Raw genomic sequence first — 55319 nt, 5'->3', positions numbered from 1 at the left:
CCGTCAGCGGCTCGCTCATCGGCGCGACGAAGGCGTCGGTCCAGCCGTGGATGACCGCGCCCAGCAACTGCTCGCTGTTGTCGGCGAAGCGGTACACCGTTTTCTTGGCCACCCCGGCCCGCTGCGCCACCGCCGCCATGGTGGCGGCCTGGTAGCCCTGGCTCAGCAAGAGTTCGGTGGCGGCGTCCAGCACCTGTTGCTTCAAAGCGTGTTCCGGCGCGGCGGGGCGGCCGCGCGCGCGCGGCGAGGCCTGATCCTGGCTTGACATCGGGGTAAGGTTTCCTCAATATGGAAACGCAATGCGTTTCTTAATTTACCAGCGCCGGCGTCGCGCCGCGCTGATCTTCAAGCCAAGGAGTGTACTGTGAATTCTCACTATGAAACATCTTACGATGAGCTGTTGCAGCCCGGCCCGCTGATGCTGGAAACCGGCGTGCGCCGTCTGGACGACGGCCGCTTGCTGGTGGCCGCGCGCACCGAAATGCCCGGCTGCGCCGGCCGCATGTTCGACTGGTGGTTCACCTTCTTCGATTCCACCCGGCACATCCGCTGGTGGCACCCGCACGACCATGTGGAGCTGCGCGGCTGGGACGGCCGCCGACGCGCCGGCCGCGGCTATATCGGCTCCACCGTGCGCGCGGTGGAGGCGCTGGGCGAGATTCCGCCGGTGGCGGCGGTGTTGAAGTTCCACCCGCCGGAAACCTTCTTCGGCGCCGGCCGCTTGAGCGCGGCGCTGGCGCGCGGCGAGGCCTCGGCCGCGGTGTGCGCGCGCATCGCTTTCGGCAACGAACCGCGGCTCAGCGCCGACGGCGACCCGCTGGACGGCGAGATGGTGCACCTGACGCGGGACACCGCCCACGGCGCGGTGCTGCGCAGCCGCTTCTTGCTGGGCGCGGCCGACGGCAGCGGCGAACCGGTGCCGGAACGCCTGGGTCTGGAGCTGATGCGCCATTGCTACAACGAGTTCAGCTGCCTGGCGCGGTTCTTGCCGTCGCTGTATTACGGCGAGCACGCCAACGGCGAGAAAGGGCCGCTGGCCTGGTAGGCCGCCGCGCCGGCGGGCAGGACATCCAGCCGCGCAAGACAAGCTTCACCCGGCCGTCACCGCGCTGTCATCGGCGCGTCGTAAGGTGGCGGCTGATTGACGGACGGCGCATGGACCATGAGGTCTATACGTCTAAACCCATTGGAGCGATGTCGATGAAACAGCTGATTGTCCTGGCCGCCGGCCTGGCCCTGTCCGGCCTGACGGCCCCGCTGGCGCAGGCCGCCACCACCCTGACCGTGTACACCGCGCTGGAGGCGGACCAGGTCAAGGAATACAAAGAGGCTTTCGAGAAGGCCAACCCGGACATCGAAATCCGTTTCGTGCGCGAATCCACCGGCATCATCACCGCCAAGCTGTTGTCCGAGAAAAACAATCCGCAAGCCGACGCGGTATGGGGCCTGGCCGCCACCAGCCTGATGATTCTGGACCAGCAGGGCATGCTGCAGCCTTACGCGCCCAAGGGCGTGGAAAAGCTGAGCCCGGAATTCGTCGACAAGGCCAAGCCGCCCAAGTGGACCGGCATGGACGTGTGGGCCGCCGCCCTCTGTTTCAACACCGTGGAAGCCGCCAAGAAAAACCTGCCCAAGCCGGAGAGCTGGGCCGACCTCGCCAAGCCGGTCTATAAGGGCCAGATCGTGATGCCGCATCCGGCGTCCTCCGGCACCGGTTATCTGGACGTGTCCGCCTGGCTGCAGATGATGGGCGAGAAAAAGGGCTGGGAGTATATGGACAAGCTGCACGCCAATATGGCCCAGTACGTCCACTCCGGCTCCAAGCCGTGCAAGATGGCCGCCGCCGGCGAGTATCCGATAGGCATTTCCTTCGAATACCGCGGCGCTCAGCTCAAGGAGAAGGGCGCGCCCATCGACCTGATCTACCCGAAGGAGGGCCTGGGCTGGGATCTGGAGGCCACCGCCATCATCAAGGGCAGCAAGAAGCTGGCCGCCGCGCAGAAGCTGGCGGATTTCTCGGTCAGCCTGCCGGCGATGCGCCTGTATGAAAAGAACTACGCGGTGCTGGCCATGCCCGGCGTGGCCAAGCCCAATCCCTTCATCCCCGCCGATTACGCCCAGCGTCTGAGCAAGAACAATTTCGCCTGGGCCGCCAAGCAGCGCGAGGCCATCCTGCGCGAATGGTCGCGCCGCTACGAAAGCAAGGCCGAACCCAAGAGCTGAGCCGGCTTCCGTCATTGCGCCGCCCGCCGGGCGGCGTCGTTTCTTTTTAAAAACCTGTTTACGATCTGCTGCGCGTCGTGGAGCGTTACACGGTGAGTGCGTCTTCAAAATGCTCATATACCGTGTGTGCGCTCCGCTTTTTCAGCCGCAACGCCTTGTCTCGCCCTTGCTCGCGAGATCGTAAACAGGTTCTAAGACACCCTGGAGTTGCGCATGAAACCGGCCGATAGCCTGGACGGCTTGTCCAAACACCTGTCCGTCCGCGGCCTCAGCCGCCGTTTTGGCGGCTTTACCGCTTTGGACGGCGTATCGCTGTCCATCCGCAAAGGCGAATTCGTCTGTCTGCTGGGCCCGTCGGGCTGCGGCAAGACCACCTTGCTGCGGCTGATCGCCGGGCTGGAACGGCCGGACGCCGGCAGCGTCCATTTGCTGGAGCGCGACATCACCGACGAGCCGCCGGCGCGCCGCGACTACGGCATCGTGTTCCAGAGCTACGCGCTATTCCCCAATCTCAGCGTCGCCGACAATATCGCCTACGGCCTCAAGCCGCGCGGCGGCGGCGCGCGCCACGCCCGCCGCGTGCGCGAACTCCTGGACCTGGCGGGCCTGCCCGGCGCCGAGGACAAATACCCGGCCCAGTTGTCCGGCGGCCAGCAGCAGCGCGTGGCGCTGGCGCGGGCGCTGGCCACCTCGCCCGGCCTGCTGCTGCTGGATGAACCGCTGTCCGCGCTGGACGCGCGGGTGCGCGACAAGCTGCGCGACGAACTCAAGGGCCTGCAAAAACGGCTGGGCGTCACCACGCTGATGGTGACCCATGATCAGGCCGAGGCGCTGGCCATCGCCGACCGGGTGGTGGTGATGAACGCCGGCCGCATCGAGCAGATCGGCACGCCGGCCGAAATCTACCGCCGGCCGGCCAGCCGCTTCGTCGCCGAATTCGTCGGCGCCGCCAACTGGCTGCCGGCGCGGCGGCGGGATGCCCACGGCGCCGCCGTCGGCAACTGCCTGCTGCGGCTGGACGCGCCCTTGCCGCAGGCCGAGGCGCTGACCCTGTTCCTGCGGCCGGAAGACATCATCGTCAAGGCGCGCTGGGACGGCGCGCCCAACACCTTGCTGGCGAGGGTGGCCGACATCAGCTTCGGCGGCGCGATGACCCGGCTGCGCCTGCAGCCGGAAGGCATGCCCGGCCAACTGCTGCATGCTGAAATCTGCCCGTCCATGCTGCAACGCCAGCCGCTGACGCCGGGCGAGGTGGTGCCGGTGGAATTGCCGGCCGCGCTGCTGCGCGCCTATGCCGGAGAGGGCGCATGCTGAGCCGCGCCTTGCCAGGCCGGCGCGCGGCGCCGGCCGACGGCGAGCGCCGCGTCGCCGCCGCGCTGGTATGGACGCTGACGGCCTTGCTGGCCTTGGCGCTGGGCCTGCCGCTGCTGTTCATCTTCGGCAAATCGGTATTGGACATGGACGGGGGCTTCGTCGGCCTGGCCAACTTCGTCCAGGTGCTGGACAGCCCGGGCCTGATGCGCGCCGCCCGCCACAGCTTGTGGCTGGCGCTGACCGTCACCGCCCTGGTGCTGCCGCTGGCCTTCGCCTTTGCCTGGGGCTTGAGCCGCAGCCGCGTCTGGGGCCGTGGCGTCTTTCGTCAGATCGCCTTGTCGCCGCTGTTGGCGCCGTCCTTGATGCCGGCCATCTCGCTGGTGTATTTGTTCGGCAACCAGGGCCTGCTCAAATCCTGGCTGGCCGGCGGCAGCGTCTACGGCTTTTGGGGCATGGTTTTGGGCGAAGCCTTCTATACCTTTCCGCATGCGCTGCTGATCCTGCTGACCGCGCTGTCGGCGTCGGACGCGCGCTTGTACGAGGCCGGCCGCGCGCTGGGCGCCGGCGCCTTGCGTCGCTTTCTCACCATCACCCTGCCGGGCGCGCGCTACGGTCTGGTCTCGGCGGGCCTGGTGGTGTTCACCCTGGTGATCACCGACTTCGGCGTGCCCAAGATCGTGGGCGGGGACTACAACGTGCTGGCGGTGGAAGCCTTCAAGCAGGTGGTGGGGCAGCAGAACTTCCCGCGCGGCGCGGTGGTGGGCCTGATGCTGCTGTTGCCGGCGGTGTTTTCCTTCTTCATCGAGCGGCGGATGGCGCGTCGCCAGCAGGCGGCGCTCGGCGCGCGCGCGGTGCCGTTTTCGCCGGGGCCGTCGCCGGGCCGCGACCTGGCCGCCTGGCTGTTGCTGGCGGCGATCTCGCTGCCGCTGCTGGCCTTGCTGGGCGTTGGCGTCGCCGCCTCCTTCATCAAATACTGGCCTTACGATTTGAGCCTGACGCTGGCGCATTATCAGTTCGACAGCGTGGACGGCGGCGGCTGGAGCGCCTATTTCAACAGCCTGAAGCTGGCCTGCCTCACCGCCGGCGCGGGCAGCCTGCTGGTGTTCGCCGGCGCTTACGCCTGCGAGAAGCTGCCGGCCGCGCCGCTGGGCCGCGCGCTGCTGCGCTTCTTCGCCATGCTGCCGATGGCGGTGCCCGGCCTGGTGCTGGGTCTGGGCTATGTGTTCTTCTTCAACCATCCGGACAATCCGCTGCATGCGCTTTACGGCGGCATGACGCTGATGGCCGCCTGCACCATCGCCCACTTCTACACCACCGGCCACCTGACCATGAGCACCGCGCTCAAGCAACTGGACGGGGAGTTCGAAGCGGTGGCCGCCTCGCTCAAAGTGCCGTTCTGGGTGACGCTGCGGCGGGTGAGCTTGCCGGTGTGCCTGCCGGCGCTGCTGGATGTGATGCGCTATCTCTTCGTGTCCGCGATGACCACGCTGTCGGCGCTGATCTTCATCGCCAGTCCGGACAACAGCCTGGCCGCGGTGGCCATCGTCACCATGGACGACGCCGGCGACACCGCGGCGGCGGCGGCGATGGCCACGCTGATCGCCTTGAGTTCGGCCGCGGTTTCGCTCTTGCTGCTGGGGTTGGAACGGCTCTTGTGCCGGCGCGGCCAGGGCTGGCGCGGCCGCGCTTGACTGCGGTTTGCTTTGGCGTGACGATGTCATGTCTTGGCCCGCCGGAGTGAGGAGACGCGCATGGGATGTCCGCAAGTGTGCATGGGCGCGATGCTGCAATGCAGCTTCGGCGTCGCCCCCAGCAGCCTGGTGGTGTTGCCCGCCAACCGGGTGATGGCCGGCGGCGTGCCGGCCGCCAACATCATGGACAACGTGCCCATGCTCAACGTCATGCCCTTCGGCATGTGCCAAAGCCCGGCCAACCCGATGGTGGCGGCCGCCACCGCCGCCGCCATGGGCGTGCTGACGCCCATGCCCTGCATCCCGGTCACCGCCGCGCCGTGGACGCCGGGCGCGCCCACGGTGCTGATAGGCAATATGCCGGCGCTGGACAGCAACAGCATGCTGATGTGCAACTGGGGCGGGGTGATCAAGATCAACGCGCCCGGCCAGTTCACGGTGATGATTCCCTGAGAGCCTGTTCAAGGCTGCCGCGCGCTATGACAGCTGACGCTTGTGCCTCCGTCTATAGGTCAGGCGGCCGACGGGCGGCGGCTTGATGAAAATCAAACGTTCAATTTAATTGGCATAATAATTTATTGGCTTCTTGCCGATCGGCATGAATCAACCTTCATCAAGCAAGGAGCCGTCATGAGCTTTTCCCATCGTCTCGCCGTCGCCGCACTCAGCCTGGCCGCCGCTTCCGCCTTCGCCGTCACCATCACTCCGCCCGGTCCCGGCGGCGCGCCTATGCCGTTTTCCGCGGTGGGGCCGGCCAAGGTGGGCAAGTTCGGCATCGATCTGGACTGCAAGGCGGTGTTCAGCGGCACCGTGGACGGCTACGGCAATGTGGCCATCACCAGCGCCTCGTTCAGCGGCGGCGCGCTGTGCAAGGTGATCAAGCCCTCCGCCTCGCTCGCCTCGCCGTGGACCGGCCATGTGGACACCGCCACCCAGCTGACCTTGGACAATGTGGCGGTGAACGTGAAATCGCCGATCGCCGGCGGCCTGTGCGGGCCCACCAAGATAGTCGGCAGCGTTGCCGACAACGGCAGTGAAACCGTGATCGGCCTGGATGCGGCCCAGCTGTCCGGCGGCTGCTCCATCAGCGCGACGTTGAGCACGACGCCCTATATGCGGGTCACGCCTTAGAACCTGCTTACGATCTGCTGCGCGTCGGCGATACGGCGTTAAAAACATGCTCAAAATGCTCATGTACCACGAGTACATTCCGCTTTTTCGCATGTTTTCGCCTTGTCTCGCTCTTGCTCGCGAGATCGTGAACAGGCTCTTAGAATCTGTTCATAGTCTGCTGCGCGTCGGCGATACGTCGTTGAGATGGTTTTGAAATGCTCATGTACCACCTGTACATTCCGCTTTCTCACTCGTTTCCGTCTTGTCTTGCCCTTGCTCGCGAGATCGTAAACAGATTCTTAAAGTCTGCCGCAGGGACCCCTGACGCGCCGTACGGCGGCGTCAGGGGTTTTGTTTATGGGGGTGGGAGCCGGTGGCTTTCCATTTACCGGGCCGGCGTCTGGAGAAAGTGTTCGACGATGCGTTCGGTTTCACCGGATTGCTTCATCGCCTGCAAGGCGGCCGACAGTCTGCCGGCCAGCGAGGCCGGGTCCAGCCGCAGCGGGTAGTTGTCCGGGTTTAAGGGCTGGTCGGCGCGGTAATCCGGATTGGGCTGCGCGCGGTAAAAGCGGGAGTGTTTGGAAAAGCCCATATGCATGGCTTGCCAGGGCTCCAGCGACGGGTGCAGCGTCAGTCCGGCCGGCCGCAGCCGCTCCCAGTAGAAGCGCAGCGTCAGTTCGTCGTAGATGTAGAAATCCGCCTTGCCGGCGCTGATCAGGCGAAAGGCGCGCTCCACATCCATTTCCGGCACTTGCAGCACCTTGATGCGCGCTTGCCACGGCAGGGGAATCAGGTCCGGGTTGCCCAGGCTGCGCAGCTCCACGCTATTGTCCAGATCGGCGTAGCCGCGTACCGCGGGGTGGCTGGCGCGGGTAATGACGACATGGCGCTCGCGCAGGCCGTTGGGCAGGAACAGGGCGATGGGCTCGCGCTCCGCGTTGTAGGTGTAGCCGGGATAGAAGTCCACCTCGCCCTGCGCCAGCGCTTGCAGCACGCGCTTCTTTGGCAGGCGCACCACTTTCAGCGTGCAGCCGATTTTTTGGCAGGCGCGGCTGTACAGGGTTTTATAGATGCCTTCGTCGTTGTCGTCGTCGATATAGGGACGCCGTTCATTGGTGCGGTAGCCCATCACCAGTTCCGGATCTTGCGCCAGGGCCAGGCGGGCCTGGGCCGCGATGACGGCGATGATGATGCAAAGCGCGAGACGCATGCCGGCCCCTCCTGTATTCCGTCTTCAGCTTATGTCATTCTTCCCGCCGGCGCGCGGCGGCGGCAAATACATGATAGAAATAGATAGGTTTCCGCAACATTCATCGCTTTTTCAAATGCATGTCCGCTTGCACAATGCCAAGCACGGCCATGTGGCTGGAAACCGGCCTTGGAGACACGGCGATGAGCACTAGACGACAATTCCTGGGCGCAAGCCTGTTGACGGCGGGCGGCATGATGGCCGCCCGCGCTTGGAGCGCGGAGCCGAACGCGGCCGGCTACCGCATGCCGGACGAGGGCGAGGGCCACGCCGCCACCTGGATGGCCTTCGGTCCCAGCCTGGAGGTTTGGGGCACGAGTCTGCTGCCGGTGGTGCGGCGGGATCTGGCGCGAGTGGCTCAGGCCATCGCCGCCCACGAGCCGGTGCGCATGCTGACGCGGGCCGAGGACATGGCGCTGGCGGCCAAGCTGTGCGGCCCCAAGGTGGAACTGGTGGAGCAGCCGCTGGACGATCTGTGGATACGCGACAGCGGCCCGATCTTCGTCAAGGGCAAGGGCGGGGCGGCGGCGGTGGATTTCAACTTCAACGGCTGGGGCGGCAAGCAGGCGCACCGTAGGGACGCCAAGGTGGCGGCCGCGGTGGCGGCCAAGAGCGGCGCGCCGGTCGTGCGGACCTCGCTGGTGCTGGAGGGCGGCGGCATCGAGGTGGACGGCGAAGGCACCGCCATCATCACCGAAAGCTGCGTGCTCAATCCCAATCGCAACCCGGGCCTGAGCAAGGCGCAGTGCGAGCGCGAACTGCGCCGGCTGCTGGGCGTGGACAAGGTGATCTGGCTGCCCGGCATCGCCGGCCGCGACATCACCGACGGCCATACCGATTTTTACGCCCGTTTCGCCCGCCCCGGCGTGGTGGTGGCCGGCCTGGAGACGGACCCGCAGTCTTACGATTACCAGGTGACGCGCCGTCATCTGAGCCTGCTGCGCCAGGCGCGGGACGCGCGCGGCCGCAAGTTGGAGGTGGTGGTCTTGCCGGGGCCGGAGCGGGTGAGGCCGGAGTACGAGGGCCACGAGATGGCGGCCGGCTATATCAATTTCTACGTCTGCAACGGGGCGGTGATCGCGCCGGAGTTCGGCGACGCCAAGGCGGACCGCAACGCGGGCGCGGCCTTGCGCGAGCTCTTCCCGCAACGCGAGGTGGTGCAGTTGAACATCGACGGCATCGCCGCAGGCGGCGGGGGCATTCATTGCGCGACCCAGCAGCAACCGGCTTGAGCATGCGTTCACAGCCCGCTGCGCGTCCGCGCCGGCCGGAAATCAGGAGGACATATTCGGATGGAGAGAGGCGATAACAGCGGCGGGCCGCAGGCGGCCGAGCGGGAAGACCCGGCGACGGGCGCGCTTGGCCGCCTGCCCTCGCTGCGGCTGCTGACCGGCTTCGAAGCCGCCGCGCGCCTGGGCAGCGTTTCCCGCGCCGCCGAGGCGCTGCATCTGTCGCAGTCCGCGGTCAGTCACCAGATTCAACAGCTGGAGGCCTTTGTCGGCCAGCCTTTGTTCCAGCGAGTGGGCCGCGGCATCGAACTGACCTTTGCCGGCGAAATGCTGCAACAAAGCGTGCGGCGCGCGCTGGACACGCTGCGGCGCGGGCTGGACCGCATCGCGGTCTACACGGACCCGGGCCTGGTGGTGCTGGTGGGGCCGGCTTTTTTACTGCACGGCTGGCTGCAGGGACGCTTGGACCGGCTGCGCGCCGCCCATCCCGACATCGTGCCCTTGTTGTCCATCGACGAGGAGCCGGGCCAGGCCGATGAGATCGACGTGGACATCGTCATCGGCCGGCAGCCGATGGCGACGGCCGGCTGGGAGGACGCGGCCTGGCTGCGCGAGGACTGGCGTTTCGTCGCCGCGCCGGCCTTGGCGGAACAGCTGGCGGCGTTGCCGGCCGAGCGCCATCCGCAGCTGGCGCGCTTGATCTGCCTGGAAAAGACGCGCATGCCGGAGGAGGCGGAGGCCGCGGTGCGGGCCTTGTCGCCGCGTTTCGGCGTCGCCGCCGTTTACGATGCGCCGCAGCTGGCGTTGGACGCGGCCCTGCGCGGCCACGGCATCGCCTGTCTGCCGTCGCCGGCCTTGGAGGAGGCGCTGGCCGAAGGCAGGCTGCGCGAGCTGGCCGGCTACCCGCGCCGGCCCGGCGCGCAATGGTGGTTGTCCCGGCCGCGCGACGCGCTGCGCAGCGAGGCGATGGCGAATCTGTTTGATTGGCTGCGGGAAGAGGGCGGCGGCGAGTCGGCGCCGCTTTAGAACCTGTTCACAGTCTGCCGCTATTCGTGAAACGCGGCGCGGCGAGCGCCGCTTCGAAATGCTCATGCGCCGCGAGCACATTCCGCTTTCTCCGCCGCAACGCCTGGCCTCGCCCTCGCTCGCGAGGCTTTGAACAGGCGCTTAGTCCGCCAGCTGCGCCCGTCGCGGCAGGTCCGGCCCGCGCCGCGCGCAGGTGAGGGCGGCGGCGCGCGTTGCGAAGCGGACCAGATCCTCGGTTTCCGCCCGGCTCAGCGCCGCCAGCCCGTCCGGGCTCAGCCGGCCCAGCTCGGCCAGCCGGCACAGCAGCGCGGCCTGGAAGCTGTCGCCCGCGCCCACGGTGTCCACCACCTGGACGGCGGCGGCCGGCTGTTCCCATTCGCCGTGACGGCGGCTGAACACGCGCACGCCTTGTTCGCCGCGGGTCAGCAGCAGCAACTGGCATGGCGGGGCGAGCCAGCCGCGGGCGCAGGCTTCGATCTCCTGTCCCGGATACAGCAGGGCCAGATCCTCGGCGCTGACCTTGATCAGATGGGCGTGGCGGCGGTGGATGTCCAGGCATTGCCGCCAGCGCGCCCGTTCCGGCTCCACGTTCAGCCGCAGATTGGGGTCCAGCGAGATCAGCCGGCGGCCGCTTTCGCGGGCCGCCAGCGCTTGCAGCGCCTCGCCGCCGGGGCGGCCCACCAAGGCGTAGGAGCCGAAGTGGACGGCGGCGATCTCGTCGTCCAGCGTCGGCAACTCCTCCTGGCGCAGGCTGGCTTCCGGCGCGCGCTCGCCGTAGAAGCCGTATTGCGGCTGGCCGCCAGCGTCCACGCTCACCATCGCCAAGGTGGTGGGCAGATCGCGCGGCAGCAGATAGCGTCCGTCCACCCCCTCCCGCTCCAACAGCCGCCGCAGCTGCGCGCCCAGATAATCGTTGGACAAGGGCGTCAGCAGGGCGGCGCGCCGGCCCAGCCGCGCCAGGCCCACGGCGACATTGAACGGCGAGCCGCCGGGCACGGCGCGGTAGTTCAGCTGCGGCCATTCCGCCGCGCCGGGTTCCAGGAAAAAATCGTACAGGGCTTCGCCGCAGCACAGAATCATGGGGAGGTCTCCGCAAATGAGGGGGGCCGCGCCTGGTAGAGGGCGCGAAAGTGACGCAGGCGAGCTTGCAAGGCCTGATGCCGGGCGGCGTCCGGCGCGCAGCGCGCCCGCAGCGGCGGTTTGGCGCAGACGGCGCCGAGGTCGCCGCCGTCCGCCAGCCAGCCCAGGCGGGCCGCGCCCAGCGCGGCGCCGGCTTCGCCGCCCTGATGGGTGAGGATTTCGGCGTCCAGCGCGTCGGCCAGCAACTGCGCCCAGAACGGGCTGCGCGCGCCGCCGCCCACCAGGGACAAGGCTCGCGGCGCGGCGCCGGCGGCGCGCAGCGCGTCCAGCCCGTCCGCCATGCCGAAGGCGACGCCCTCCAGCACCGCGTAGCCGAGCGCGGCGCGGCCGTGCGCCTGGCTCAGGCCCCAGAAGGCGCCGGGGGCGAAGGGGTCGTTGTGCGGAGTGCGCTCGCCGGACAAATAGGGCAGGAACACCGGCGCGGCGGCTTGCTCCGCCGGGCTCAGCCGCTCGACTTCCGTCAGCAGCGTCGCCTCGTCCACGCCGGCCAGCCGGCAGAACCAGCGCAGACAGCTGGCGGCGGACAGCATCACGCTCATCAGGCTCCAGCGCCGGGGCAGCGCATGGCAGAAGGCGTGCAGCGCCTGCGCCGGATTGGGGCGGAAGCGGTCGTCGACGACGAAGATCACCCCGGAGGTGCCCAGGGACAGGAAGCCGTCGCCCGGGGCGATCGCGCCGATGCCGACGGCGCTGGCCGCGCCGTCCCCGGCGCCGCCGGCGATCAGCGGCGGCTGTGCGATGCCCCAGGCGGCGGCCGCCGCCGGGCTCAGCCGTCCGGCCGGCGCCAGTCCCTCCACCAGCTGCGGCATCTGGCGGCGCGACAGTCCGCCGGCGTCCAGCAGCTCCTCGGACCAATCGCGGCGGCCCACGTCCAGCCACAAGGTGCCGGAGGCATCCGAGGTGTCGGTGATCTTGTCGCCGCTCAGGCGCAGGCGCAGATAGTCCTTGGGCAGCAGCACGGCGGCGACGGCGCGGAAGCTCTCCGGCTCATGCCGCGCCAGCCAGCGCAATTTGGGCGCGGTGAAGCCGGGCATGGCCAGGTTGCCGGCGACGGCGTGGAGCCGCGGCGCGGCGGCGGTCAGCTCGGCGCATTCGGCCACGCTGCGCAAATCGTTCCACAAGATGGCCGGCCGCAGCACCCGGTCCCGGCTGTCCAGCAGCACCGCGCCGTGCATCTGGCCGGACAGGCCGACGGCGCGGGTGGCGGCCAGCGCGGCCGGCGCCTGCTCGCGCAGCTTGGCGACCGCCGCGCAGGCGGCGCGCCACCAGTCTTCCGGGTCTTGCTCGGCCCAGCCCGGCCGCGGCCGCGACACGTCCAGCGCCGCGCCGGCGCTGGCGAGCGGGCGGTTGTCGCCGTCCAGCAGCACGGCCTTGATTTCCGAAGTGCCCAGATCAATGCCCAGATACATGGTTTTGTCCTTGGAGGGAGTGGCGGACGGCCGGATGGCGGCTCTCTCGCGCAGTCTATCCCCGTCCGCGGCCGTCCAGCCAGCTGTCCACCCGCGCCAATGCGGCGCGCAAGGGCGCGACCAGCGCCGGGCTGCCGGCCAAGGGGCCCCAGAGTGCCGGGGCCGCGCAGTAGGCGGCCACCGGGTCGGCGGCCGCCAGCATGCGATGGCAGGCGGCGATGTCCATGCTGCCGTCCCGGTAGGCGTAGCCCAGCCGGCCGGCGCGCCAGCGTTGCAAAAAGCGCAGGAACAGCGCCGGCAGCATGGCGCAGGCGTCCGGCCGGCGGCCGGCGGCGATGGATTCCCGCAGCGTGGGCGCGATGAAGCCGGGCAGCTTGGCGTAGCCGTCCGCCGCCACGCGCTGATTGCTGTCGCCCAGCGCCGGATTGCCGAAGCGCTCCAGCACGCTGTCGCGGTAGCCGGCCAGGTCCAGCGGGCTGGGGCTGAGGCAGGGGATCACGTCCTGGCTGACGTAGTCGTGAGCCAGTTGCCGGATGTCCGGGTCCGCCGCGCCCTGGTGGATGAAGTCCAGGCCCAGCAGGCTGCCGGCCCAGGCGATGCCGCTGTGGCTGGCGTTGAGGATGCGGATCTTGGCTTCCTCATAGGGCTGGACGTCGGCCACCAGCTGCGCGCCGACGCGCTCCAGCGCCGGGCGGCCGGCGGCGAAGCGGTCCTCTATCACCCACTGGGTGAAGGATTCGGCGGTGATCGCGCAGGGGTCGCGCCAGCCGGTGGCGGCGGCCACCCGCTCCGCCAGCTCCGGCGGCGGCCGCGGGGTGATGCGGTCCACCATGGCGTTGGGGCAGCTGCTGTGGCGGCGCGTCCACGCCAGCAGCTCGGTTTCCTGGCGCAGGGTCAGAAACTGTTCCAGGCCCTGGCGGAAGCGCTCGCCGTTGTGGCGCAGATTGTCGCAGTTGAGCAAGGTGAGCGCGCCGCCGCCGCGCGCCGCGCGCGCGCGCAAAATCGCGGCGACGGCGCCGTACAGGGTGTTGAGCCCGCCGTGCAAATCGTCCGCCAGCTCCGGATTGGCGGTGTCCAGCGCCTGCTCCTGGTTCAGGTAGTAGCCGGCTTCGGTGACGGTGAAGGAGATCACCCGGGTGGCCGGGTGCGCGCCTTCGCCTATCAGCGCGCTCAGTTGGCGATCCCAGGGCAGCACCGCGTCGATGGCGCGGATGCGCCGGTAGCGGCGCTCGCCGGCCGGGCTGACGGTTTCCAGCGTGTACTGGCCTTGCTGCGCCGCCAACTGCTCCAGCAGCGGGTTCAGGTCGGCGCGGATATTGCCGACGGCCAGCCGCCAGGGCTCGGCGTCGGCGCCGGCCAGTTGGTCCAGATAGACGGCCTGGTGGGCGCGGTGGAAGGCGCCGGCGCCGATATGCAGCCAGCGCGGCGGGGTGGGGGCAAGTGTCATCGCGGGTTCCATGGCGGGGTTTAGCGCGGCAGGCGCGGCAGGGCCAGGCCGTCCTCGCGGAACAGGTGGCAGTGTCGCGGCAGGGCGCTGAAGCCTGTTTCGTCGCCGGCGGCGAAGTCCTGCGCGTCCGAGATCCGGCTGATCAGCGGCTCGTCGGCGTCCGGCGCCTCGGCGTACAGATAGGCGCAGTCGCCCAGGCTTTCCACCGCGGCCACGCGGGCGCGCAGCGCCGCTGGCCCGGGGGCCGGTTGCAGGTGTTCCGGGCGGACGCCTACGGCGACGGCGTCGCCGGGCTTCAGGTCTTGCGCCGTCACCGCCGCCAGCAGCTCGCCGCCGCCGTCCAGACGCACGGCCACGCCTGCCGGCTGGATGCTCAACACGCGGCCCGGCAGAAAATTCATCCGGGGCGAGCCGATGAAGCCGGCGACGAAACGGTTGGCCGGATGGTGGTAGAGCGCGCGCGGCGCACCCACTTGTTCGACGCGGCCGGCCGACAGCACCACGATCTTGTCCGCCAGCGTCATCGCCTCCACCTGATCGTGGGTCACGTAGATCATGGTGGTTTTCAGTTGCTGGTGCAGGCGGGCGAACTCCAGCCGCATTTTGACCCGCAGCGCCGCGTCCAGATTGGACAGCGGCTCGTCGAACAAGAACACCTTGGGCTGGCGGGTGATGGCGCGGCCTATGGCCACCCGTTGGCGCTGGCCGCCGGACAGGGCCTTGGGCTTGCGCTCCAGCAGGTGGTCGATGTGCAGGATGGCGGCGGCGCGGCGCACCGCGGCGTCGATCTCGGCGCGGCTCTTGCCGGCCAGTTTGAGGCCGAAGGCCATATTGTCGTACAAGCTCATATGCGGGTAGAGCGCGTAGGACTGGAACACCATGGCGATGCCGCGCTTGGCCGCCGGCACCTCGTTCATGCGTTCGCCGCCTATCTCCAGCTCGCCGTCGCTGATCTCCTCCAGGCCGGCGATCATGCGCAGCAGCGTGGACTTGCCGCAGCCGGACGGGCCGACGAAGACGACGAATTCGCCGTCGTCGATGTGCAGTTGAATATCGGACATCACTTCCGGACCGTCGCCGTAGCGTTTGCCGACATGGCGCAATTGGACGCTTGCCATGCGTTTTCTCCTTTCAGTATTTCAGAACGGACGGGCTTGCAGCCGGCGCACCAGCTCCGGCAGCCGCCGCATATCGTCGAAGACCAGGCCGGCCCCGGCGGCCAGCAGCCGCTCCGCGTGGCCGGCGGCGATGTGGCCGGCGCCGGCGAAGCCCAGCACGCGCAGGCCGGCGGCGCGGGCGGCGGTGACGCCGGTGACGCTGTCCTCCAGCGCCAGGCAGTGATCCGGCGCGGCGCGCAGCGAGCGGCAGGCCGCCAGGTAGACATCCGGCGCCGGCTTGGCCGCGCCCACCTCGTCGGCGCAATGCACGTGGCCCTGGAACAAGGGCCACAGCCCGGTGCGGCGCAACGCCGCGCGCACCCGCGCCCCGGCGCTGTTGCTGGCCACCGCCTTGGGCAAGGGGATGGCGCGCAAGGCGGCGGCCACGCCGGGCACGGCCCGCAGCCGCGCCGCCACCTCGGCGTCCACCGCCCGGCGGATGCGCGCGATCTCGTCCGGCGTCAGCGGCAAGGGGTGCTGGCGGGCGATGTCGGCCAACAGCGCTTCCAGCGTCATGCCCAGCCGCGGCTGGATCACCGCGGCCGCGTCCACGCCGGACGGCAGGCGCGCCGCCAGCTGCGTTTGCAGCGCGCGCTGGGCGGCGGCCTCGCTGTCCAGCAGTACCCCGTCGCAATCGCAGACCAGATGGGCGACGGCGGCGCTCATTTGACCGCACCGAATGTCAGGCCGCGCACCAGCTGCTTTTGCGTCAGCCAGCCCAGCGCCAGGATGGGCGCCACCGCCAGCAGCGAGGCGGCGGACAGCTTGGCCCAGAACAGGCCCTCCGGGCTGGAGTAGGAGGCGATGAACACCGTCAGCGGCGCGGCGTGGGCGCTGGACAGATTGATGCTCCAGAACGCCTCGTTCCAGCTCAGAATCAGCAACAGCAAGCTGGTGGACGCCAGGCCGGGCAGGGCCATCGGCAGCAGCATATGCATGATTTCCTGCCACAGGCCGGCGCCGTCCATGCGCGCCGCTTCCAGGATTTCGCGCGGCACTTCGCAGAAATAGGTGTAGGCCATCCACACCGCGATCGGCAGATTGGCCAGCGCGTAGACCAGCGCCAGCCCGGTCACGGTATCCAGCAGGCCGCCCTGTTTCAGCAGCAGATAGACCGGCAGCAGCACGCCCACCGAAGGCAGCATCTTGGTGGACAGCATCCACAGCAGCAGCGGCTGCGCGCGCCGGGATGGAAGGCCAGGCTATAGGCGGCCGGCACCGCCAGCAGCAGGCTGAGCGCGGTGGCGCCGAAGGACACGGCGACGGAATGGCCGGCAAAGGCCAGGTAGTCGCTGCGGGCGAACACCTCGCGGAAGCTGTCCAGCGTGGGCTGGAACCACAGGCTGAGCTGGTAAGCCTGGGCCTCGGTCTTGAAGGCGGTCAGCAGCATCCACAGGATGGGGAAGAACAGCAGCAGGGCGATCAGCCAGGCCGCGGCGGAGGTGGCGGCGTAGCGCCAGGACAGCGTCGCTTTCGCGTTCATGTTTGTCGTTCCTCCTTGAAGTTCTGCGCCAGCATGCGGATCAGGAACACCGCCACGATATTGGCCAGCACCACCGCCAGCACGCCGCCGGTGGACGCCAGGCCGACATCGAATTGCTGCAAGCCCACCGCGTAGATCAAAAAGGACAGCGTGGTGGTAGAGGTGCCGGGGCCGCCGCCGGTGGTGGCGTAGATTTCCGCGAACACCGATAGCAAAAAGATGGTTTCAATCATCACCACCACGCCGATGGGCCGCCTCAGATGCGGCAGGACGATGTGGAAGAACATGGCCAGCGGGCCGGCGCCGTCGATCTGGGCGGCTTCCTTCTGCTCCGGGTCCAGCGACTGGATGGCGGTGAGCAGGATCAGGAAGGCAAAGGGCAGCCATTGCCAGCTGACGATCAGGATGAGAGAGAACATCGGGTACTGGCCCAGCCAGTCCACCGGCGGCAGGCCCAGCGCTTGCGCGGCGGCGGCGAACAGGCCGTAGACCGGGTGCAGCAGCATGTTCTTCCAGATCAGCGCGCCCACGGTGGGCATCACGAAGAAGGGCGCGATGGCCAGCAGCCGGGCCGGGCCGCGGCCGAAGCAGGGCTGGTCGAACAGCACCGCCATCAGCACGCCGCCGACGACGGAGATCAGCAGCACCGCGCCGGTCAGCAGCAAGGTGTTGGCGATGGAGGGGACAAAGGCCGGATCGCTCCACAGGAAGCGGTAATTGTCCAGGCCGGCGAAGCCGGATTCGTCCGGGCTCAGCAGGCTGTAGCGGTTGACCGAGAAATACAGGGTCATCGCCAGCGGCACCAGCGACCACAGCAACAGACTGAGCACCGCCGGGGCCAGCAGCCAGCGCTGTACGCCGCCGCGGCGCGGCCTGGGCGGCGGGGCGGCGCCGGCGGCGGCGCGCAAAGTGTGAGCGGGAGAGGGCGTGGGTTTTCCTCCGGACCGCCGCGACGGCGGTCGTGGGTGGATGGGAGCGGCGAAGCGCTGGGAGCAGACTCCGTAGGTTCTACGGCTTCTGATAACCGCCTTGCCGCACCGCCCGGTCCGCCGCCGCCTGGCCGGCTTTCAGCGCCGCGTCCACGCTGCTTTGACCTGCCAACGCGCCGGAAACGGCCTGGCCCACCACGGTGCCGAAGGACTGGAACTCCGGGATGCCGACATACTGGATGCCGGTATAGGGCACTTTTTTCAGCGCCGGCTCATTGGGATTGGCCTGCTGGATCGCCGCCAGCACGAATTTGGCGAAGGGCGCGGCCTTCTGGTATTCCGGCTGCTGGTAAGTGGACAGGCGGGTGCCGGGCGGCACCGAGGTCCAGCCCTGATCCTTGGCCACCAGCCGGATGTAGTCCTTGGAGGTGGCCCATTGCGCGAACTGCTTGGCCGCCGCCTGCTGGCGCGAGGACTTGGGCACCGCCAGCGCCCAGGACCACAGCCAGCTGGAGCCCTTGGGCGTCACCCCCGTCGGCGCTTGGGCAAAGCCCACCTTGTCCGCCACCTGGGATTCCTTGGGGTTGAACAACAGTCCGGCGGCCACGGTGGCGTCTATCCAGATGCCGCATTTGCCGCTGGCGAACAGGGTCAGGTTCTCGTTGAAGCCGTTGGTGCTGGCGCCGGGCGGGCCGTAGCGGCGCATCAGGTCCACGTAGAAGTTCAGCGACTGCTTCCACTCCGGGCTGTCTATCGTCGGCCGCCATTGCTCGTCGAACCAGCGGCCGCCGTTGGTGTGGATCAGGGTGGACAGATAGGCCATGTTCTCGCCCCAGCCGGCCTTGCCGCGCAGGCAGATGCCGTACACCCCGCCCTTTTCCTTCAGCGTTTTGGCGAAGCCGGCGATCTGCTGGTAAGTGGGCCGCTCCGGCATGTTCAGCCCCAGTTTGGCGAACAAGTCCTTGCGGTAATAGGTCATCGAGCTTTCCACGTAGAAGGGCAGCGCGTACAGCTGGCCCTTGTAGGACAGCGCGTCGCGCGCGGTCTTGACCACATCGGCCAGCTCATAGCCGGGCGCTAGTTGATCCATGGGCTGCAACCAGCCTTTTTGGGCCCAGATCGGCGCTTCGTAGGTGCCTATCGTCATCAGATCGAATTTGCCGCTCTTGGTGGCGATGTCGGTGGTGACGCGCTGGCGCAGCATGTTTTCCTCCAGCACCACCCAGTTGAGCTTGATGCCGGGGTTTTGCGCCTCGAAGGCCGGGGACAGCTTTTTCAGCGTGATCATGTCCGGGTTGTTCAGCGTGGCGATGGTGAGGGTGGCGGCGTGAGCGGAGCCGGCCAGCAGCAGGGCGGCGGCCAGCGGGAAGCGGCAGGGTCTGGTCATGGCGTTTCTCCTTGCTTGAAGCGTTGCGGACAACGCTGGTGCGGCCGGCTTGCCGTGCGCGATGCGGCGGCGGCTCGGGCCCGCTCGGGGCGGTGTCTGCGGTTCTGGATCGGGTCTTGAGGCGTGAATCAGGGCGGTTTGCCGGCGTGGCGGCTCAGCTCATCCAGTTGCCGCCGTCCACGTTCAGCGTCTGGGCGGTGATGTAGTCCGCGTCGGCGGAGGCGAGAAACACCGCCGCGCCGCATAAATCCTCCGGCCTGCCCATGCGGCCCAGCGGCACCGCCGCGCCCACCCGCCGTTTTTTCTCGCCGGGGCCAAGGCTCTCGTAAAGGGCGAACTGCGCGTCCACCTGATCCCACATCGGCGTGTCCACCACGCCGGGCGCGATGGCGTTGACGTTGATGCCGTGCGGCGCCAGCGCCAGGGCGGCGGACTGGGTGTAGCTGATCACCGCCGCCTTGCTGGCGCAGTAATGGGCCACCAGCGCCTCGCCGCGGCGGCCGGCCTGGGACGACAGATTGATGATCTTGCCGCCCTCGCCCTGAGCCGCCATTTGCCGCGCCGCCGCCTGCATCAGGAAGAACATGCCCTTGACGTTGACGGCGAACAGCCGCTCATAGCTGTCCCAGCTGGCTTCCAGCAGCGGGGCCAGGTCGAACAGCGCCGCGTTGTTGTAGAGGATGTCCACGCGGCCGAAGCGCTCGATCGCGGCGCGGACGATGTGTTCGATATCGTCGCGCTTGCCGATGTCGGCGGCCAGCAAGGCCGTGTTGTCCGCGTCCGCCCCGCCGGCCAGCGCCAGCAGTTCCGGGCTCAGCCGCAGGTCCACCAGCAGGCAGCGCGCGCCTTCGGCCAGATAGCGGCGCGCCACCGCCAGCCCGATGCCGCCGGCCGCGCCGGTGACGATGGCCACCTTGTGTTTCAACTTCATGCTTTCTCCTCCAAAGATTGTTTTTGAGCATTTGCTCTTGTTGTGGGCAAATATTCGATAAAATGAAGAAGGCTGTCAAGCGCAGAGGGCGAAAAAGAAGTGCTGCATAGCAGCATGATTTTTAAGAAAAACTTGCCGCCCGTGACGACGGCGGGGCCGGTTCCGGCGTGGCATGGCTTGTCATTGCGGCGCTATGCCGCTTGGCGTATAAACACCTATGTGTATAAACGCCTTGTGGAGGATGTCATCATGAACACCGTTCGCTGGAATATCGCCGTGTCGCCGGAGGTGGATCAGTCCGTGCGCATGTTCATCGCCGCGCAAGGAGGCGGCCGCAAGGGCGATTTGTCGCGTTTCATCGAGGAGGCCGTGCGCGCCTACTTGCTGGAGAGCGCCGCCAAGCAGGCCAAGAGCGCCGCGGCCGGCATGAGCGAAACGGAGCTGAGCGAGCTGATAGACGAAGCGGTGCAATGGGCGCGTGAAGACTGATGCGGGTCATCTTGGACACCAATGTGCTGCTGGGCGCGTTGATTGCGCCAAGCGGTCCACCGGATGTCATCTATCGCGCCTGGCGCGCTTCGCGCTTCGAATTGCTGACCTCCGTGGCGCAACTCGATGAGCTGCGCCGCGCCAGCCGTTACCCCAAGCTCAGGGCCATCCTGCCCGCGCATCGCGTTGGCACCATGGTTAACAATTTGCAGCGCGCCATCGTATTGGACGTTTTGCCGCCGCTGCCGCCTGGGGTGGAGGCGACGGATCCGAACGACGTTTTCCTGCTGGCGATGGCCTTGGCGGGCGAGGCGGACTATCTGGTGACGGGGGACCGCCGCGCCGGTTTGCTGCAACGCGGCAGCATCGGCCGCGCGCGCATCGTCACCCCGGCCATTTTCTGTTCTGATAACCGGTTCACGATCTAGCGGGCAAGAGTTGAGACAAGGGGAACAGCGCTGAGAAAGCGGAATGTACTCGTGATACATGAGCATTTCGAAGTGGTACTCGCCGTGTGACGTCTCACGACGCGTCGCAGATTGTGAACAGGCTCTGAGCTGCTTTGACGTAGCGACAAGGATTGGTAAGCGAGGAGGGTGTTTTGTCCAAACAGCAGGAAAAGCTGGACCAGGCGGCGCGGGCCGCCTGGCTGTATTACGTGGCGGGCAAGACCCAGCACGAGATCGCGGAACAACTGCAAGTGTCGCGCCAAGTGGCGCAGCGGCTGGTGGCGGCGGCGGTGGAGCAGGGCCTGGTCAAGGTGACGGTGACGCATCCGGTGGCGGCCTGCCTGGAGTTGGCGGAAGCCTTGCGCCGGCGTTTCGGCCTGCAACTGTGCGAGGTGGTGCCGGCCGACGCAGACACCCCGGCCGAACTGCGCAAGAAGCTGGCGGTGGCCGGCGCGCGCGTGTTCGAGCGCTATTTGCAGCAGCCGCGCCCGCTGGTGGCGGCGCTGGGCTCCGGTCGCACGCTCAAGGCCGTGATCGATGAGCTGGGCGACATCCACAGCCCGCAGCACCGGCTGGTGTCGCTGATCGGCACCATCGCCCACGACGGCTGCTCCAACCGCTACGATGTGGCGCTGCCGGCGGCGCAGAAAACCCAAAGCCGTTACTACCTGCTGCCGGCGCCCTTGTATGCGGACAGCGCCGACGACCGCGCGCAATGGTGCCACCACCGGCTGTACCGCGCGGTGGAAGCGCTGGGCGCGGAGGCCGACGTGGCCTTCATCGGCATCGGCGCCATTGAACCGGGCTGCCCCTTGCAGGAGGACGGCTTTCTGGATCAGGAGGAGATTGCCGGGCTGATGGCGCGCCAGGCGGTGGCGGAGTTGCTGGGCCGGCCGATGGACAGCGCCGGCCGGCTGGTGGGCGAAGCGGTGCAGCAGCGGGTGACCAGCCTGGCCTTGCGGCAGCGGCCGGCCAAGCCGGTGATCGCCTTCGCCGGCGGCGAGGGCAAGGCGGCGGCCATCCTGGCGGCGCTGCGCGGAGAATGGCTGTCCGGCCTGGTCACCGACGAGGCCTGCGCGCGCAAGATGCTGGAAGGATGAGGCCAGCGGCCTCTAAGAAGCTGTTTACGATCTGCTGTGCTTCGTGGAGCGTTGCACGGTGAGTACACGCTCAAAATGCTTTGTACCACGTGTACATTCCGCTTTTTCACTCATTTTCGCCTTGTCTCGCCCTGGCTCGCGAGACTTTGAACAGGCTCTGAAAGGTGGCGCGCATGAGCGCGGGCGGGCTCGGAACCGGCCCGTCTCTCTTGCGCAGCGTGAGCCGCGGCGCGGCGAGCGCGGCTTCTAAAACGCATGGGCGCCGTTTGCGCTGGCCGCCGTCTCGGCCGCAAGCGCCAGTCTCGCGCTGGCTGGCGCGACGGTCACGCCGCCGCTCAGGAGGTCACCGCCTCCAGCTTGGCCGCCGCCAGCTGCAAACGTTGCTGCAGCGGCTCCAGCAAGGCCCACAGCGCCTTGCCGCGCAGTTGCGCGTTTTCGGTGTGGCGCAGCATCAGCAGCAGCGCGCTCAGCGCCTCGCAGCACTGGCGCAGCTCGTCCGCGATGTCGTCGTAATGCTCGCAGCAGCGGGACAGATAGGCGAGCTCGAGATCGATGGCGGCGAGGGCGGGGTTGTCGGCGCGCTGCGCGTGCAATTGCTGCACGGTCTTGATCAGGCGGGCGAGCGGCTTGGCCGGCGGCGGCTTGGCGAATCGGGCGAGGAGGGTGCGTATCGGCATGGCTGCTCCTAAAGGGGGCCAGCGGCGCGGCCGGCTTGCCGCCGGCGCGCCGGCCGGGGCTGGACCGGCCGGATTCGCGCTTTCCAGAGGGCGGGCTTAGAATGCACGAATCGTGTCGGCGCCTGGTTTGGCCTTGACGCAAGCGCGGCCTGGCGGATGGCCGCCGGGCCTGGGCCGGCTCAGCCTTGACGGCGTCGGCCGCTTCTTGTCATCGGCATGGAAACATCTGACCACGATTGAGGTTTATTGCAAATGCGAGCGTGGTCCGTCATGCGGAAAAATAAAGATATTCAATAAAGTCAATGCATTGCATGGACTGCGAATGTTGTTTTTCCGTCTATTAGCTGGGTCCGTTGTTGAATCTGAGGGGGTGGGCAGTGGAATCTCTTGGCAAACGACTGAGGTTTATCCGCGATACGGTGCTGAAAGAAGCGCGCGACGTCACCGCGCAGAAACTGGGCATCTCGCTGGTGTCGCTGCAAAACTACGAAGGCGGCGCGCGCCAGCCGTCCGCCGTGCTGGTGGCCAAGTTTTCGCGTTTGACCGGCGTGCGGGCGGATTGGCTGTTGTTCGGCGAGGGCGAGGCCTTGCCGGGCGAGGCCGGTCCGCGGACCGGCGAGACGGTGGAGCGCTATGCGCCGCAGGGCGCGCATGTGGAGGTGCCGTGTTACGGCGCCGGCGCGGCCTTGCCGCTGGCGCAGGGCTGGCTGGCGTCCCGGCTCAAGCTGCCGGCCGAGCAGCTGGCGGTGGTGGCGGTGGCCGGCGACGCGATGGCCGGGGTGTTGAACGACGGCGATCTGGCCCTGGTCAACCGGGCGGAGACGCAGCCGGGCAGCGGCTTGTACGCGCTGGAGCTGAACGGCGAGGTGGTGGTGCGCCGGGCGCAGCGGCTGCCGGGCGGCAAGCTGGGGCTGTCCAGCGCCAATGAGGCTTATCCGCCGTTCGAGGTGGACCTGGCCGCGCCGCCGGCGGATTTCTCGGTGTTGGGACGGGTGGTGTGGCTGGGGCGGCAGGTGTAGCGCTCGCCTGTTCATGGTCTTTGCTGACGGGAAGTCTTGTTCAAAGCCTTGAATCCGCTGCGCGGCTAGGCAGCATTTCACGTACTGAAGAAATCGTAATGTGAGCCTACAAGTTTAAAAAATGGATATTTTTATTTGCGAAGGAGAATAAGGAAATGTCGAATAACAATTTTACGAGTGTAGTCTCCGTTCTTCACGTGAATGATTTCGACGGAGCCGTTGAATGGTACGCCAAATGGCTTGGGCGCAAGCCAGATATCACACCTTATGAGGGCGTCGCCGAATGGCAGCTGGCGGAAAATGCTTGGATTCAAGTTTCGCTGGCTCCTGACCCTAGCCTTGCGGGTAAATCATCTGTGGTATGCGGTGTCCACGATATCGAAACACAGAGGGCAGTTTGCCAAGACGCTGGTGTTACCGCTAGCGAAACACAGGACCTAGGATTTATAAAGCTTGCGCAAGTCAGCGATCCAGCCGGAAACACCGTGATGTTCGTTCAAGAAATGTAGAGCCGTCCTGATTGTCGAAAGACGTGAAACTGACAATGTTAGCCGCTCTTAGAACGTGTTTACGATCTTGCGAGCAAGAGCGAGACAAGGCGAAAACGAGCGAAAAAGCGGAATGTACACGTGGTACATGAGCATTTTGAGCTTGTTTTTAACGCCCATTTCTATCCATCCCGCCGACGCGCAGCAGATCGTAAACAGGTTCTTAGGCCCCGCGCTCACCCCATCATCTTTCTCCACCACCAGCGCCAGCGCGCCATCGGCTTGCCGTCCGCGTTCAGCGGCCGGCCGTCGTCGGCGAAGCGTTCCGGCGGCCCCAGCGGCTTGCCCTCGACAAAATGCTGCCGTTCCGCCAGCGCGCCGTTGGGGTGGTAGCGCTGTTGCAGGCCGTGCTTGAGGCCGTTGCGGTAGACCGCCAGCTCCGCCGCCTGGCCGTTGGGAAACAGGGTGCGGGTTTCGCCGTGCGGCAGGCCGTGGCGGTAATGGGCCTGGCGTTGCAGCGCGCCCTCCGGCGACCAGTACTGCGCGGCGCCGTGCAGCTGGCCGCGCTGGTAATGCAGCTGGGCCGAGGGCTGGCCGCCGGGGTGCAGCAGGGTGGCCGGGCCGTGCAGCTGGCCGTCCTGGTAGTGGAAGCGCGCCAGCGGCGCGCCGGCCTGGTCGATGCGCGCCGGGCCTTGCAGCTTGCCGTCGGCCAGCTGGCCGACGAAGCGCTGCTGGTCTTGCTGGAGGTCTATCGGTTCCGCCATCGCGTCAGTTCTGCTGGATCAGCCCGCCCTTGAGGGTGAGCATGCCGCCGCCGTCCACGGTCTGGCTGGCGCTGGCCTTATTGGTCAGCGACACCCCGGCGTCGTTGGTCAGGGTGGTGCCGGCTTTATTGGTCAGCTCGGTGCCCGCCTGGTTGGTGAGCCCGGTGCCGGCCTTGTTGGTCAGGCTGGTGCCGGCCTGGGCGGTGTAGGCGGCGTCGCTCTTGGCGGTGAAGGCGCCGCCGCTTTGCAGGGTGAGGGTGCCGCTGACCTTGATGGTGAGGTTGCCGTCCACGGTCAGCGTGTAGTTGCCGCTGACCTTGTGTTCGTGATTGCCGCCGGTGCTGTGGCTCTGGTCGCCCTCCACCTTGACCGTGCGCTTGCCCTTGACGTTGAGGGTTTCATTGCCGGTTTTCACTTCCACGGTGCGGTTGCCCTTGTCCACGCTGAGGCTGTCGTTGCCCTCGGTGACGCTGCGCTTGCGCTCGTTCTTCACCACCAGGGTTTCGTCGTGGCCCACGTCGGCGGCTGCGTCGTTGAGCACTTTCACCGTGTAGTCCTTCTGCGCCTGGAAGAACACTTCTTCCTTGTCCTTGCTGTCGTCGAAGCGTAATTCGTTGAAGCCGCCGCCGCCTTTTGTCGAGTTGGTCTTGAGGCCGGATTGGGCCTGCTTGGCCGGCAGTTCGTAGGGCAGCGCGTTGTCGCCGTTGTAGACGCAGCCGCTGACCAGCGGCTTGTCCGGGTCGCCGTCGATGAAGCTGACAATCACTTCCTGGCCGATGCGCGGGATGAACTGCATGCCAAAGCCCTTGCCGCTCCACGGCTGCATCACCCGCAGCCAGCAGGAGCTGGATTCGTCGTCCTTGCCGTCGCGGTCCCAGGGGAATTGCACCTTGACGCGGCCGTATTTATCGGTCCAGATCTCCTCGCCGGCCTTGCCCACCACCTTGGCCACCTGCGGGTGCATCACCGGCTTGGGGCTGAGCCGCGGCGGGCGGTAGGGGGTGGCCTTGGGGATGGCGGCGAAGCGGTTGCGGTAGTGCTGCTGGCCGGCTTCGTGGCTGACGCGGGTGATTACCCAGGCGATATTGCAGGCCGGGTCCGGGTGGCCGCTCAGGGTGAAGCAGTGGCCGGGAATCAGCCAGCGGCAGTCGCTGTCGCCCACCAGCTCCACTTCCTCGGCGCGCAGGCCGTCGCTGCGCTGCTTGGCCAGCGCGTCGCCGTCCGCCTTCTTGGCGTAGCCGCCCGGGTATTGGTAGAGATTGGGCAGATCGGATTTGGCCAGCGCCTGCGCGTACAGCGAGGCGCTGGCGGTGGTGAATTCGTAATCGCCGGCGCGGTAGCCGCCGGCCACCGCCTGGCGGCTGATGCCGGCGCTGCGCACGCCTTCCAGCTCGCGCCCGCCCAGATCCTGGCCCAGATAGGGAATTTTGGCGTTATTGGGGCAGTCCGGGAAATGGCTGTTGCCGTCCGCCAGCACCAGGGTGTGCTTGCCGTCGGCGTGGGTGAAGAACCAGAAGATGCCGGCGTCTTCCAGCAGCCGCATCACAAAATTGAGATCGCTTTCGCCAAACTGCACGCAGTATTCGCGCTTGGGATAAGTCGCATCCAGCTTCAGCTGGTAGTCGCTGAAGCCGTGGCCGGCGAATACCGCTTTTACGATGTCCGGCACGCTCTGGTTCTGGAAGATGCGGTTGTTGCCGGCCAGGCTCAGCCACCACAGCCAGGGCCGCAGCGTCACGCTGTAGCGGTCCGCGGTGGCGTCGCCCGGCAATTGGCGTATCGCCGCGCACAGGCCGTCTACGGGCCGGGTCTTGTCGTCGCGGCGCAGGCTCAGCGTCAGGTGGGAGGCCACCGCCTTGTCCAGCGTCAGCGCGCTGTCGCTGAAGCCGGCCAGGGTGAAGCTGCCCAGCGCGTTCAGCGCCTCGTCGCCGGACAGGCTGTCCGGGTACAACTCTTTCAGCGCGGAAGCGCTGAGCGAGAGCGGGGTGGTTTTATCGGAGGGGCGGGGCATGACGGTTCTCAAATATTGGGAAATAGAGCATGAGCGGCGCGGCGGGATTGACTCTTCTCCTGCCTGGGCGTCTCTGGCGGCAAGACGGCCAATAGGGCGGCTTGCCGCTGGCCAGGCCGGCTTGAGGCGGTGAATGGGGCGCGGTGTTTCATGTGCACTTCCCCTCTGCCCCCGGCTCGGGGGCTGGCGCGCATCGATGCCTGCGATTGCCGCGTCATACGAGATAGGTGGTTTTTAATTTGGACTCGGGAATGACGTACAGGTCTTCGTGCCCCCATATCGAGTCCGGCGCGTCCAGCCCGTCGTACATCCTGACCCATTGCGATAATAAAGGGTAAATGTCGTCGTCTTTCTTCATTTCGCACACTAGCAGGTTGGGATCGTAAAACTGGACTCTGCCCGTCCAGGGAAAATAGACGCCCAACGCATGGCCGCTGCCTTTGGAACTGGCGATGATGTAGAGCTTGTATTTGCCTGACCATGGGGTTTTGTCTTTGATGTTTTCCGCGGAGTTTTGCCCGCGCATATTGACGGTTTTCTCCGCTATCGACGCCAGTATTCTGGTGTTGCCGTTATTCAGCTGTTCAAAATGCAATTGGGTGGCCTGTTGCTGAGGGCTTAATAGCGATTCGCTAAGGCCGGTGCCGCTTTTCAAGTTGCCGCTCAAGGCGCGAAACCAGGTCAGCACCTGACCGGTGCAGCTGCTGTTGGCATTGCCGGGAAACTTGCCGTCGCCTTCTATCGATGTGACATTCACCAGGCTCTTCAGCAATTCAAATCTCAACCTTAGACTCATCGCTATGCTCCTCAAAGGTGGGCTTAGTATTGCTTTGTCGAATAATCAGTCAGGCCGATGGCGGGGCATGGGCGTCTCGCGGCAGCGGCGCTCAGCTGAGGACGTCGAAGACGATGGGGCGATGGTCCGGGCCGCTCATGTCGAACGCGTCCGCCCAGCCGCTGATGTCGAAAGGCGCGACTTTGACGTCGACCGAGGCCAGCACCCAATCCAGGATGCCGCCTTTGGCGTGGGTGGCCTGTCCTTGCCAGCATTCATAGGCCACGCCGGGGGTGTCCAGCTCCTCTACTCGGGTGTAGTCCAGATTCAGATCGCCGGTGGCCACCCAGTGTCCGTCCAGGCTGGTGCAGTCCCGCAACTGGCTCTTGGTCAGCCCGCCCTGGCCGGATTTGAAGTGAGCCAGAAACAAGAGGCCGGTGTAGCCGTTGACGCCTTGGGCCACGACCGCGATCAAGTCCCGGTTCAGGCCTTTCAAGTGTCCCTGGCTGACAACTTCGAGATGTAGCCCTTTTCTGGTTATCACGATGTAGCCGTTGGAGTGGCCGCCGGCAAAGGCGTGGACATCATAGTTTTGATACACGCCGCGTAAATAATCGTAATAGTCGTCCAGCCTGGCGGAGTGCACTTCGCACAGAAACACCACGTCAACGTCCCAGCTGTCGTTGGAGCAGCATTGGTGGATGAAGGTCTCGACCTGCGCCTTTTTATCCAGCGGCGAGGATTCGCCGTTTTTTTCCAGATTGAAGCTGGCTACGCGCATCGTTGCTCCTTGACGGCTCTAAACGTCTGTTCACGATCTTTTCAGGTATTGCCCAATACATTGAATCCGCTATGCGGATGATGGTTTGCATTGCCGGGGCTGCCCGGCGGGCAGGAAGGGGAATTTGCTCGGCCAAATTCCCCTTCACCCCAAAGGCCGCCCTGCAAGCCTGGCCTACGGCTTCCCGTCGGGCCCCGTCAGGCCCGAGGCGCGGCTGAACTCGCCCCGCGCTAACGTCGCGGTGCTCGAACAAGCAGCCGCTTAAGACCTCGGGCCTGCCACCCGACGGCAGGCTTGAAGGGACCTGGGGAGCATCGAATACGCGGTTTCCAGTGCGGCTGGCAAGCCAAGTCGCTTTGATCTTGACCGCGTAGCAGATGGTAAACAGCTTCCAAATTAATGCTGCGGTGTTAGTGCTGCTTGTCTTGGCCCCCGCCATGCGCTCTGGAGTAGGTGCTGAAGGTGCACATGGATAAAGTGTCCCAGATGATTTTAATCAGGGAGGTACAGCAATTGTCATCTTTCTGGTAGTAAGACAGCGAGTCAAAGTCGATATCGAATAAGTCGAATTCGTCACGTTGACTTTTCCCGGCTTGGGAGATTTTATTGGGGGCGTAGCCCAGCAAGTCCGTGCTCAGCAGGCCTTGTTCGCTGAGTTGCGCCAGGGTGTTTTTCTGGATGTTAAAGGCCAGTTTGCTCACCGAGGTAGGCGAATGGCAGCAGCAGATGCAAGCGCATAAGGGCAGCGTGTAGCCGGTGGTCAGCGGCCTATCCCGAGCGTCGGTGATGCCGGCCTCAAGCACCGCCGCCACCACCTCCGCGCAGTTGCCCAGGTTTTTTCCATTATTCTCCGTCATGAATTGGATCATTCTGTCTTGATCCAAGCCCAGCGCCGTCGGCATTTTTTTTAATAGCGGCTTATGCGAGAAGGCCTTTTCATCGCCATGGCTGCCGCCAATGTCAATCAAGACATCATCGCCGCGACGCATGGTCATGGTGGGCGGCTTCATATCCACTACCGAACCCATGCTCTGATGGGCTGGCGGCGGCCTGCCGATGGCGCTGGTTGGCGGGATGCCGATTTCCGGCGGCTTGCTTCTTAGAATGTGCGCCACTTCATTCTTGCTGGGGATGTAAATCACATGTCGGACCCGGATGTGAGCGGCTTTGGTGTTGGTCCAAAACTGGGTGATCTTATCCTTGGCGGTTCTGAGATACATTGTTTGATGGCCGGCGGAGTATTGAAACTGATAGACCTCATGGTTTTGAGTGGTAATGGAAATGAGGCTGTGGTCTTGGCAGTCCCCATTCTTGCAACTGCAAAACATGGTGCCCGAGCCACCACTGAGGGTCATAACGGTAATCATGCGGCCTCCCTGTGTTTGTTTCCAATGAGTTGATACTCTGCCGGTTGCTGCTTAAATCATCGTATCGATTCTAAATTCGTTCCGCTAACTTGCTAACTAGGATAGAAGAGCTTTGTTCTGTGGTAGAGCGCTGTCGCTGAAGCCGGCCAGGGTGAAGTTACCCAGCACATTCAGCGCCTCGTCGCTGGACAGGCTGTCCGGGTAGAGCTCTTTCAGCACGGAGGCGCTGAGCGAGAGCGGGGTGGTTTTGTCGGAGGGGCGGAGCATGGTGGTTTAGTGGATTGCGTTTATTTTATGCGTGAATAGGAAAGCCCAAGGTTATGTCGCTTTTGGATGGTGAATGGTAAACGTTGGGCTTCATTGCATTTAGCCCAACCTACGGCCCTTAGTATTTCCGTAGGCTATAAAAATAAATAAATTGAGTGGGGCGTATTTCAGGTTCTTGGTGGTGAGTATATGTCCGCCTCTAGCACAGGTGCTTCTTTTGTGTTCTATCTTAATTTGAGTTGGCATAGTTGGCTCGTCTTAAATGAAGTCATCGTCACCTAAATTCGAGTTAAGCGATTCTCCGGTTATTTTTTTGTAGACTTCTGCCGCAAAGGTTTGGCAATCTGCTTGGTCGTAGTATGGTCTAGCATTTTTTGTTTCTGAAAATGCAATAAAAACGGTTTTTGTGTTTATTTTTTTGTCGGTTATTTTATTTTCATGTAGTACATTTTTTGCATATTTCCCTGTATCTATAGCATCTAATTGAAGGGTGTCCTCCCCATTTGTTCTTGATACCCTTATATTTATTGAATTTTCTAGAAAAATCATTAGCTCATGATGAACGCCGGTTGTGTAGGAGTCTCCTCGTAGTTGTATTTTGTTTATGGGCACTTCTTTTATTGCATGGTAGCGTGACTGCTTAGCCTTAAGAAGTGTAGAATTTTTTTCGCGCGTACTACCTATGCCTGAAAAAAAGAAGTCATCATCCATGTTATTCTTTCTAGAAAAATGTTAGTGAATTGTATTTCACTGGTCAGTGTTCGTGGATAAATAAAAAGCCTTCATTGCCCTTGCTGTTTCTATCTAAATAGCCTGTTCTTGATAGTCAAAGGGGCGGGTAGGGTAGCTTTAGTGTCGATAGGGTGAGGCATTGGTTTGTCTCATAAGTGAGAAATATCTATCTGTGCCATCGAGGCCAACTGCACTAGCTACGTAAAGAAAATTGTGTCTTTTTCCGAACGACTAGCATGCATTTGGGGCTTGCTGATCATGAGGCCGTGTATTTTTATAAATGGGGCTCTTCGAAAAATCATTACTCCACTTTCAAATGAGTCTTTTTCGCATGAATAGCACCATGCATCTGCTATCTCGATGCCAATCGTAAGCGGACGACTAAACTGATTCGCCATGTTTGGGTTCGTGGTGTATTCAACTATCGCGTTGTCTCCTGTGTGATTCTTCTGCATAAAGTAGATCCAGGCGGAGTCTTGGGAGTAACGGGTTTCGCCATCGGTTCCTTTTTGTACATCACAGGCGTCCTTAGGCGGCTTGGCTGGAACTTCATTGGGTATGGGGGCGAACCCGCCAGCAGTTTTGTAGGTCAGTATTGTCACAGCTTCAGCGTAACTATTCAGTCCTCTGAGTAAGTTCATGTGCATATCTCCTAGGGTTCCAACACCCACTCCGCCAACTTCCCCGTCACCTGCGCCATCAACACGTTCTCGATATCCCGCGCGCCGGCAGAGCTGCATTTAGCCAAAACCGCTTTCACAATGGCCGGGTCGAAGTCGAATTGTTTCCCTGTCGCCGCCTTATAGCGGGCTTGCAGTTTTTCCAGCTTATTGATCACGATGTTTTCCAATGTGCGTTCCGCCAATGGCGGATAGGGCACCACGGTCATGCGGGCGAGGAAGGCGGGGCGGAAGGCTTGTAACAGCGTTTTGCGCAGGCGTTCGTCGAACTGCTGGGTGGCGAGTTGTTCGCCTGGCGTGGTTTGCAATAGCTCCGCCCCCACATTGCTGGTGGCCAGGATGATGGTGTTGTTGAAGTCCACCGTCAGGCCGGTGCCGTCTTCCATGACTCCCTTGTCGAACACGTTGTAGAAGGCTTCCAGCACATCCGGGTGGGCTTTTTCGATTTCGTCCAGCAGCACCACGCTGTAGGGCTTGCGCCGTACCGCTTCGGTCAGCACGCCGCCCTGGCCGTAGCCGACATAGCCGGGCGGCGCGCCCTTGAGCTGGCTGACGCTGTGGGCTTCCTGGTATTCCGCCAGGTTGACCACGATCAGATTGCGTTCGCCGCCATAGAGCGCGTCGGCCAGCGCGTAGGCGGTTTCGGTCTTGCCGACGCCGGTGGGGCCGAGCAGCAGGAACACGCCCACCGGTTTGCCGGGGTCGGTGAGGCCGGCGCGGTAGGCCTGGATGCGTTGGGCGATCTTGCCCAGCGCGGCCGGCTGGCCGATCACGCGCTGGCCCATGCGCTGGGCCAGGGTGCGGATGGCGTAGGCTTCGTCGGCCAGCATCTTGCCCACGGGTATGCCGGTCCAGCCGGCGATGACGGCGGCCACGGCTTTGGAGTCCACGTGTTCCGGTACCAGCGGGTCGTCCTGGCGCAGCGCGTCCAGGCCGGCTTCCAGCCGCGCCAGTTGTTCCGCCAGCCGCAGCGCCGGGTCCGCGGCTTCGTCGTCGTCGGCGGTCGCGGTCCCGTCTTCGGCTTCTTCCAGCAGCAGCGGCGGTTCGCCGGCGGGCAGCTCGGGCTCGCTGGCCAGGAAGTCCAGCAGTTGCTGGCGGGTGCGCAGGATTTCGCGCACCGCGCGCAATTCGTCTTGCCAGCGCACGGTCAGTTCGCGCATGGCTTGCAGCTGGCGCGCGCTGTCTTGGCGCAGCGCGGCGATGCGGGCGGCGTGGTCCAGGCCGGTGGCCTGTTCGTTCAGCAGCCGCTCCAGTTCCTCGTCCAACATGGTCTGGCGGTGGCGCAGGTTTTCCAGCTGCGGCGGCTGGTCGTGCTGGGCCAGCGCCACGCGGGCGCAGGCGGTGTCCAGCACGCTGATGGCCTTGTCCGGCAGCTGGCGGCCGGAGATGTAGCGGTGGGACAGCTTGACCGCGTCGTGGATGGCGGCGTCCAGGATGCGCACGCCGTGGTGTTGTTCCAGCCGGGCGGCGACGCCGCGCAGCATGGCCACGGCGCGGTCTTCGTCCGGTTCTTCCACTTGCACCGGCTGGAAGCGCCGCGCCAGCGCCGGGTCGCGCTCGAAGTATTTCTTGTATTCCTGCCAGGTGGTGGCGGCCACGGTGCGCAGTTCGCCGCGCGCCAGCGCCGGCTTGAGCAGGTTGGCGGCGTCGCTGTGGCCCTCGGCCGCGCCGGCGCCCACCAGGGTGTGGGCTTCGTCGATGAACAGGATGATGGGCCGGGCGGCGGCGCGGATGTCGTCCATCACGCTTTGCAGCCTTTGTTCGAATTCGCCCTTGAGCCCGGCGCCGGCTTGCAGCAGGCCCAGGTCCAGCGCCAGCAGGCCGACGCCGGCCAGCGCCGGCGGCACTTCCTCGTGGGCGATGCGCAGCGCCAGGCCTTCCGCCACCGCGGTTTTGCCCACGCCGGGCGCGCCCACCAGGATGGGGTTGTTCTGGCGGCGGCGCAGCAGGATGTCCAGGCATTGGCGGATTTCGCCGTCGCGGCCGACGATGGGGTCGATGCGGCCGGCGCGGGCGTCGGCCACCAGGTCGTGGGTGAAGCGCGCCAGCGCGCCGGCCGGCTCCGCCGCGGCGGCGGACGGGGCTTCGCGCGAGGCGGCGGCCCAGGCGTCCAGCTGTTCGCTCAGCGGCTGGCGCGGCGCGCGCAGCAGGCAGGGCGCGCCGATCAGCAGCAGATTGCGCAGTTCGTCGCGCTCCAGCAGGGTGAGCAGCAGCAGGCCGGAGCGGATGCTGGCCTGCTGGCGCAGCGTGGCCAGCAGCAGCGCTTCCTTGAGCCAGGCCACGGTGTGGCTGGAGAAGGCCGGGGCGCGGGTTTCGCCGCGCTTGAACTGGTCCAGGCTGCGGCGCAGCTCCGCGCTCAGCTGGTCCGGGCTCAGGCCCAGCTTGGGCAGCAGCAGCGGCAGGTCGCCGTTGGGCAGTTCCAGCAGCTCCAGCAGCACGTGTTCGATTTCCACGTAGTAGTGGCTTTGTTGCAGGCAGCGCTGGGCGGCCAGCTCCAGCGCCTTGCGGCAGCTGGGGTTGAGGCGGGCCACCAGTTCGGACAGTTCGGCGCTCATGCCGGGTCCTCGCCGGCCGGGGGCGGCCGTTGCAGCCGGGTGTCCAGCTGTCGCGCTCCGCCGGGACCGCCCAGCCAGCTGTCCCAGCTCAGCCGCGGCGCGGCGCGGGCTTGCAGCTTGAGCGCGGCGGCCGGCGCTTGCCACAGCAGGCTGAGCTGGATGTCCAGGTCCGGGCCGAAGTAGAACGCCGCCAGCGCGGCCAGCGCGCGGTGGCGTTCGCCGCCGGGCAGGAAGGCGCGGTAGCCGGCCGGGTCCAGCGGGCCCACGGTCAGGCGGATGCCGGCGTGTTCGTCCCAGGCGCGGCGGCCGGCCAGCGCGCCCTGGCCCAGCGCGGCGTTGCAGCCCTTGGGGCCGATGCGGGTGCGGCTGGCCGGCGGGATCTCGCGCCAGCCGCCAGCGTAGGGGCTGGCTTGCACCGGCGCGGCCAGGTGGCGGCTGGCCAAGGCGGCGAAGCCGGCCAGCGAGCGGCGGCGGTCCGCCAGCAGCGCGGCGCGGGCCAGCAGCGCGGCGTCCGGCACCGCCTGGCGTTGTTGCAGGCCGGCGGGCAGCAGGCCGCACAGGCTGAGCAGCAGCGGCCGCGCCGGGCTGAGCCGCGGCGCGGCGAAGCTGGGCGCCAGCCGGTATTTGCGCTGGGCGCGGTAGAGCAGGGCCAGCAGCCGGTGTTGGAACAGTTGCAGGAATTCCGCCGGCGCGTGGTCTTTGTCCTGGCGGCGCTGTTGCAGCCATTCCTGGTAGGCGTAGGGCAGCGGGCCGTCCGGGCCGCCCAGGCCGAAGGATTCGACATCGAGCGCCGGCTGGCCGTCCCGCGCGTCGCCGCCCAGCGCGCCCGGTTCCAGCGCGCTCAGTTCGCTGGCGGCGAAGGCGGGCAGCAGCGGGCCGCGCAGCCGCAGCGCTTCGCGCGCCGGGTCCGCGCCCTGGCCCAGCGGCGCGGCTTGCGGCGTCAGCCGTTCCAGCAGCATCACCGCCTGGGCGAATTCGAAGCCCTGCGGCCGCGTCAGCAGCCGCTCGGCTACAGAACCAGGCTGGGGCCGGGCGGGGGCTGCCATGTCTGGATCTCCTGTTGCTGGTGGACGAGTCGGGTGCGCACGAAGCGGTTGGCGTGGGCGTAGAGGGCGAAGAAGTGGGCGAGCACGGCGGCAAACAGCACGCGGCTGCCGCCGGCGAAGCAGGCCGGGTCCAGCTCCAGCGTCAGCAGCAGGCCGTTGCGCCAGCCGCGCCAGGCGTCGGCGCCGACGTGATCGACGATGCGTTCGCTGCTGAGCGCGACGATGCCTTCGATCTGGCGGCGCGCGGCCGGCTGTTCGCCCAGATTGTGCAGCGCCAGCATTTCGCGCAGCGCGGCCAGCGCCTGCGGGCCTTCGCTCAGCGACAGGTGGTTGAGGCTGAGCTGGGACACCAGTTTCCAGCGCGAGGCGCCGTCCAGCGCGGCTTCGGTTTGCGGCCGCGGCGGGCGCAGCAGCCGCGCCTGGCCCACCGGGCCGGGCAGTTCGAACATCAGCGGCGCGCCGGCCGGCAGTTGCTCGGCCAGGTGGCGGTTGGTGCACAGCAGTTCGGCGGTGAGGCTGAGTTCGCTGGCGGCCAGCGGGTCGAAATCGGCGTCCACCAGGGTGAGCAGCATGTCGCTGCCGGGGCGCAGCCGGTTGAGGCCGCGCACGCGGCGCGCGTGCCAGTAGCGGCCGTCGCCGCCCTCGCCGTGGCTGCAGGCGAAGTAGGGGGCGATGCGGCGCGCGCCGTCCGGGCCGGCGGCGCGCAGCTGGCGGATGGAGTGGATTTCCACGCTGTGGTCGCGGTGGGCGTCGGCCACCAGCAGGTATTCGCTGCGGCTGCCGTCCGGGCGCAGCGGTTCCGAGGTGTGCGGAAACAGATTGATCACCGGCGCGCAGCCCAGCGCGATGTCGCCGTGCTGGATGCCCAGGCGGCCGGCCGGCGCGCGTTCGAAGGCGATGACGATTTCCAGCTGCCGCTCCGCCTGGCGCGGCAGGCTGAGCGGCAGGTCGAAGAAGGCGAATTTTTCCGGGCAGGCGAAGTATTCCGCCAGCAGCGCGTGCGCCGGGTGCACGCCGTCCTCGGCCGGCAGCAGCGCTTCGTCGGCGCCAAAGCCGCAGGCGCGCGGCAGCGCGCCGGGGCGGATGGAGGGCGCGAGGCCGGGCCGCTCCGGCAGCCGGCAGCTGATTTGCAGGCTGTGGGCGGACAGCAGGTCGTAAAGCGCGGCGGCGTTGAGCGGGGAGCCGGCCAGGTGGATGCGCAGGCTGTTCAGCGGCAGCGCGCCCAGCGGCTCCGGCCCCAGTTTCTCCAGCCGCAGCACCAGGGCGGCGCGCGCCTGGGCCAGGCCGCTGGCGGCCTGGGCTTCGTCCTCGGTCAGCAGGCTGGCGGCGGCGAGCCGCAGCGGCCACAGGGTGACGGCGGCGCTGGTGCGGAAACGCAGGCTGTCGCCGGCGGTGGTGGCCACGAACAGCGGGGTGCCGCGCTCGATGCGGTAGCCGGCGTCCAGCTTGCCCTTGTCCGGGTCCGGCTCGAAGCGGGCGATGGCGCAGGAGGGCATGGGCCGCAGCGCGTGCGGGTAGAGTTGTTCCAGCAGCGCGTCGGTGAGCTCGGAGTAGTCGTCGTCCAGCCGGCGTTGCAGCCGCGCGCAGAGTAGGGCGAAGCCTTCCAGCAGCCGTTCCACTTGCGGGTCCGGGCATTCGCCGTCGCTCAGTTGCAGGCGGTGGGCCACCTTGGGGTAGCGTTGGGCGAATTCGCCGCCGGCGTGGCGCAGGTAGGCGAGTTCGCGTTGGTAGTAGTCCAGCAGGCGCGGGTCCAGCGATTCCATCAGCCGGCGTCCTCGCAGGCGGTGAGCCGCGCGCCGGACGGGTCCAGCTCGGCGACGAAGGCGGCCGGCCAGCGGCTGCCCTCGGCCTGGAGTTCGCCGTCTATGCGCACGCTGAGGAGCAGGCCGCGGCCCGGCACGGTGTCCACGCTGACGCGCGGCGCGGCCAGCCGGGGTTCGAAGCTGCGTATCGCCTGGCGGATCTCGCGCGCCAGCCGCTGGCGGTCTTCGGCGCGCTCCGGGTGCAGCGCGCTCCAGTCCGCCACACCGTAGTCGATGACGCTGAGTTCGGCCAGGTAGGGCTGTGCCGCGCGGCGGCTGGACAGCAGCCGCGCCAGTTCCGCCCGCACCGATTCTTGCAGCCGGCGGCGGTCCACCCGCAGCAGCGGCTCGGCCTCCAGCCGCTGCCGCGGTTCGGCGTCGGCCAGCAGTTCGAACAGACCCGGGCGAAACTGGGCGGCTTGGCGCATCGCGGTATCCTAAAAGTGCATGGGCCATGGAAAAACGCTTGGCCCCGAAACCCACGTAAAGACAGGAAAGAAATCTTTCTTGCCACGGAGGCGCACGGAAAACACGGAACAAGACAACAACCGTGGTCATCGCTCACGCAAGCCAGGCGCCGCCTTTGGGTTTGTCCGTGTTTTTCCGTGGCTAAGCCACAAAACCCACGTAAAGACAGGAAAGAAATCTTTCTTGCCACGGAAGCGCACGGAAAACACGGAACAAGACAACACCCGTGGTCATGAAGTCCATGCAAGCCCGATGCTTGCCCGTGTTCTTCCGTGTGCTTCCGTGGCCAAAAGACCCCGGAACGCCCGCTGTGCTTATGGGCTTCCGCGGCGGATTCAATCGACTTATTTGGAGTACTTGTTGGCGGCCAGGTCCCACACCGCGGCGGCGTTGCCGTCCTTGGCGCCGGTGTCTTTCTGGGTGGTCAGCTCCCACTTGATCTTGGTGAAGTTGAGCGAGAGGTTTTCCACCGGCTTGCCGCCGGTGCCGCCGCTGACGCTGACATTGGACAGGATGGCGTTGGTCAGGGTGTAGACGATGTAGGGCAGCACCTTGCCGCTGCTGTCGGCCGCGTTGCGGCCGATGGTGATCTTGACCTCGGGGATGTTCTTGCCCTGGCAGCAGTAGGCGTTGAGTTCCGGCGTGGATTTGTCGGTGAACTTGGTCAGGCTGAATTCGCCGATATGCGGCTTGCCGGAGGTGCGTTCGGTGTTGCTGACGTCGTTGGTCACCTGCATGGCCACGTTGTGGCTGTAGGACAGCACTTCGATCTTGTCGGTGTAGCCTTCCAGCTTGCACTCGCCCTTGATGTCGCTGCCCAGGTCCAGAATGATGGCGTCCATTGCTTTGCTTGCTCCTTGGAGGGTATCGGTTCAGGCCCGCCGCGCGGCGGGCCCTTGGTGTGGCGTCAGGCGGCGGCCGGCGGCGGCAGCTCCGCCACCAGGCGGATGGACGCGGTCAGCTCTTCCAGCTGGAAGTGCGGGCGCAGGAAGACGGTGGCGCGGTAGGCGCCGGGCTTGCCCGGCACTTCGGTCACGTCCACCCGCGCTTCGCGCAGCGGGTACTGGGCCTTCACTTCCTGCGGCGCGTTGTCGTTGACCAGCACGTAGTCCGCTATCCAGTTGTTCAGATAGGTTTCCACATTGTCGCGGGTCAGGAAGCTGCCGATCTTGTCGCGCATGATCACCTTGATGTAGTGGGCGAAGCGCGAGGCGGCCAGCACATAGGGCAGCATCGCGGAGATGCGCGCGTTGGCGTTGGCGGCGTTGGTGTTGTAGACCTTGGGCTGGTTGGCGCTCTGGCCGCCGAAGAACACCGCCAGATCGGTGTTTTTCTTGTGACACAGCGCGATGAAGCCCAGGCCGTCCAGTTCTTTCTCGCGGCGGTCGGTGATGGCGATCTCGGTCGGGCATTTGAGCGCGATGTCGCCGGACACGGTGCCGAAGGTGTGGGCCGGCAGGCCTTCCACCGCGCCGCCGCCTTCCACGCCGCGGATTGCCGCGCACCAGCCGTATTTGGCGAAGGCGTCGGTGATGCGCTGGCCCAGCGCGTAGGCGGCGTTGCCCCACAGGTATTTGCCGTGGTCGGTGCCGTTGACGTCTTCCACGTAGTTCATGCCTTCGGTGGGCTTGGTGTCCGGGCCGTAGGGCAGGCGCAGCAGGATGTGCGGCAGCACCAGGCTGACGTAGCGGGAGTCCTCGCTGGCGCGGAAGGAGCGCCATTTGATCAACTCGGCGCTTTCAAAAGCCTTGGACAGGTCGCGCGGCACCGCCAGTTCGGTGAAGCTGCTCATGTCGAACAGGCGCGGGCTGGCGGCGGAGATCAGCGGCGCGTGCGCGGCGGCGGCCACATTGGACAGCTTTTCCAGCAGCGCCACGTCCTGCGGATGGCGGCCAAACTCGTAATCGCCGATCAGCAGGCTGATGGGGTGGCCGCCGAAGGTGCCGTACTCTTCCTCGTAAATCTTCTTGAACAGCGCGCTCTGGTCGAATTCCACCGCTTTTTCCAGATCGTTCTGCAGCTCGTCCTTGGTGGCGTTGAGCAGGCGCAGCTTCAGGCGGCTGCTGGTTTCGGTGTTCATCACCAGGAAGTGCAGGCCGCGCCAGGAGGCTTCCATTTTCTGCACGTCCGGGTGGTGCAGGATGTTGTTGAGCTGCTTGCTCAGCAATTGGTCGATGATGGCGATGCGGTGGTTGATCATGGCCACGGTGTCTTTGTCGATGGCCATGCCTTCGTCCAACACCTGGGTGGCGAATTCGGACAGCAGGTCCTTGGCGTACTCCTGCTGGATGTCGTCGTGGGCCATGCGGCCTTCCTGGATGATGCGGTCCAGCAGCGACAGCGAGGCGGCGTCGCCGCTGGGCGCTTCGGCTTGGGTCTTAGCCATGAGATGTCTCCGGTATCAGGGGGTCGGGCGGGGCGTCAGGCGGCCGGCGGCGCGTCCGGCGCCGGCGCGGCTTCCGCGGCGGCCGGGGCCTCCGGGCGGGCGCTCTTGATCTTTTGCAGTTCCTCGGTGTTGGCCACCACGTCCTGCAAGAGCTTGTCCAATTCGTCGTTGCCGTCCAGCTTGGTCAGCAAGTCGCGCAGCTTCTGGCGCGCCTCGTACAGCCGGCGCAGCGGGGTGACTTGCTTGACGATGTTGACCGGGTCGAAGTCGTCGAAGTGGTTGAACTTCAGCTCCACATTGAGCTTGCTGCCGTCGTCGGACAGCGCGTTGTCCACCTGGGCGGTGACGCGCGGCGTCAGCGAGGCCAGCACGGCGTTGAAGTTGTCGCGGTCTATCTCCACGAAGCGGCGCTCGCTGAGCTTGGGCAGCGGCTGCTCCTGCTTGCCGGCCAGGTCCGCCATGATGCCTACCACCAGCGGCAGCTCCCGTTTTTCCAGGGCGTTGCCGATTTCCACGTCATACGTGATTTGCACGCGGGGCGGACGAATCCGGTCCAGCTTGTGCTGTGTGCTCTCTGCCATAACAGACCTCGATCGGTTGGGAAGCTGGGGACGCCGACGGCGGGCCGCGTATCCGGTCCGCTTGGGCGAAACTGCATGATTGTCAGACCATTGTTGCCCGGCCGGGCCTGGTCGTTCTTTTCCATTGAAGCCGGCTCAAGCCGTCGTATGGAAGCCCTTTTTGCTGACAAATGCTTGCAACTTGCATTTTTCAATGACCATGGCTTAACAATTCCTATAGAACTGTCGGCGTTTTTTTGCCAATATTATTTGCAATGGATAATGGCGTCGGGGTGATGCGGATGCGCAACGGGTATCTGGCTGGGCTGTTCTGTGGTTTGGCTTTGGGCTTGGGCGGGTGCTCGTCGCTGGGCTTCGGCCCCTCGGTCAAATTGCAGGCGGCCACGCTGGACGTGGTCAGCATGGCCAACGACGACACGCCGCTGGCGGTGGACTTCGTCGCCGCCAAGGACCCGGAGCTGTACAAGCTGCTGCTGGGGCTGCCGGCGGCCAAGTGGTTTGAGCAGCGCGAGCAGCTGCTGCGCGACTACCCGGCGGATCTCAAGGTATGGGAGCTGGAGCTGGTGCCGGGCCAGCATCTGGAAACCGAGGACGTGCCGATACGGGGCGAATCCGCGGCCGGCCTGCTGGTGTACGCCAGCTACGCCGGACCGGGCATGCACCGGCTGAGCCTGGACGCGCGCAAGAAGGTCTGGCTGCGCTTTGAAAGCAAGAATATGCGGCTGATGGAGCCGTAGCGGGGGGAGAGCGGTTTGAAAGCAGTGCCACAGGCGGTGTGTTGGTACGAGGGGATGCAGTTGCTGCCCCAGCATTTTCAATGGCAGGCGCTGAGGGCGGACGGGGTGTCCGCGGCGCTGGCGGCGGCGGCCCAGCCGCTGTATTGGGGCGTGCTGGAGCTGGAGCTGGACGAGGCGGCGCTGGCCGGCGGCGTGGCGCGGGTGTCCGCGCTGGAGGCGGTGTTGCCGGACGGCTTGCCGCTGCGCTTCGACGCCGGCGACGGCGCGGCGCTCAGCTGCGACGTGACGGCCGCCGCGGCGGAGGCGCCGGGCCGCACGGTGACGGTTTACCTGGCTTTGCCGCCCCTGTGGCGCGCCGGCCGGCTGGACCCGGCCGCCGGGCGTTTCCGCTCGGAAAACAGCGAGGCGGTGCCGGATTTGAGCAGCGGGGAGAACCCGGCCAGCCTGACGCTGTGGCGGCCGGACATCCGCCTGGTCACCGAGGCCGAACGCGCCGACATGATCTGCCTGCCGCTGTTGCGCATCGCCCAGCAAGGCGGCGGCTTTGCCCGCCGCGCCTACGCGCCGCCGTCGCCGCGGCTGCTGCCGGACAGCCTGCTGGGGCGCAAGGTGGCGGCGCTGTGCGCCAAGGCGCGCGAAAAATGCGTCTTCCTCAGCGGACGTCTGCGCCAGGCCAAGGAGGCCGGCAAGGACGACGACATCGACGAAATCCGCCGCCAGCTGGCGGCGCTGTGGGCGCGGCTGCCGGAGACGGAAGCCGCGCTGGGCAGCCGCGCCGCCCATCCGGCCGCCCTGTTCGGCCTGCTGGCCGGCATGGCCGGCTCGCTGACCGCGCTGGACCCGGGCGCCGGCGCGCCGATGTTCCCGGCCTTCAACTACCAGGAACTGCTGGCCAGCTACGAGCCGCTGCTGAACTGGTTGTCCGCCGCGCTGGACCGGGTGCGCGCCGGTTACCGCAGCCTGCCGTTCAACCGCGACGAAGAAGGTTTCTGGATCGTATTGCCGGAGGCCGCGCGCGACAGCGGGCGCTTGATCGTGGGCCTGCGCATGCCCGGCGGCGCGCCGGATTCCGCCGCTCAGCAATGGCTGGGCCAGGCCATCATCGCCTCCGAATCCCATGTGGCCACGCTGGCGCGCCAGCGCATGCGCGGCTTGTCCTTCCAGCCGCTGGACCGCGCCGAACAAGTGGCTTACAGCGTGGGCGACGACACCCGGCTGTTCGCCGTGCTGGCCAACGGCGACTGGCTGCAAGCGGATCAGCCGCTGAGGATGACGCTGCCGGCCGGCGGCGCGGCGCTGGAGCCATGGGAGGCGCTGCTCTTCGTCGCGGACCCGCGCGAGGACGCCGATGGAGAACGCCATGCTGGATAGCGCGCTGTCCCAGCCGCTGGGGGCGCTGGCGCAAGCGCCGCTGAGCGCCACTTTCGAAGACGCTTACGCCGAATGGCTGCAAGTGTTCCGGGAACTGGCCGGCGGCGGCCACAAGGCCGAAACCGCCGCCGAACTGGCGGCCGAGCAGGGCGGGCTGCTGGCGCGGCGCTTGAGCCGCGCCGCCGGCGCGCGCGTGGGCGCGGCCGGGCAGAGCCAGATCGAGGCCTTGCAGTATCTGTTCGTCGCGCTGATAGACGAGCGGCTGTTGTTCGAGGACTGGCCGGGGCAGAGCCTGTGGCAGGCCACGCCGCTGGAGCAGCGGCTGTTTGGCAGCCGCGCCGCCGGCGACAAGGTGCCGGCGCTGATCGAGCGGGTCTTGCGCGAGCGCGATCCGGCCGGGCGCGATCTGGCCAATGTCTGCCTGCAAACGCTGACCCTGGGTTTCTACGGCCGGCTGCGCGGGCCGGGCGGGCTGGCCCAGCACGAGGAATGGCGGCGCGAGCTGTTCGCCTTCGCCTACCAGCGCGACGCCGACATCCGCAGCCTGGCGCCGGCGCTGGAGCGCAGCAGCAATGTGCCGCCGCTGCGGCTGACGGTGCGGCGCATGCTGCCGGACGGCTTCCGGCTGGCCGTGGGCGTGGCCGCCATCCTGGTGGGCATGTCGGTGGTGGGGCACGCGTTCTGGCACGACATCGTGTCGCGGGTGGAGCCCATGCTGTACCGCGGGGCGGACGGGGACGGGCAGAGCAAATGACGATACAGACCCTAGCCGGCATTGTGCTGCTGACCCTGTTGATCCTGCTGGCGCTGGCGGCGCTGATCTGGTGGCTGCGGCGCGAGGCCGATCCGGCGCGGCGCAGCTTCCGCGGCTCGGTGCGCCGCTTCGAGCGCGAGATCGGCGCGGAAGACCGCTACCAGACCCCCTGGGTGCTGGCGGTGGGCGACCGGGTGCGCAATGTGGAGGCCTTGTGCGCCTCGCTGCAGTTGAAGAGCGAGGGCGAGGCCAATTGGTTCGGCCGCTGGTGGTACGGCGGGGACGGCGCGGTGCTGGTGATTCCGGACGATATGTTCAGCCATCCGGAAGGCGCGCTGGCGCCGCTGTCGGCCTGGCGGCGGCTCTTGGGCGTGCTCTTGCGCAGCCGCGCCGCGCGGCCGCTGGACGCGCTGATCTGGACCGTGTCCGCCGGCCAGCTGTGGAGCGAGCACCTGGCGGTCAGCGCCGGTCTGGCCGCGGCCAAGAAGTTTTCCGATCTGCAAAGACGGCTGGGCCTGAGCCTGCCCATCTATCTGGTGGTGACCGAGACCGAGCAGGCGCCGGGCTTCCTGGAGCTGGCGCAGGCGCTGCCGCGCGAAGCGCGCGACGCGATGCTGGGCTGGTCCTCGCCCTACGCCGCCAGCGCCGCCTATCAATCCGACTGGATAGAACAGGCCTTGACGCGGCTGCGGCTGACCCTGAGCGAAACCATAGCCGAATTCGGCGCCCTGCAAGGCGGCGTGTCCACGGATCTGTACCTGCTGCCGCGCAGCTTCGAGGCGGTGCGCGCCAATCTGCAGGCGCTGTGCGATCCGGTGTTCCGCGGCAACGCGCTGGGCGAGGCGCCGCAATTGCGCGGCATCTACTTCACCGGCGCCCAGGCCGCGCCACAGGATGATCTGGAAGAAACCGTCGCGCCGCCGGCGCTGCCCCTGTTCGCCGGCCGGCTGCTGCGCCAGCGGGTGCTGGCGGAGCAGGGCCTGGCCCAGCCGGTGCCGCGCATCCTGCGGCTGCGCCAGCGCTGGCACCGCTGGACCCTGGCCGGCATGGGCTTGTTCGCCGCCCTGTGGCTGGCCGGCATCAGCTGGTACTGGCACGCGGCCACCGACGACGCCGACGCGCTGGGCCGCCAGCTGCGCATTCTGCAACTGGACCGCGGCGGGCCGCGGCCGGAACTGGGCAACGACGCGGCGGCGCGGCAAAGCGTCGCCGCCTTCTGGCGCGCGCTCAAGGACGCGCCCTCGCGCCGTTTCGGCACCTTGCTGCTGCCCACCTCGCTGATGTCCCCGGTGGACGGCCGCATCGACGACACCATCGAATACGCGCTGCGCCGCTCGGTGATGCTGCCCTTGCAACAGCGGCTGCTGCGCGACGCCGAACAAGTGCGGCGCTTGGGCGAGGCCGGCGCGGACAGCGTCAGCGACGACACCGCCGCGCCGGAGAAATGGCCGGCCTATCTGCTGGCGCGGCAACTGGCCGGCGACGCGGTCAAGCTGGAACAGCGCGTCAACCAGTTCAACCACGCGGTGCGCGACGGCAACACCACGCTGGACGAGGCGGCGGAGCTGGCCAACGGCCTGTTCGGCCTCAGCCTGCGCGCGCCGCAGAACGCCCAGCGCGACAATCTGCGCCGCATCCTGCTGTCCAGCGATCAACTGGTGGCCGCGCCGATCGACCTCTCCAAGATCCGGCCGCAGGTGGGCGAACACTTCAGCGGCCTGATGCAAGCCTGGCTCGGCCAGCTCTACACCAATCAAACCTTCGACCTCACCGCCCAGCAATTGCAGAAACAGCTGCTGATGCTGGAGTCCGGCCAAGGCAACTCCTTGCCGGAACTGGACAGCGTGGCCGGCCACATCGGCCTGCTGCAAAGCCTGGTCAACGCCACCAACAGCGCCTGGAGCCGCGCCGCCGGCCAGGACCTGGTGCCCGGCTACAGCGCGATGCTGGACGGCGCGCGCCGCTCCAGCCTGATAGGGCGCGACGCGGTGGCGCGGGTGGTGGACCATTCCGCGGTGGCGCGCCAGGAATTCCGCAAGCGCTGGCTGGGCGGCGTGGGCGCCAGCTCGGCGCTGCTGGCGCAAGGGCCGTCCGGCGGCCTGGAGCTGCAGGACCAGGTGCTCAAGCTGAACGTGACCCTGGCCTCGCTGCTGAAGCAGGATTTCGTCGCCAGCGCGCGGGCGCAGGGCGAAAGCGGCCCGACGGCGGGCGGGCTGGCGAATATGGACGCCGACGCCATGACGGCGGCGCTGCGTCATTACGACGGCTACCAGAAATACCTGGCCGGCAGCGCCGGCCAGATGCCGCCGGCCTACCGCAAGGGCCTGGAACGCGCCTTGCAGGACAGCGCGGCGCGGGCGATGTGGGCCGCCCTGAGCAGCCGCCGCGCCGAGCCGTCGGTTGGCCTGAACGGCGGTTCCATCGACGAGGGCAACGCCTTCGACGCCCAGGCCAAGGCCGCCACCCCGGTGCTGGCGGCGCTGGACGAACTGGCCCAGCCCGCCTTCCGCGACAGCGTGCTGCGCGAGATGGACCGGCGCGCGCTGCAATCCTTGCGCCACGCGGAGCGCAGCCTGCAAGGGCTGGGCTTGTACCAGCCGCTGCAGGGCAGCTTCCGCTGGTGGGACGGCTCGCGCAACGCCGGCGCCCGCGCCTTCCGCGCCGGCGGCGCGCGCGAGCTGCAGCAATACCTGGGCGCGCAGCTGGAGCTGGTGGGCAATCTGACCCAGGCCCAGGCGCCGGCGCTGAGCTGGCTGGCCTCGCACAAATCCTCGTTGCCGGTCAGCGACCAGCAATTGCAGCAACGCTGGCAAAGCGCCGCCGTCGAACTGCGCCACTACAAGGAAAAGGCCGCCAACAGCGCGCCGGCGGTGCTGGAAACCATGATCGTCAAGGATTTCAACGAGATGGACGTGGGCAATTGCCGCGCGGTGCTGGACCAGGTGGAGCTGCCGGCCGCCGGCAACGTTTTCTCCGACCGCGCCCAGACCCTGGTCAGCCTGGCCAGCGACCGCTGCGGCGCGCTGCGCACCCAGGCCGGCGCCGCCGCCTACCAGAAGCTGAGCGCCTTCTTCAATCAATACCTGGCCAACCGCTTCCCCTTCGCCGCCAAGCTGGCGGCGCCGGACGCCGCGCCGGAGCGGGTGGCGGAATTCATGCGCCTGATGGACGACAGCGGCGGGCTGGCGGCCGCCGGCCTGCAGGACCTCAAGTCCGGCCAGGCCCAGGCGGCGCGGCGCTTCCTGGACGCGGCCAAGGCGGCGCGCGCCTGGCTGGGCCCGATGTTCGCCCGCGAGGGCGGCGGGCCGTGGCAGGGCGTGGACGTGGAAGTGCGCTGGCGCACCGACCGCGAACACGAACAGGCGGCGGACCAGGTGATCGAATGGACGCTGGCCAGCGGCGGCCAGCGCCTGCGCTACCCCGGCGGCGACGGCCAGCGCCTGCACTGGAACATCGGCCAGCCGGTGACGGCGACCCTGCGCTGGGCCAAGGAATCGCAACAGGCGCCGGTGGAGGATTCGACGCAAAGCGGGCTGACCGTGTTCGACCGGCTGGCCAGCTGGAACTACGGCGGACAATGGGGCTTGCTGCGCTTATTGCGCGAGAACAATTCGCCGCTGCGCACCAATAGCGTGGAAGGCGTCAACGACGTGGGCCTGATGCTGGCGCTGCCGGTGCGCAACCCGGCCTTGCTGGGCAACGGCGACGCGCAGATGTTTTTGCGGCTGACCTTGCAGGCGCCGGGCGGCAAGAGCGGCCTGGCCGTGGCCAGCCTGCCGTACGCCGCGCCGCCGTCGCCGTTCCGCGCGGCCGCCAATCCGCGGCTGGCCGCGATAGAGGGCAGCTGATGCGCGCTTTGAACACCTTGAGGAAACGGCCATGAGCGCCATGTCGCGTCTGGAAACCCTGTTGCAACCCATCGCCGCGGACAATCCCGGCGGCGAGCCGCTGCGCTACGCGCCGGAATACGACCAACTGCGCGAACTGCGGCGCGAGGACGATCCCAGCCTGCCCGCCGGCATCTGGGAAAGCGATTTGAAACGCGCGGACTGGTCCGGCGTGGAGCGCCTCGCCTCCGCGCTGCTGGCCGAGCGCAGCAAGGATTTGATGGTGGCCGGCTGGCTGGGGGAATCCTGGCTGCACCTGCTGGGCCTGCCCGGCCTGGAAGCGGCGCTGGCGTTGAGCGCGCAGTGCTGCGAGCAGTACTGGGACAGCCTGCACCCCTTGCCGCAGCAAGACGATCTGAGCTTTCGCACCGGCCCGCTGGAATGGCTGGCCAAAACCTACGCCGCCACGCTGGCGGCCCAGGTGCCCTTGCTGAACGCGCCGCCGCCGCAGGAGCGGCAGCCGCTGACCCTGCGGCAGTGGCAGGACCTCAACCGCCGGCTGCTGGCCGGCGGCGACGAGGGCAAGCTGGAGCGCGAACAGGCGCGCCACGAGCAGCAGAAGCTGAACGACTGGGTGCGCGCGCTGCCGCCGGCCGCGCTGGAGGAGAGCCGCGGCGCGCTGGCGCGCAGCCGGCAATGGCTGGCGCGGCTGCAGAGCTGGTGCGACGAACGCATGGGCGCGGACGCGCCGTCCTACGCGCCCTTGAGCCAGACGCTGGAGCAGGCGGCGCAAGCCTTGCAGGAGCTGGCCATCCTGCATCCCGGCCCGCCGCCGGAGCCGGAAGCCGCCGCCGTCGACCAGGCCGAGGCCGCCGCGCCGCCGGTCCTGGCCGAATCCGGCCACGGCGCGCCGCCGCCGGCGTCCGCGCCCGTTTTCGCCCAGCGCGAGCCGCAGGGGCGGGAGGACGCTTACCGCCAGCTGCGCGGCATCGCCGATTATCTGGCGCGCACCGAGCCGCACAGCCCGGTGCCCTATCTGATCTACCGCGCGGTGGAGTGGGGGGAGAAGCCTTTGCGGGAGCTGCTGGCGGAGCTGATAGACAGCGACGCCGAGGCGCGGCGGCTGTGGTCCCTGCTGGGGGTGTTGCCTTAGAACCTGTTTACGATCTGCTGCGCGTCGGCGATACGGCGAACAAGCTCAACATGCTCATTGCCTCTTGTACACTTCGTTTTTTCGCTTGTTTTGCCTTGTCTCGCCCTTGTGCGCGAGGCTTTGAGCAGGCGTTTAAGAACGGGACTTGAGGCGGAGAAGCCGCCTCCCGCTTGACGGGCATTCAGGGAAGGACGGCCAGATGGCGAATGTGGAGTGGAACGGGCTGATCATCCGCCGCGCGAGCGCGGCCGACGCGCCCGCGGTATTGAAAATTTTCGATGAAATCATCACCTGGTTCGTCGCCATGGGCAACGCGGAGCAATGGGGAAGCGAGCCGTGGTCAAGCCAGCCGCGACAAGTGGAGCGGGTGGTCGAGGCGTGCTCGCTGCCGGGAGCGTGGGTGGCGGAGGAGGAAGGCGGCGCCGTGTTGGCCGCCCTGGTGCTGGGGGAGGCCATGCCCTATGCGCCGGCCGCGACGGAGCCCGAAATCTACGTGCGCTTGCTGGTCGCCTCCCGCCGCTCCGGCGCGCGGGGCGTCGGCCGGCGTTTGATGGCTTTCGCGGACGAACAGGCGAGGCTGGCCGGCGTCAAGCGCTTGCGCGTGGATTGCTATGGCGGGGGCACGGGGGCCCTGGCGCGTTTTTACGAGTCCTGCGGTTATGAACGCATCGCCGCATTCGATGTGGACGGCTGGCCCTGCCAGCTGCTGGAGCGCGTTCACGCTCCCGCGAGCTAGGGCGAGGCCGCTTGGGAAAGCGGCTTGCTCGCATGGCGCGCTGCGCCGCGCGCAGCGGACCGCGAACGGACTCCAAGGCCAGGATGCCTGGCCCGGAAGGACGGCGCGGGCAAGGGCTCAGTCCAGCGTGTCCATATAGTCCTTGCCGCGCAGCCGCCCGGTTTGCGCCCAGGGCAGCGGCTGGCCGGCGGCCAGCGGGCGGATCTCCACGCGCATGCTTTCGCGATGGCGGCCGTCCTGCGAACGCGATTCCACCCGCAGCGGCATCGCCCAGCGCGCGCTCCATTGCAATTGCTTGCTGTGGCCCTTGGCGGTTTTGCGATACCAGCGGCTGCCGTCCGCGCCGGGGCTGACGGTGAAGCCTTTCAGTTTTTCGATGTCCACCAGCTGGCTGGCCAGGATCCAGGAGCCGTCGAAGCCCACGTCGCTCCATTCGCGCTGGCCCACTTGCACCAGCAGCCGCTGTTGCGGCAGGGCGAACTCCAGCCGCGGCTGGCCTTTGGCGTCCAGCCAGACGTGGCGGCTGGCGGCGGCGTAGTCGATGTGGTCGTGGCCGTCCTCATGGCCGTGGCCGTCGTCGTGATCGTGGTCGTCGGCGGGGGCGTTCAGCCGTTCGCGCCAGACGTGCTTGCCCTGGCGGGTCAGTTTTTCCCGATAGCGTATGGTTTTTTCCACGCCGTCCTTGCCGATGGTGACGGTTTCGTAGCGGATGGTGGCCACCAGATCCGGCGCGGCGGCGCGCAGCGCCGGGGACAGGGCCAGCAGGGCCAGCGGCAGCAGGATTTTCATCGCGGTCTTTCTTCATGCGTAAAAGTAGGCTTGCCCGTGGGCAAGCCGAATGGGGTGCATCCGGGACGGCCGCGCCGGGCCTGGAGCGGCGCCGGCGCGGGGGTTTAGAGCCTGTTTACGATTTCACGAGCTAGAGCGAGACAAGGCGAAAATGAGTGAAAAAGCGGAATGTACACGTGGTACATGAGCATTTTGAGCTGGTACTCACCATGCAACGCTTCACGACGCGCAGCAGATCGTAAACAGGTTCTTACAGGCCCAGCGCGCTTTTCACCAGGCCGAACACCTTGGTGTTGTCCATCACGCCCTTGAAGCCCTTGGAGCCGGCGCCGCCGGACATCAGCATCACGTCGCCGCCGCCGTGGGTTTCGCTGGACAGGCGGATGCCGGTTTCCTGCTGGTAGTCGTCGCCCATCGCGGTGGCGGAGTCCACCGACACGCGGCTGGCCTTGCGGTTGGGGCCGTTGCCGAACACCAGCGCGGTGTAAGTGGCGCCGTCCGCGTCCTTGGACTCCTTGCCGTCGGCGTAGCCGCGCACGATGTCGTGGATGGGGTTGCCGCGCTTGGCGTAGCCGTTGATGGTCATGGTGTGGTCATGGTCCGCGGTGACCACGATCAGGGTGTTGTTCAGGTCCACCTTGGCCAGCGCGGTCTTGATGGCGTTGTCGAAGGCGATGGTGTCTTCCAGCGCGCGCTTGGCGTTGGTGCCGTGCAGCGCGTGGTCGATGCGGCCGCCTTCCACCATCAGCACATAGCCGTTGCCGTTGCGGGCCAGGGTGTCGATGGCCTTGGCGGTCATGTCGGCCAGGCTGGGCTGGTTCAGGCTGTTCTTCACCCGGTCCAGCTCATAGTCCATGTGGTCCTTGTTGAAGATGCCCAGCAGTTTGTTGCCGGACTGCGGGTTGAAGGCGGCCAGCTCGCTGCCGCTGCTCACCAGGGTGTAGCCCTTGGCCTGCATTTCGGTCAGCAGATTGCGGCCGTCCGGGCGCTTGCCGCCGGAGGCGGTGGGCAGGAAGAATTTGCTGCCGCCGCCCATCAGCACGTCCAGGCCGGCGCCCAGCTTGGCGTTGTAGCCGGCGCCGCCCGGCGCCGCCTGGGCGGCGATGTCGGATTCGGCGTCGCGGTGGCAGACGTGGGAGTAAGTGGCAGCCGGGGTGGCGTGGGTGACGCGGGTGGTGGTCACCGCGCCGATGGCCTTGCCCTTGGCCTTGGCCAGTTCCAGCAGGGTGGCCGCCGGCTGGCCGTTGCCGCTGCCGCAGTTGCCGGTGCCGTTGCTATTGGGGTCGATGGCGCGGGTGTCGGCGGACATGGAGATGACTTCGTTGTTCATCTTCACGCCGGTCATATAGGCGGACATGGACGGCGCGCTGTCGGTGGTTTGCGCGTCGTTGGAGAAGGTCTTGACGCGGGCGGTGCGGGACAGCTGTTCCATGTTCAGCTTGCCGGCTTCGCCGTATTTGTAGATGCGCGAGGCGGTGACGGTGGTGGGGCCCATGCCGTCGCCCAGGAAGAAGATCACGTTCTTGGCTTCGCCCGCGGCCTGGGCCGGCAGCGCGTGCAGGGCGGCGGCCAGCGCGGCGACGCTGAGCAGCGGTTTCATCATCGGTTTCATTGCGGTTCTCTTGTATGGGTTTATGTAGCGTTTGGGGGTGGCGGCTCAGAACCTGTTTACGGTCTGCTGCGCGTCAGCGATACGGCGTTGAAAATGTCTTCAAAATGCTCGTGTACCGTGTGTACACTCCGCTTTTTCAGCCGTTTTCGCCTTGTCTCGCCCTTGCTCGCGAGATCGTAAACAGGTTCTCAGAGCGCGGCCGCTTTCTTCACCAGGCCAAACACGTCGATGTTTTCCAGGAAGCCGTGGAAGGCGTCCGAACCCTGGCCGATGGCGCCGATGTAGACATCGGTGCCGCCGTGGGTTTCGCCGCCGGCCGGCATGCGCACCGCCGCTTCCTGGTGGTAGTCGTTGGCGGACACCACGGCGTCGGTCAGCGCGGCGGCGGCGTTGCGGTTGCCGTTGACGCGGTTTTCGCCGTTGCCGAAGCCGATGATGGAATAGGGCATGCCGTCGGCGTCGGTGGCCAGGCTGCCGTTGCCGTAGTTCTTCACCAGGCCCAGCACGCCGGGGTTGCCGGCCGTGGTCTTGCCGGTGCGCTGGGCGTAGCCGTTGAGCACCAGGGTGTGGTCGTGGTCCGCGGTCACCACGATCAGGGTGTTTTTCAGGTCCGGATCGCGCTGTTTCATCGCGTCGATGGCGGTCTTGATCGCCTGATCGAAGGCCACGGTGTCCTGCAGCGCTTTCTTGGCGGTGGTTTCATGCAGCGCGTGGTCGATGCGGCCGCCTTCCACCATCAGGAAGAAGCCTTGCTTGTCCTTGCGGTCCGCCAGCATGGAGATGGCCTTGGCGGTCATCTCGGCCAGGCTGGGTTCCTTGGAGGCGTCGCGGTCCAGGTCGTAGCTCATGTGGCTGCTGGTGAACAAGCCCACGGCGCGGGTGGTCTTGGCCGGGTCCAGCGCGTTGAAGCCGGTTTTGTCCGCGGCGTAGCCGTAGCCCTTGGCTTTGAGCTCCGCCACCAGATCGCGGCCGTCGGCGCGCTTGCCGCCGGCGGCCTTGGGCAGGAAGAACTGGCGGCCGCCGCCGAAGACCACGTCCACGCCGTCTTGCAGCTTGGCGTTGAAGAGCGCGCCGCCCGGCACCAGTTGGGCGGCGATGTCGGATTCGGCGTCGCGGTGGCAAACGTGGGAGTAAGTGGCCGCCGGGGTGGCGTGGGTGACGCGGGTGGTGGTGACCACGCCGGTGGCCTTGCCGCCGGCCTTGGCCAGCTCCAGCAGGGTGCTGACCGGCTGGCCGTTGCCGCTGCCGCAGTTGGAGGTGAAGTCCGCGGTGGGGGATTTGGCCTGGGTGTCGGTGGACATGGAGATGACTTCGTTGTTCATCTTCACGCCGGTCATGTAGGCGGACATCGACGGCGCGCTGTCGGTGACTTGGGCGTCGTTGGAGAAGGTTTTGACAAAGCCGCTCTCCGGCAGCGTGTCCATGGTCAGCTCGCCGTCTTCGCCCACGGAGTAAATGCGGGCGGCGGTGGTGGTGTTGATGCCCATGCCGTCGCCCAGGAAGAAGATCACGTTCTTGGCGGCGGGACGTAGGCCCTGGTTGTTGTTGGCGGTGCCGCTGGCGGTGCCGCCGCTGCTGCCGCAGGCGGCCAGGCCGATGGCGGCCGTCACGGCCAGGGTCAGGCTGAGGATGCGCATGATGTTATGTTCCGGGCATGAAAAAAACCGGCACAGCATAGTGGGCGCATGTTTCGGCCAGGAGAGGGTTTGATGAAGATTTTGTTGCGGGGTCAACCGGCGGGCCGGGGCCGGCGTTGGCGGGGCGCGCTTAGAACCTGTTTACGATCTGCTGCGCGTCGTGGAGCCTTACACGGTGAGCACACCTTCGAAATGCTCATGTAGCATTTGTACATTCCGCTTTCTCAGCCGTTTTCGCCTTGTCTCGCTTTAGCTCGCGAGATCGTAAACAGGTTCTTAGCGCCGGTCGGCGCATAGCGGCAGCAGCCGCTGATAGGCGGCGTTGATGTCCTTGCTCTTGCGTTCCGCCAGTTCGCGCAGCTCCAGGCCCAGGGCGCTGACCTTGTCCGGATGGTATTCCGCCATCCGCGCCCGGTAAGCGGCTTTCAGTTCTTCCGCGGAGCAGGGCCAGGCGACTTGCAGCACCTGGCAGGCGCGCTCGGTCTCGGAGACGGCGCCGGACGGCGGGGCGTCCGGCCGCGTCGGGCTCAGCGCCCGGCGGATCAGCCAGTAGGCCAGCAGGGCAAACAACAGCAGCGCAATCAATCGCATCGACACGGTTCCTTGGCAGAGGGCCGCCCGCGCTTGCGGACGGAATAGCAATATGGAGCGGCTGGCCGGACGCTGGTTCCCGGCGCGGGGCCGCGGTGGGTGAACTTTGCCGCCGGCGGGCGGTCCCACCCGGCCCGGTTATGTTCTTTAATTTAGAGCCGCCTGCCGATCCGGGGAGGAGGCGGCCCGCAAGGAAGCATATGAGTTCCACCATCCGTCCGGCCGTCCGCGCCGACATCGCCGCGCTGTTCGACATCCGCACCAGCGTCCGGCAAAACCACCTTTCCATCGAGCAACTGGCCGACCTGGGCATCACGCCCGAGACCATCGCCGAAACTATCGCCGCCGCGCCCTGCGCCTGGATCGCGGAGCAGGACGGCCAGCCGGCCGGCTTCGCCATGGCGGACCTGGACGCCGGCGAAGTGTTCGCCTTGTTCATCAAGCCGGCGTTCGAGGGCCTGGGCCTGGGCCGGCAACTGCTGAGCCAGGCCGAGGCCGCGCTGTTTCAACGCCATCCGGTGATCCGGCTGACGACCGACGGCGACGCGGCCATCCGCGCCAACGGCTTTTATCAGCGTCAGGGCTGGCGGCAGGCCGGCCCGGCCGAGGGCGGGGACCTGTTGTACGAAAAGCGGCGCGAGGTCTGAGCGAGGCGCGCCTCCGGCGACGAGACTGAAGGGGCCGGGGGCGTGCCGGATGCGCGCGTTCCCGGGCGTCCGGAGGCGCGTGGCGGGCAGGTAAAGAGGGAGCGCTTCTTCTTTAAGCGCATAAGCATAAGCCAATATGCCACTACAGCCGCGCCGGCTTTTATATTATGATGCCGGCTCTGCGTTGTTTGCCGCCCCTGTCCGCATTACCCAGTTCCCTGCTTCATGCCAAGACGCCGCGTTTCGCGCGCCGTCGTCGTCGACTGTTTCCGGGTGGCCGCGCCAAGTCATAGATGATAGCCGTCCTGGAGTTTTGAATGAGTTTCGCCACCTTATTGCTGTACATCGTCGCCGTCAGCGCCGTGATGATCACCCCCGGTCCGTCCATGCTGCTGGCGCTCAACAACGGCGCCAGCCACGGCATGCGCATCGCCAGCTACGGCTTTGCCGGCGCGGTGCTGTCCGATCTGCTGCTGATCGCCGCCGTGGGCTGCGGCCTGGGCGCCTTGCTGCAAGCGTCGGAACAACTGTTTTCCATCGTCAAATGGGGCGGAGCCGCCTATCTGGTCTACCTGGCCTGGATGATGTGGCGCGCGCCCACCCAGGCGCTGGCCGCCAGCGCCCAGAGCGGCGAGGCCAGCGGCCGCGGCACGTTTTTGCGTTCCCTGGTGGTGGGCCTGTCCAATCCCAAGGGCCTGCTGTTCTTCACCGCCTTCCTGCCGCAGTTCATCCGCCAGGACCAGCCGGCGGTGCCGCAATACATGATTCTGGCCGTGGTCACCGCCAGCGTGGACTGCGTGATGATGTTCATCTACGCCTACGGCGGCCGCCACGCGATGCGCACCTTCTCCGCCCGCGTGATGGGCTGGATCAACCGCAGCTGCGCCGGCATGCTGGCGGTGCTGGCCATCGGCCTCAGCCTGTACCGCCGCAGCGATATGAGCTGAGCGCGCCGCTTTGCCTGCACGGAAAACCCGCCGAATCCGGCGGGTTTTTTTTATGTGGGCCTATCGCCGGGCGCGACAAAAAGCCGCCCCTGGGGGCGGCAAGAGGACATCGATAGATACAAAGGAGGGGAGGACTTGTTCCTGAACCCTCCGGCCAATATATCCGCCGCCCGTGACAGCGGGATGACGGCTCAACGCAGCGGCGAGGCGGCCGACGCCGGCGCCCGACGGCGCGCGGCGGGTTCGGCGGCGTCCCGGTACACCCGCACATAGTCCACCACCATCTCCTGCGGCCAGCGCGTGGACGCGTCCGGCGCGCCGGCCCAATCCCCGCCCACCGCCAGATTCAGCAC

Annotated in this window: 52 protein-coding genes and 1 pseudogene (2 of these 53 running past the window's edge); 21 read left to right on the top strand and 32 right to left on the bottom strand. The window is 66.8% G+C overall.

Annotated elements, in window-relative coordinates; all coding sequences use genetic code 11:
- Positions 1–268 carry the 5' portion of a TetR/AcrR family transcriptional regulator gene (locus DB032_RS12690; RefSeq protein WP_107799817.1) on the bottom strand. Its footprint begins 380 nt before the window's first position, so the window shows 268 of its 648 coding nt (coding positions 1–268); it begins with the start codon at positions 266–268; its stop codon lies beyond the left edge, outside the window.
- A 96-nt stretch (positions 269–364) separates the two neighbouring features.
- Between DB032_RS12690 and DB032_RS12685 the strand changes: the two genes are divergently transcribed.
- From DB032_RS12685 to DB032_RS12660, 6 genes are all read left to right on the top strand, one after another.
- Entirely contained in the window at positions 365–1045 is a 681-nt protein-coding gene (locus DB032_RS12685; RefSeq protein WP_107799816.1) for a DAPG hydrolase family protein, read from the top strand.
- Between the two features lie 155 nt (positions 1046–1200).
- Entirely contained in the window at positions 1201–2223 is a 1023-nt protein-coding gene (locus DB032_RS12680; RefSeq protein ID WP_199225886.1) for a putative 2-aminoethylphosphonate ABC transporter substrate-binding protein, read from the top strand.
- 213 nt (positions 2224–2436) lie between these two features.
- Positions 2437–3537 carry a putative 2-aminoethylphosphonate ABC transporter ATP-binding protein gene (locus DB032_RS12675; protein WP_107799814.1) on the top strand — a complete coding sequence of 367 codons (1101 nt, stop codon included), beginning with the start codon at positions 2437–2439 and terminating at the stop codon, positions 3535–3537.
- Positions 3531–5228: a putative 2-aminoethylphosphonate ABC transporter permease subunit gene (locus DB032_RS12670; protein ID WP_107799813.1), complete on the top strand. Its 1698-nt coding sequence runs from the start codon at positions 3531–3533 to the stop codon at positions 5226–5228. Before DB032_RS12675 ends, DB032_RS12670 begins: the two co-directional genes overlap by 7 nt.
- A 60-nt stretch (positions 5229–5288) precedes the next feature.
- A complete protein-coding gene (locus tag DB032_RS12665; protein ID WP_081545670.1) occupies positions 5289–5681 on the top strand; it encodes a DUF4280 domain-containing protein in 393 nt (130 codons plus the stop codon).
- Between the two features lie 177 nt (positions 5682–5858).
- A complete protein-coding gene (locus DB032_RS12660) occupies positions 5859–6359 on the top strand; it encodes an activator protein (protein ID WP_107799812.1) in 501 nt (166 codons plus the stop codon).
- Between the two features lie 367 nt (positions 6360–6726).
- On the opposite strand, the gene DB032_RS12655 is transcribed toward DB032_RS12660, so the two are convergent.
- Positions 6727–7551 carry an ABC transporter substrate-binding protein gene (locus tag DB032_RS12655; RefSeq protein ID WP_107799811.1) on the bottom strand — a complete coding sequence of 275 codons (825 nt, stop codon included), beginning with the start codon at positions 7549–7551 and terminating at the stop codon, positions 6727–6729.
- Positions 7552–7733: 182 nt separating this feature from the next.
- Between DB032_RS12655 and DB032_RS12650 the strand changes: the two genes are divergently transcribed.
- Both DB032_RS12650 and DB032_RS12645 read left to right on the top strand, forming a co-directional pair.
- A complete protein-coding gene (locus tag DB032_RS12650; protein ID WP_107799810.1) occupies positions 7734–8822 on the top strand; it encodes an agmatine/peptidylarginine deiminase in 1089 nt (362 codons plus the stop codon).
- Positions 8823–8882: 60 nt separating this feature from the next.
- Positions 8883–9845, top strand: a complete 963-nt coding sequence (locus tag DB032_RS12645) for a LysR family transcriptional regulator (RefSeq protein ID WP_107799809.1) — start codon at positions 8883–8885, stop codon at positions 9843–9845.
- 141 nt (positions 9846–9986) lie between these two features.
- Here the strand turns inward: DB032_RS12645 and DB032_RS12640 are convergent, their stop codons facing one another.
- The 9 genes and pseudogenes from DB032_RS12640 to DB032_RS12600 form a co-directional block, all read right to left on the bottom strand.
- Complete coding sequence (locus DB032_RS12640) at positions 9987–10925, bottom strand: carbohydrate kinase (RefSeq protein ID WP_107799808.1); 939 nt, start codon at positions 10923–10925, stop codon at positions 9987–9989.
- The gene (gene xylB / locus DB032_RS12635) at positions 10922–12394 is read right to left on the bottom strand and encodes a xylulokinase (RefSeq protein ID WP_107799807.1); all 1473 of its coding nucleotides are present in this window, start codon (positions 12392–12394) and stop codon (positions 10922–10924) included. Before xylB ends, DB032_RS12640 begins: the two co-directional genes overlap by 4 nt.
- A gap of 55 nt (positions 12395–12449) precedes the next feature.
- Positions 12450–13841 carry a D-arabinitol 4-dehydrogenase gene (dalD, locus tag DB032_RS12630; RefSeq protein WP_107799806.1) on the bottom strand — a complete coding sequence of 464 codons (1392 nt, stop codon included), beginning with the start codon at positions 13839–13841 and terminating at the stop codon, positions 12450–12452.
- Positions 13842–13861: 20 nt separating this feature from the next.
- Positions 13862–14959 (bottom strand): ABC transporter ATP-binding protein, encoded by a 1098-nt coding sequence (locus DB032_RS12625; protein WP_107799805.1) that lies wholly within the window; start codon positions 14957–14959, stop codon positions 13862–13864.
- Positions 14960–14980: 21 nt separating this feature from the next.
- Entirely contained in the window at positions 14981–15664 is a 684-nt protein-coding gene (locus DB032_RS12620; RefSeq protein ID WP_107799804.1) for an HAD family phosphatase, read from the bottom strand.
- Positions 15661–16481: pseudogene (locus DB032_RS24870) on the bottom strand (carbohydrate ABC transporter permease). The gene DB032_RS12620 and the pseudogene DB032_RS24870 overlap by 4 nt, the downstream one beginning before the upstream one ends.
- Positions 16478–17389: a carbohydrate ABC transporter permease gene (locus tag DB032_RS12610; protein WP_233246698.1), complete on the bottom strand. Its 912-nt coding sequence runs from the start codon at positions 17387–17389 to the stop codon at positions 16478–16480. Before DB032_RS12610 ends, DB032_RS24870 begins: the two are co-directional and overlap by 4 nt.
- A gap of 100 nt (positions 17390–17489) precedes the next feature.
- Positions 17490–18797 carry a sugar ABC transporter substrate-binding protein gene (locus DB032_RS12605; RefSeq protein ID WP_107799803.1) on the bottom strand — a complete coding sequence of 436 codons (1308 nt, stop codon included), beginning with the start codon at positions 18795–18797 and terminating at the stop codon, positions 17490–17492.
- 154 nt (positions 18798–18951) lie between these two features.
- Entirely contained in the window at positions 18952–19728 is a 777-nt protein-coding gene (locus DB032_RS12600) for an L-iditol 2-dehydrogenase (RefSeq protein WP_019102568.1), read from the bottom strand.
- Between the two features lie 249 nt (positions 19729–19977).
- On the opposite strand from DB032_RS12600, the gene DB032_RS12595 reads away from it, so the two are divergent.
- From DB032_RS12595 to DB032_RS12585, 3 genes are all read left to right on the top strand, one after another.
- Positions 19978–20217: a ribbon-helix-helix domain-containing protein gene (locus DB032_RS12595; protein ID WP_107799802.1), complete on the top strand. Its 240-nt coding sequence runs from the start codon at positions 19978–19980 to the stop codon at positions 20215–20217.
- Positions 20217–20645: a putative toxin-antitoxin system toxin component, PIN family gene (locus DB032_RS12590; protein WP_107799801.1), complete on the top strand. Its 429-nt coding sequence runs from the start codon at positions 20217–20219 to the stop codon at positions 20643–20645. The genes DB032_RS12595 and DB032_RS12590 overlap by 1 nt, the downstream gene beginning before the upstream one ends.
- Positions 20646–20818: 173 nt before the next feature.
- Positions 20819–21766: a sugar-binding transcriptional regulator gene (locus tag DB032_RS12585; RefSeq protein WP_107799800.1), complete on the top strand. Its 948-nt coding sequence runs from the start codon at positions 20819–20821 to the stop codon at positions 21764–21766.
- 335 nt (positions 21767–22101) lie between these two features.
- On the opposite strand, the gene DB032_RS12580 is transcribed toward DB032_RS12585, so the two are convergent.
- Complete coding sequence (locus tag DB032_RS12580; protein ID WP_107799799.1) at positions 22102–22443, bottom strand: hypothetical protein; 342 nt, start codon at positions 22441–22443, stop codon at positions 22102–22104.
- Positions 22444–22820: 377 nt separating this feature from the next.
- On the opposite strand from DB032_RS12580, the gene DB032_RS12575 reads away from it, so the two are divergent.
- Positions 22821–23462 carry a S24 family peptidase gene (locus DB032_RS12575; RefSeq protein ID WP_146176661.1) on the top strand — a complete coding sequence of 214 codons (642 nt, stop codon included), beginning with the start codon at positions 22821–22823 and terminating at the stop codon, positions 23460–23462.
- 155 nt (positions 23463–23617) lie between these two features.
- Entirely contained in the window at positions 23618–23971 is a 354-nt protein-coding gene (locus DB032_RS12570; protein ID WP_107799797.1) for a VOC family protein, read from the top strand.
- 215 nt (positions 23972–24186) lie between these two features.
- Here DB032_RS12570 and DB032_RS12565 read toward each other — a convergent pair whose 3' ends face one another.
- The 15 genes from DB032_RS12565 to tssB all read right to left on the bottom strand — a co-directional run bounded on the left by DB032_RS12565 (position 24187) and on the right by tssB (position 40165).
- Positions 24187–24714 carry a toxin-antitoxin system YwqK family antitoxin gene (locus tag DB032_RS12565; protein WP_107799796.1) on the bottom strand — a complete coding sequence of 176 codons (528 nt, stop codon included), beginning with the start codon at positions 24712–24714 and terminating at the stop codon, positions 24187–24189.
- Between the two features lie 4 nt (positions 24715–24718).
- On the bottom strand, positions 24719–26725 hold the full coding sequence (locus tag DB032_RS12560; protein WP_107799795.1) for a type VI secretion system Vgr family protein: 2007 nt from the start codon (positions 26723–26725) through the stop codon (positions 24719–24721).
- 214 nt (positions 26726–26939) lie between these two features.
- A complete protein-coding gene (locus DB032_RS12555) occupies positions 26940–27521 on the bottom strand; it encodes a hypothetical protein (RefSeq protein WP_146176660.1) in 582 nt (193 codons plus the stop codon).
- Positions 27522–27612: 91 nt separating this feature from the next.
- On the bottom strand, positions 27613–28281 hold the full coding sequence (locus tag DB032_RS12550) for an endonuclease/exonuclease/phosphatase family protein (protein WP_107799793.1): 669 nt from the start codon (positions 28279–28281) through the stop codon (positions 27613–27615).
- A 410-nt stretch (positions 28282–28691) separates the two neighbouring features.
- Positions 28692–29648: a hypothetical protein gene (locus DB032_RS12545; RefSeq protein WP_107799792.1), complete on the bottom strand. Its 957-nt coding sequence runs from the start codon at positions 29646–29648 to the stop codon at positions 28692–28694.
- Positions 29649–29744: 96 nt separating this feature from the next.
- On the bottom strand, positions 29745–29915 hold the full coding sequence (locus tag DB032_RS24150; RefSeq protein ID WP_158274300.1) for a hypothetical protein: 171 nt from the start codon (positions 29913–29915) through the stop codon (positions 29745–29747).
- Positions 29916–30173: 258 nt separating this feature from the next.
- Positions 30174–30626, bottom strand: coding sequence for a hypothetical protein (locus DB032_RS23720; protein ID WP_146176659.1), 453 nt, complete (start codon positions 30624–30626; stop codon positions 30174–30176).
- Between the two features lie 218 nt (positions 30627–30844).
- A complete protein-coding gene (locus tag DB032_RS23715) occupies positions 30845–31288 on the bottom strand; it encodes a hypothetical protein (protein WP_146176658.1) in 444 nt (147 codons plus the stop codon).
- 11 nt (positions 31289–31299) lie between these two features.
- Positions 31300–33882 carry a type VI secretion system ATPase TssH gene (gene tssH, locus DB032_RS12540; protein WP_107799791.1) on the bottom strand — a complete coding sequence of 861 codons (2583 nt, stop codon included), beginning with the start codon at positions 33880–33882 and terminating at the stop codon, positions 31300–31302.
- On the bottom strand, positions 33879–34928 hold the full coding sequence (gene tssG, locus DB032_RS12535) for a type VI secretion system baseplate subunit TssG (RefSeq protein ID WP_107799790.1): 1050 nt from the start codon (positions 34926–34928) through the stop codon (positions 33879–33881). Before tssG ends, tssH begins: the two co-directional genes overlap by 4 nt.
- Positions 34892–36691 carry a type VI secretion system baseplate subunit TssF gene (gene tssF / locus DB032_RS12530; protein WP_199225885.1) on the bottom strand — a complete coding sequence of 600 codons (1800 nt, stop codon included), beginning with the start codon at positions 36689–36691 and terminating at the stop codon, positions 34892–34894. The genes tssG and tssF overlap by 37 nt, the downstream gene beginning before the upstream one ends.
- Positions 36691–37158: a type VI secretion system baseplate subunit TssE gene (gene tssE, locus DB032_RS12525; RefSeq protein WP_107801837.1), complete on the bottom strand. Its 468-nt coding sequence runs from the start codon at positions 37156–37158 to the stop codon at positions 36691–36693. The genes tssF and tssE overlap by 1 nt, the downstream gene beginning before the upstream one ends.
- 384 nt (positions 37159–37542) lie before the next feature.
- Positions 37543–38040, bottom strand: coding sequence for an Hcp family type VI secretion system effector (locus DB032_RS12520; RefSeq protein ID WP_048409970.1), 498 nt, complete (start codon positions 38038–38040; stop codon positions 37543–37545).
- Positions 38041–38105: 65 nt separating this feature from the next.
- Positions 38106–39584 carry a type VI secretion system contractile sheath large subunit gene (tssC, locus tag DB032_RS12515; RefSeq protein WP_081545014.1) on the bottom strand — a complete coding sequence of 493 codons (1479 nt, stop codon included), beginning with the start codon at positions 39582–39584 and terminating at the stop codon, positions 38106–38108.
- A 35-nt stretch (positions 39585–39619) separates the two neighbouring features.
- A complete protein-coding gene (tssB, locus tag DB032_RS12510; protein ID WP_081545015.1) occupies positions 39620–40165 on the bottom strand; it encodes a type VI secretion system contractile sheath small subunit in 546 nt (181 codons plus the stop codon).
- 281 nt (positions 40166–40446) lie between these two features.
- Between tssB and DB032_RS12505 the strand changes: the two genes are divergently transcribed.
- The 6 genes from DB032_RS12505 to DB032_RS12480 all read left to right on the top strand — a co-directional run bounded on the left by DB032_RS12505 (position 40447) and on the right by DB032_RS12480 (position 48743).
- Complete coding sequence (locus tag DB032_RS12505) at positions 40447–40902, top strand: hypothetical protein (protein WP_199225884.1); 456 nt, start codon at positions 40447–40449, stop codon at positions 40900–40902.
- Between the two features lie 24 nt (positions 40903–40926).
- A complete protein-coding gene (gene tssK, locus DB032_RS12500) occupies positions 40927–42273 on the top strand; it encodes a type VI secretion system baseplate subunit TssK (RefSeq protein ID WP_233246788.1) in 1347 nt (448 codons plus the stop codon).
- Positions 42263–43027, top strand: coding sequence for a DotU family type IV/VI secretion system protein (locus tag DB032_RS12495; RefSeq protein WP_107799787.1), 765 nt, complete (start codon positions 42263–42265; stop codon positions 43025–43027). The genes tssK and DB032_RS12495 overlap by 11 nt, the downstream gene beginning before the upstream one ends.
- Positions 43024–46875 carry a type VI secretion protein IcmF/TssM N-terminal domain-containing protein gene (locus tag DB032_RS12490; RefSeq protein ID WP_107799786.1) on the top strand — a complete coding sequence of 1284 codons (3852 nt, stop codon included), beginning with the start codon at positions 43024–43026 and terminating at the stop codon, positions 46873–46875. Before DB032_RS12495 ends, DB032_RS12490 begins: the two co-directional genes overlap by 4 nt.
- A gap of 31 nt (positions 46876–46906) precedes the next feature.
- Positions 46907–48007 (top strand): type VI secretion system protein TssA, encoded by a 1101-nt coding sequence (tssA, locus tag DB032_RS12485; RefSeq protein WP_107799785.1) that lies wholly within the window; start codon positions 46907–46909, stop codon positions 48005–48007.
- Positions 48008–48206: 199 nt separating this feature from the next.
- Positions 48207–48743 carry a GNAT family N-acetyltransferase gene (locus DB032_RS12480; protein WP_107799784.1) on the top strand — a complete coding sequence of 179 codons (537 nt, stop codon included), beginning with the start codon at positions 48207–48209 and terminating at the stop codon, positions 48741–48743.
- Between the two features lie 117 nt (positions 48744–48860).
- On the opposite strand, the gene DB032_RS12475 is transcribed toward DB032_RS12480, so the two are convergent.
- The 4 genes from DB032_RS12475 to DB032_RS12460 all read right to left on the bottom strand — a co-directional run bounded on the left by DB032_RS12475 (position 48861) and on the right by DB032_RS12460 (position 53372).
- Positions 48861–49532, bottom strand: a complete 672-nt coding sequence (locus DB032_RS12475) for a hypothetical protein (RefSeq protein WP_107799783.1) — start codon at positions 49530–49532, stop codon at positions 48861–48863.
- Positions 49533–49782: 250 nt separating this feature from the next.
- Positions 49783–51144, bottom strand: a complete 1362-nt coding sequence (locus tag DB032_RS12470; RefSeq protein WP_233246697.1) for an alkaline phosphatase — start codon at positions 51142–51144, stop codon at positions 49783–49785.
- A 188-nt stretch (positions 51145–51332) separates the two neighbouring features.
- Positions 51333–52781, bottom strand: coding sequence for an alkaline phosphatase (locus DB032_RS12465; RefSeq protein ID WP_107799781.1), 1449 nt, complete (start codon positions 52779–52781; stop codon positions 51333–51335).
- A gap of 276 nt (positions 52782–53057) precedes the next feature.
- The gene (locus tag DB032_RS12460; protein ID WP_107799780.1) at positions 53058–53372 is read right to left on the bottom strand and encodes a DnaJ domain-containing protein; all 315 of its coding nucleotides are present in this window, start codon (positions 53370–53372) and stop codon (positions 53058–53060) included.
- Positions 53373–53572: 200 nt separating this feature from the next.
- Here DB032_RS12460 and DB032_RS12455 point away from each other — a divergent pair, with 200 nt between their 5' ends.
- On the top strand, positions 53573–54019 hold the full coding sequence (locus DB032_RS12455; RefSeq protein WP_107799779.1) for a GNAT family N-acetyltransferase: 447 nt from the start codon (positions 53573–53575) through the stop codon (positions 54017–54019).
- A gap of 317 nt (positions 54020–54336) precedes the next feature.
- The gene (locus DB032_RS12450; RefSeq protein WP_107799778.1) at positions 54337–54966 is read left to right on the top strand and encodes a LysE family translocator; all 630 of its coding nucleotides are present in this window, start codon (positions 54337–54339) and stop codon (positions 54964–54966) included.
- A 191-nt stretch (positions 54967–55157) separates the two neighbouring features.
- Here DB032_RS12450 and DB032_RS12445 read toward each other — a convergent pair whose 3' ends face one another.
- Positions 55158–55319, bottom strand: the final stretch of a protein-coding gene (locus DB032_RS12445) for a family 16 glycosylhydrolase (protein WP_107799777.1). Its footprint extends 687 nt past the window's final position; the window shows 162 of its 849 coding nt (coding positions 688–849); the start codon falls outside the window, past its right edge; it ends in the stop codon at positions 55158–55160.

Origin of the sequence: Chromobacterium sp. Panama (assembly GCF_003052555.1) — a bacterium.
Lineage (GTDB): Bacteria > Pseudomonadota > Gammaproteobacteria > Burkholderiales > Chromobacteriaceae > Chromobacterium.
This window is presented reverse-complemented; position numbering and strand designations above follow the sequence as displayed.

Bases quoted from the DNA above. Each gene is read 5' to 3' on its own strand.
- DB032_RS12595 (WP_107799802.1), top strand. From the start codon at position 19,978: ATGAACACCGTTCGCTGGAATATCGCCGTGTCGCCGGAGGTGGATCAG.
- DB032_RS12450 (WP_107799778.1), top strand. From the start codon at position 54,337: ATGAGTTTCGCCACCTTATTGCTGTACATCGTCGCCGTCAGCGCCGTG.
- DB032_RS12680 (WP_199225886.1), top strand. From the start codon at position 1,201: ATGAAACAGCTGATTGTCCTGGCCGCCGGCCTGGCCCTGTCCGGCCTG.
- tssA (WP_107799785.1), top strand. From the start codon at position 46,907: ATGAGCGCCATGTCGCGTCTGGAAACCCTGTTGCAACCCATCGCCGCG.
- DB032_RS12490 (WP_107799786.1), top strand. From the start codon at position 43,024: ATGACGATACAGACCCTAGCCGGCATTGTGCTGCTGACCCTGTTGATC.
- tssG (WP_107799790.1), bottom strand. From the start codon at position 34,928: ATGGCAGCCCCCGCCCGGCCCCAGCCTGGTTCTGTAGCCGAGCGGCTG.
- DB032_RS12625 (WP_107799805.1), bottom strand. From the start codon at position 14,959: ATGGCAAGCGTCCAATTGCGCCATGTCGGCAAACGCTACGGCGACGGT.
- DB032_RS12620 (WP_107799804.1), bottom strand. From the start codon at position 15,664: ATGAGCGCCGCCGTCGCCCATCTGGTCTGCGATTGCGACGGGGTACTG.
- DB032_RS12670 (WP_107799813.1), top strand. From the start codon at position 3,531: ATGCTGAGCCGCGCCTTGCCAGGCCGGCGCGCGGCGCCGGCCGACGGC.
- DB032_RS12550 (WP_107799793.1), bottom strand. From the start codon at position 28,281: ATGCGCGTAGCCAGCTTCAATCTGGAAAAAAACGGCGAATCCTCGCCG.
- DB032_RS12655 (WP_107799811.1), bottom strand. From the start codon at position 7,551: ATGCGTCTCGCGCTTTGCATCATCATCGCCGTCATCGCGGCCCAGGCC.
- DB032_RS12645 (WP_107799809.1), top strand. From the start codon at position 8,883: ATGGAGAGAGGCGATAACAGCGGCGGGCCGCAGGCGGCCGAGCGGGAA.
- DB032_RS23720 (WP_146176659.1), bottom strand. From the start codon at position 30,626: ATGGATGATGACTTCTTTTTTTCAGGCATAGGTAGTACGCGCGAAAAA.
- DB032_RS12470 (WP_233246697.1), bottom strand. From the start codon at position 51,144: ATGAAACCGATGATGAAACCGCTGCTCAGCGTCGCCGCGCTGGCCGCC.
- DB032_RS12560 (WP_107799795.1), bottom strand. From the start codon at position 26,725: ATGCCCCGCCCCTCCGATAAAACCACCCCGCTCTCGCTCAGCGCTTCC.
- tssB (WP_081545015.1), bottom strand. From the start codon at position 40,165: ATGGCAGAGAGCACACAGCACAAGCTGGACCGGATTCGTCCGCCCCGC.
- DB032_RS12665 (WP_081545670.1), top strand. From the start codon at position 5,289: ATGGGATGTCCGCAAGTGTGCATGGGCGCGATGCTGCAATGCAGCTTC.
- DB032_RS24150 (WP_158274300.1), bottom strand. From the start codon at position 29,915: ATGCTCCGCCCCTCCGACAAAACCACCCCGCTCTCGCTCAGCGCCTCC.
- DB032_RS12570 (WP_107799797.1), top strand. From the start codon at position 23,618: ATGTCGAATAACAATTTTACGAGTGTAGTCTCCGTTCTTCACGTGAAT.
- DB032_RS12475 (WP_107799783.1), bottom strand. From the start codon at position 49,532: ATGAAAATCCTGCTGCCGCTGGCCCTGCTGGCCCTGTCCCCGGCGCTG.
- DB032_RS12605 (WP_107799803.1), bottom strand. From the start codon at position 18,797: ATGACCAGACCCTGCCGCTTCCCGCTGGCCGCCGCCCTGCTGCTGGCC.
- DB032_RS12640 (WP_107799808.1), bottom strand. From the start codon at position 10,925: ATGATTCTGTGCTGCGGCGAAGCCCTGTACGATTTTTTCCTGGAACCC.
- DB032_RS12520 (WP_048409970.1), bottom strand. From the start codon at position 38,040: ATGGACGCCATCATTCTGGACCTGGGCAGCGACATCAAGGGCGAGTGC.
- DB032_RS12590 (WP_107799801.1), top strand. From the start codon at position 20,217: ATGCGGGTCATCTTGGACACCAATGTGCTGCTGGGCGCGTTGATTGCG.
- xylB (WP_107799807.1), bottom strand. From the start codon at position 12,394: ATGTATCTGGGCATTGATCTGGGCACTTCGGAAATCAAGGCCGTGCTG.
- DB032_RS12480 (WP_107799784.1), top strand. From the start codon at position 48,207: ATGGCGAATGTGGAGTGGAACGGGCTGATCATCCGCCGCGCGAGCGCG.
- tssE (WP_107801837.1), bottom strand. From the start codon at position 37,158: ATGCGCCAAGCCGCCCAGTTTCGCCCGGGTCTGTTCGAACTGCTGGCC.
- tssH (WP_107799791.1), bottom strand. From the start codon at position 33,882: ATGAGCGCCGAACTGTCCGAACTGGTGGCCCGCCTCAACCCCAGCTGC.
- dalD (WP_107799806.1), bottom strand. From the start codon at position 13,841: ATGACACTTGCCCCCACCCCGCCGCGCTGGCTGCATATCGGCGCCGGC.
- DB032_RS12565 (WP_107799796.1), bottom strand. From the start codon at position 24,714: ATGGCGGAACCGATAGACCTCCAGCAAGACCAGCAGCGCTTCGTCGGC.
- DB032_RS12660 (WP_107799812.1), top strand. From the start codon at position 5,859: ATGAGCTTTTCCCATCGTCTCGCCGTCGCCGCACTCAGCCTGGCCGCC.
- DB032_RS12555 (WP_146176660.1), bottom strand. From the start codon at position 27,521: ATGAGTCTAAGGTTGAGATTTGAATTGCTGAAGAGCCTGGTGAATGTC.
- DB032_RS12675 (WP_107799814.1), top strand. From the start codon at position 2,437: ATGAAACCGGCCGATAGCCTGGACGGCTTGTCCAAACACCTGTCCGTC.
- DB032_RS12545 (WP_107799792.1), bottom strand. From the start codon at position 29,648: ATGATTACCGTTATGACCCTCAGTGGTGGCTCGGGCACCATGTTTTGC.
- DB032_RS12600 (WP_019102568.1), bottom strand. From the start codon at position 19,728: ATGAAGTTGAAACACAAGGTGGCCATCGTCACCGGCGCGGCCGGCGGC.
- DB032_RS12580 (WP_107799799.1), bottom strand. From the start codon at position 22,443: ATGCCGATACGCACCCTCCTCGCCCGATTCGCCAAGCCGCCGCCGGCC.
- DB032_RS12460 (WP_107799780.1), bottom strand. From the start codon at position 53,372: ATGCGATTGATTGCGCTGCTGTTGTTTGCCCTGCTGGCCTACTGGCTG.
- DB032_RS12495 (WP_107799787.1), top strand. From the start codon at position 42,263: ATGCTGGATAGCGCGCTGTCCCAGCCGCTGGGGGCGCTGGCGCAAGCG.
- DB032_RS12650 (WP_107799810.1), top strand. From the start codon at position 7,734: ATGAGCACTAGACGACAATTCCTGGGCGCAAGCCTGTTGACGGCGGGC.
- DB032_RS23715 (WP_146176658.1), bottom strand. From the start codon at position 31,288: ATGAACTTACTCAGAGGACTGAATAGTTACGCTGAAGCTGTGACAATA.
- DB032_RS12455 (WP_107799779.1), top strand. From the start codon at position 53,573: ATGAGTTCCACCATCCGTCCGGCCGTCCGCGCCGACATCGCCGCGCTG.
- tssF (WP_199225885.1), bottom strand. From the start codon at position 36,691: ATGGAATCGCTGGACCCGCGCCTGCTGGACTACTACCAACGCGAACTC.
- DB032_RS12465 (WP_107799781.1), bottom strand. From the start codon at position 52,781: ATGCGCATCCTCAGCCTGACCCTGGCCGTGACGGCCGCCATCGGCCTG.
- DB032_RS12505 (WP_199225884.1), top strand. From the start codon at position 40,447: ATGCGCAACGGGTATCTGGCTGGGCTGTTCTGTGGTTTGGCTTTGGGC.
- tssC (WP_081545014.1), bottom strand. From the start codon at position 39,584: ATGGCTAAGACCCAAGCCGAAGCGCCCAGCGGCGACGCCGCCTCGCTG.